The following is a 56286-nucleotide window of genomic DNA, read 5'->3' on the forward strand; positions in this document are numbered from 1 at the left end:
TTTGATGAATTAATTCTTCTTCAGACCAGTCGGAATAAGCAGCAATCATCGATGCGATTGACTGTTGATCATTTGAATTTTTCATAATAGATCCTCCTAGTGTCATCTTCTCTAGGGTGTACCCGTTTCGACTTATTTTTAGCAATCAGAAGTATTTACTAGACAGAAGCATCTAACCATGTTATATTCAATATGTGCTTAATTAAGAATAGCTGGAATCATAATTCACAAGTGCTTGGGATTATTTTTCATTAGATAATTCCAGAGGCTTGTATTTTTTTTGGTCAAGTTTTTTCTAGTAAGGCACTACTATAACGCATAGCGTTTATTTCAGGAGGGTTCATTCATGAACACAGGTAAAGTAAAATGGTTTAACTCAGAAAAAGGTTACGGCTTCATCGAAATGGAAGGCGGAGACGACGTATTCGTACACTTCTCAGCAATCCAAGGCGACGGCTTCAAAACACTTGAAGAAGGCCAAGAAGTAACTTTCGAAATCACAGACGGAGCTCGTGGACCACAAGCTTCTAACGTTGAAAAAATCTAATCTTCCTTTCTAAGGAATATGATACCTGCTCGCATCGGCGAGCAGGTTTTTTTGTGTTTAACCATATGGTTTGAGGGAAAAGTATACGAGCGACAAATCGTGAAGGAGGAATTCGGAATGAGTGCAAAAGAAACAGCATTAAAAATATTAGACTCAAGTAATGTAGGTACAATGGCGACTGTATATAAAGTAAAACCGCACAGTCGGTATATGACATTTTTCCATGAAGATTTCACGCTCTATACAGCAACTTCAAATGATACGGATAAGGTAGAGGAATTAGAGAGAAATCCATATACTCATATCTTGATTGGCTACGATGGAGATGGAGTCGGCGACACGTACCTAGAAATCTTAGGAAAAGCAACAGTGTCAGATGATGAATCGATGAAAGAAAAAGTATGGAATGACAAACTTGAAGGATGGTTCGATGGACCGGATGATCCAAAACTCATCATTCTCAAAATCGAACCTGAATCAATGCGTGTGATGAACAAAAAAGGTCAACCATCTCAAGAAGTCACCTTATAATACTCTTAGAGACGCCTAACGAAGGCGTCTTTTTGTATATGTGAATAGACTGTGGCATACATATGTACGAATTATGAACAAGGAAGATTATATATGTGAAAAAGCGAACATAGATGATATATTGTGAATGTAATCACATTATTCATTTATTTAACTTCTTAAAGGGAGGAATTATTATGTTCACGAAATTTTGGCAAAACCACAATGTTGCCACAGCGATTTTAACGGTATTACGTGTATGGCTCGGTTATCATTGGTTGACGGCAGGTTGGGGTAAAATCACAGGTGGTTTTGGAACAGAAGGATTTTTAAACAACGCGGTGTCACTCGCCACCGGAGAACATCCAGCTGTCGCAGGATGGTGGGCCGCATTCTTAGAAAACTTTGCAATCCCGAACGCTGGATTATTCGATGTCCTCATCCCTTACGGTGAATTTTTGGTCGGCCTAGGGTTATTGCTCGGTGCACTCACACGTAGTGCAGCATTCTTCGGACTTGTCATGAACATGGCGTTCTTACTATCAGGAACAGTCAGTACGAACCCAACGATGTTGATCGTATCTGTCTTGATTTTAGTTGCCGGTCATAACGCTGGCAAAATCGGAGTCGATGGCTTGTTCCTTCGTAACTTCGTTGAAACGAGAGTATTGCACCGTTCACCAAATCGTCAAATAGCCTCGTAACTTTTATATGTTCTCCTGTGACAAACCTCTCACGTTTCGGCTACGATAGATGTAGCCTAACAGAGATAAAGGAGAACGCATATGACTATGACTCATTTTAAATGGATTGGCTACACAGAAGGGGTATCCTTCTTGCTGTTACTATTAATCGCGATGCCACTGAAATATATGGCCGGCATTCCACTTGCGGTCAGTATTGTCGGCGCAGCGCACGGTTTCTTGTTTGTTGCTTACGTGCTCGCAGCCGTGTACATGGCGTGGCGCTTCCGTTGGGGCTTCAAAGTTTTGACGCTTGCTGTGATGGCATCCGTCATCCCATTCGGACCATTTTTATTAGAAAAACGGGTACTCCCGTCAACAGAGAAGACATCGAACTGATTCGTTCGATGTCTTTTTCGTTACGACACACGTTCGGCTGACTGAAGTGCAGCTTTTTCTGCCTGGATGTCGTGACGGATGCGATAGGTGAGTGTGAAAGTACATAAGAGTAGACCAATCATACAGGCTGTGTATAGATGAGCGATTGGCACAAGATCACTTAATATTCCGAATAAGATGAAACCGATTGGTGTGATCCCCATCGCGAGTGATTCGAGTACCCCAATCACACGACCTAAGTAGTTCGGGTCCGTATTCGTTTGTAAGAGCAATTGAATGGGGATATTGACACGTACGATGAAGAAACCGCTCAGTAAAGCGAACATCGCAAAAAAGAAAATCGACGTGATGACGTTGAAGTTCAAATATAATGGAATGGCAGGGCCGACAAATAGAATGCTGAGTATGGTCAGTGCTGATCGCATGGTCGATAGGCGATGTTTGATGTTGAATAACGGCAAGGCGTGAAGTAAAGAAACGACTAAAAATCCAATGGCAACCATGCTTTCAAGTAGTCCGAACTGGAACGGGGACACACCGACCTCTTGTAATGCTGCAATCGGGAACAACACTTCTGACGCGACGAAAAAGAAGTTCAAGAATGCGGCGAGGACGGCGACCGTCCATAAAACGCGCTGCTGTTTCAAATAAGACAGACCGGACCGTACATCTTCCCAGGTGGATTGTTCGGTTGGAGCAACCTCTTTCTGATGAAATGTGAGTCGAGAAGCAAGTAACGCAGCAATCATGAAGAATAGGGCTGAGCTGAATAAAAACACTGGAATCGGTATGAGTTTAAACAGTGCTCCGGCAAGAAGCGGAGTACCGATACTTGAGATGGAGATGATGCTCTGAATGAGGGAGTTGGCACGTTGAAGCTCTTCCTCTTCAAATAGAAGTGGGATCGAACTCGATAGCGTGACCGATAAGAAGGTGGAAACGATGGATAGGAAGAATGTGATGACATAAAAGGCAGGTGCTTCAAACGTCCACATTAGACTTCCAATCCCTGCGAGTAAAAATAATCCTCCATTCAAAGACTCCATCTTGATGATGACGCCTTTTCGGTCAAGTTTGTCCGCATAAGCGCCGGCAAATGGTGATAAAAGAACGCGTGGCAATGTTCCTGCCAGTAAGACAAATGCGAATTGCAGTCCAGATCCAGTTGTCGTCAATACCGTTAATCCTGCTACGAACGTAAATAAGTTGGATGCGAACAGTGACATGAATTTACCGAATAATAAAATGGAGAGGTTGGACGAAAAGAATCTCATAGGAAGCACTCCTTTGCAAAATAGTTAAATGTGATTTAACATTATCATAAAGGCACGAAAGTGAAATGTAAACAAAAAGTTCAATATAATTTAACTTTTCGAGGTGGCATATGATTGGTGGACGAATTAAAGCGTTACGAAAACAGAAAAAAATGACCCAGACGCAGTTGGCGGAAGGGATTGTCACGAAATCGATGCTCAGTATGATTGAGAACGGGAAAACGGAGGCATCGATGCGCAGTTTGCGAGAACTTTCCAGTCGTTTAGGTGTGTCGATGCAACAGTTATTGACGGACCCGAAAGAAGCTGAGCTACAAACGATGGTCGAACAGTTAGAATATGAAGAAATGACACTCATCTCGCGTTCGGATCAAGAAATACGACAGATGCTTTCCCCATACTTAAAAGAAGAAATGAACTCTGTGTGGCAAGGGAAAGCGTATATGTTGTATGGCGATACGTACTTTCAAGAAGAAGAAAATGAGAAGGTGTTAGCCTACTACGACCGAGCGATTGAGATTTTTGAAAAATTAGGAGAAACAGATGAATTGGCGATGGGGCGCATCAGCCAAGCTTACTATTTATTGATGTGGAACCGATATGAAGAATCGATTGAGCGGATTGACGCGATTGAACTCCTTGATGCGAAGTACATGAAAGCGAAAACGAGAACTGAGTATGTCATGTTGATCGTCTTTAAAAATCTTCTTTGTGATGAGGATTTGGAAGGCTCCATTCGACAGCTTGAAGACGCGCTCGAGTATATGAAGCGGACTAGAATCTACTACCGTGCGGATGACGTATATCGGACCATTTCGATTTGTGCGCTCTATTTGAATGATGAGACGAAAATTCGTGAGTCTTTACAAAAAGCGAAGCAATACATTCAATTCACGGAAGACCGCTTGGCAGAAATCAAAGTGGCACTTTCCGAAGCACTCTATGCGATGGAATACCGACATATTGATCTGTTAGGGGAAAACGTCAAGTTGATGGAATCACTCACGACAGAGATTGAGCCGTTCATTGCGGCGATTTCGATGGCGAAAGGTGTGTACTACGCTTTTCGAGGGGAATCGGAAAAAGGAAGAGAGTGTTTATTGGCATTATGGGAAAATCGAGACGAGTGGAAAACACATAGTTTAGTCGATATCGCGATTTACTACGAAGGGTTATTAAGGGGAACACTGAACGGATGCGGGGACGACTGGGTATCCGTGATCGAAGAAAAAGTGAAGGAATTCCCACAAGGTCTGTTTCGCAAACGTTTAGAAACATTGCTACAACAAATCAAGGGCTGACGAATCAGCCCTTGAACGTTTGAATCAATGTCCCTTTACCATGTTCGACCTGCACAGAAACGTGCGCCCCGTTGACGAGCGTCATCTGCGGGGGAACGTGTCCACAATCGATATCGTAAAAGATTGGAATACCTAGCATGTGGTGAAGCTCTTCATATACCATCTCGACCGTATAGTCTTGATGCACAGAAGGTGCCTCACTCCGTCCAAATAGAATACCAGACGTATGCTCGAACCAACCGGCCCACTTCATTTGAAGGAGGGTCCTTTTTAGTGCCGGAATGTTCATCTCGGCGTTTTCAAAATACCAAAGAATCGGTTCGCCGTTCAGGTGCTCGTGTTGGAACGTCTTGACGTCTCCATACGGTGTCCCGACTGTATGTAAGAGCACATCGAGACATCCACCAAGCAATCGTCCTGTCGCGTGTTGACCACCGACAGCTTTCCATTCAGTCGTTTCCGTCAAGTGAAACAGATGTGGCGTTGGATTATCAAACTGCCATTCTTTTTGGAACTTCTCGGACGAACGTTGGATGACCGTCTCGTTGGTCCGCGTCGACAACACATCGAGCCAGCGTGAACTCGTCTCGTCCCACACTTCGGCACGTAAGTCGACTAAGTTTGGACCGTGTGCCGAGGCGATTCCGGTTTTTAGCGTATACACAAAAAGCAATAAACTTGTATCCGAATAGCCGAGCATCCATTTTGCAGGTAATGTCTGCCACTCGATTTGATTGAGAATCTCCATTAAGAGTTCCCCACCCCAGGGCGGGACAATCAAGTCGACTTTGTCATCTTGAAGTAGAGATGTCAGTTCATGTGCACGGACCCGAGCCGGAGCGGACTTCCCAAATCGTTGTTTCCACGCATTCGGAGTGAATTGCAACGTGAACCCTCGATTGGAAAACTTCTGTTCCGATTGATGTAATAAATGGTGCAGTTCTTCTGGTATACCTGACGAAGGGGCAGTGACACCGATGTGATGACCGGTCAACTGTGGATAACGAATCATGATGACCTCCTGTGGATAAGTGATGAGTGGGATGAGTTAAAATGGTTATCCACATGTGGACAACTAATTAGAGCGCATTCGTTCGGCATGACGTATTCCCCATTCATTCATCGCTTCGAGAATCGGGATGAGCGTTTTCCCATACTCACTTAAGCGATAGTCAACACGGGGAGAGACGTCTGGATAGACGATTCGGATGACAATCTCCTGTTCTTCTAAGTCACGGAGTTGTGCGGTCAATATCTTTTGACTGATTTTTGGTAACAATCGCTTCAACTCACTGAAGCGTAACGTATCCCCGTTGATTAGTACGAGGAGGATGGAATGCTTCCATTTTCCTGTGATCAGTTCGAGTGCCGTATCGACTTCGCAGCTTGTTATGTTGGTCACATCGCTCTTCCTTTCCAATAGTATCGTTGAAGTAACTATACCACCTTTTTGTGCCTACTTCTGTAACGTAAGCTGAGCGGGTATAGTGGGGGTGAGGTGATTTTATATGAAAATCGAGAAAATTGAACTAGGACCGGTGACGCTTCGGGTCCGTGACATCGAACAGGTGAAACAATTTTATGTAGACGTAATCGGGATGAACGTCCTAGAAGAAACCGAAGAACTTGTCACGCTCGGAACGAAAGAACGTTCACTCGTTATCTTGCACAGTGTGCCACAAGCGAAGACGAATCCACGAGCGGCAGGGTTATTTCATTTAGCAATTCTATTGCCGGATCGCGTGGAGTTAGGAAGCATCTTGGCACATCTTATTGAGCGGCGTATCGAAGTCGGGCAAGGTGACCACTTGGTGAGTGAAGCGTTCTACTTGAGTGACCCAGAAGGGAATGGAATCGAGCTGTACGCCGATCGTCCGAAAGACCAATGGACGTATGAAGCAAACGGTCATGTGAAAATGGCGACAGAGCCTGTCGAGTATGAGTCGATGCTTCAAGCTGCGGCGAATCGACCGTTCACAGGTTTACCAATCGGGACAACGATGGGACATGTGCACTTTAAAGTGCGCTCAATCGAAGCAGCAAAACGCTTCTACCATGACAGACTCGGATTTTCCGTTACGACGGATTCTTATCCAGGGGCACTGTTCCTTTCGGCAGACGGATATCACCATCACATTGGTACGAACGTGTGGGCACGTCCGAGTGATGCTCTAGAAGTTGAGGCAGGACTCGAGACATGGACGCTTCTCGTCAATGAGCAGACGAATCAAGCATTAGGTGGTACGTCATCTGAATGGTCGTTGACCGATGAAGACGGGATTACCGTGCATATAAAAAGAACGGACGCTTGACGTCCGTTCTTTTAATGTGCGGATACTTTCTTCTGACTTGCATTGAATGAGATGCGAAGTCCGCGTTTTTGATACGCTTGCTCGACTCTCTTCGGGTTGATGCTGAGCTCGAGATGAGCTAGCTTCAAATGTTCAAGTGCTGGCACCGTGACATCAAGACGAACAAGCTCCATATTACGCTCTGCTTTTTTGCGTGTTCGTCTCAAGTTACGGGGCACCTCCTCTGACGTCAGTGCCGCGATCGTTTCATTTACTTGTTGTCGTTTGTCACCTTTGATGCTCAAGGCAGAATACAGCTTATCGAGTGAACCGAATCGTTTGATCAGTTGAACCGATTGACTTTCATCGAGTCCAGCCACTGGTGGAATCCCGTCAGAACGGTCTCCTGTCAACGCTTTAACGGCTGACAATTGCTTCGGTTTCAACCCTTCGTATAACGCTGCAATCTCTTCTGGTCGAATTTCTAAATGACGTTTGAGAGGTAACGGACGGTTATCACGAATGTCACAGCGAGCCTGCATTTGCTGAAGCTCCTGTGTTTGTAACCAAACGGTGATTCGTGGACTGACAAGCTGTAACAAGTCTTTATCTTTTGTCATGATGACCACAGGGGCACTGCAACTGAATTTACGCGCGATATGGGCAATCAAATCTTCCCCTTCATACCCTTCTACTTGGAATTGTGGAATCCCACTATCCTCAAGCAATTGACGCATGAGTTCCATCTGCGCTTTCAATTCAGGCGGTGTTTGGCGTCTGCGGCGTTTATAGCCCGGGTACAGTTCTCGACGCCATAATGTTTCACGTGAGACGTCCCAGACGACGACAAAATGAGTCGGACGATGTCTACGTAGAATCGTCCGAATGAGGCCGGTCATTCCGATGACGGCACTCCGATCGTTTTTGGATACCTCGCGTCCTTTTTTCGTTCGGCTCGCGGCGGCACCATAATAAGCACTGGCCAGCATGGAGTTACCGTCAATCAAAAATAGTTTGCGTTCCATGCGTAACCTTCTTTCTATTTCTTTCTGTTTAAACCGAACATCTCGCCATGTTTCGGTGATGTTGTGTCATTGAGTGGGTGACACTCAAATAAGCAACATATGTGCAGTATATCACGGTAAGAGGCGAAAATATAGCGACAGTTCGATTCGAATGTTAAAAACCCTTCTCTACATTTAGGAGAAGGGTGTGAAAAAAAGCATCATTCTGATATAGGTTCTTCCTCTTCATATGAGGCTAAAATCAAATCAACGAAGACGATGCGGTGATTATCGACTTCACTCACGATCAGTTCGTGATTACCAGGCAAAGTGAAGCGTTCGCCCGTTCGTGCGTTCGCTTTTTGTGATAAAACGAATCCGCCGACCGTATCGACATCATCCTCGATTTCGATGCCAAACCGCTCTTCGAGTTCTTGTGTTAATACGAGTCCCGAGAGACGGTAATGTTTCGGAGCGACTTCTGTAATTTCAGCTTGTTCATCCCGGTCGAACTCGTCTCGGATTTCACCAACGATTTCTTCTAAAATATCTTCAATCGTCAAAAGACCGGCAGTTCCCCCGTATTCATCGATGACGAGGCACATCATCGTCTGTGCGTTTTGCATTTTCACCATCGCTTCTTGAAGTGGAGTGAACTCAGTAACGAGTGGTAATTGATGAATGAACGATTCGAACGGCGCATCATTTTTCGAAAGTTGAGCAGTGAAAAGTTGTTTTGCGTTCACGAATCCGAGAACATCGTCACGATCGCCATCCCGTGTGACCGGATAACGCGTGTACTGGTGTTCTTCGACAACCGAAATAATTTCTTTGATTGTATCTTCTTCATCAATCGTCACCATGTTCATTCGTGGAACCATGGCATCTTTGGCAATCCGCTCGTCAAAGGAGAAGATGTTTTGTACGTATGCTAACTCGTTTTCGTTAATCTCACCACTACGGAAACTTTCCGTCATGATGATTTTCAGTTCTTCTTCCGAGTGAGCCGTTTCTTGAGCCGTCGTCTGAACCCCGAACAAGCGGAGAGTCAGTCGAGCCATACTGTTCAAGGCACGAATGAACGGATAGAAGAGTTTCGTGAACACATAGAGCGGACGCGCGACAAGGAGCGTCAACTTTTCAGATTCATGAACCGCAAGCGTCTTTGGAACTAATTCCCCGATGACGACGTGCAGGAACGCGATCAGTAAAAATGCAATCAGAAACGATAAGAACGTCACGAGTGATTGTGATAAGTTCAACTGTTCAACCAACGTGTGGATATATTTTTCGATTTGGTCAGCGCCGATCCATCCGAGACCTAGTGCGGAAAGCGTAATCCCGAACTGAGAAGCAGAGAGCGAGTCGTCAATATTTTCGATGACTTTTTTCGCAGTGACGGCTTTCTTGTTTCCTTCGAGCACGAGCTGGTCGAGTCGAGCGCTACGCACTTTTACAATTGAAAATTCGGCTGCCACGAAAAAGGCAGTCAAAAAGATTAAGAGCGTAACGATGAATAAGCTAAGTAACATGGGACTGTCCAACAATTCCCCCAAAAATCGGGGAGTCACCTCCATTAAGAATAAGATCAAACGTCTTTCAGGCGTTTCCTGAAAACGAATAGTTTGTTTCAGTATAGTTGATTTGTATCAAATATTCAAAATGCAGCCAACTATGTTTGAGGAAAAGGGAAATGCGGGAACTAAAACCGAGAAGATGAAGGAGGAATTGATATGGCAAACTATCCAGAGTTGAAAGGAAAAGTCGCAGTCATCACCGGAAGCTCGAAAGGTCTTGGTCGAGCGATCGGGGAACGCTACGCAAAAGAGGGGATGAATGTCGTCCTCAACTATCGAAGCAGTGAAAAGGAAATGGAAGAGGTCATCCGGGGAATCGAAGCGGGTGGCGGGAAAGCGGTCGCCGTGAAAGGAGATGTCTCTGAAGAAGGGCTTGCGGAGAAGATGATTGAGAAAGCCATCTCTGAATTCGGGAAGATGGATCTTTTCGTCAACAATGCCGGTGTACAAGTCGAAGCGAAGACGCATGAAATGGAATTCGATAACTGGAAACAGATTATCGACGTTAACTTGAACGGGACATTCCTTGGCGTTCGTGCCGCTTTGAAATACTTTGTTGAACATGAAATCGAGGGCAATATCATCAATATGTCTTCTGTTCATGAGGTCATTCCACGACCTGGCTATACGCATTATGCAGCAAGTAAGGGCGGCGTGAAAATGTTCACGAAATCAGTCGCTCTCGAATACGCACCGAACCATATTCGCGTCAATGCGATCGCGCCAGGTGCAATCGACACGCCAATCAATGAAGAGACGATGAACGATCCGGAAGAAAAAGAGGGGTTAGAGGCTCTCATCCCATCACATGCGATTGGGAAGCCGGAGCAAATCGCTGCCGTTGCCGCTTGGCTCGCATCAGATGAATCGTCCTATGTGACAGGGACAACAATCTTTGCTGATGGTGGGCTTTCGCTCTATCCATCATTCGGTCCAGAGAACAAAGTACAGTAAGGAAGTAATAAGAGGGGGGGAACCACCTCTTTTTTGTTTGATTGCAAGTTTTTCGTGTGTCGTATAAGCTAATGGAGATTGTTGTAATCGCTTAAATTAAATAGTGATACGTGCATAAATTCTTTTATATTTAATGGAAATGAGAAATTAGTAGAATTGTTGTATTTCGGGAGGAGATTATGCTTCATTTTAATGATCGAGTTCTAAACTTTGAGCACCTGTTGAATGATACAGACGATCAAATCATAGAATATATTCAGGCCAATTTTGAAGATGTACCCCATATGTCAGTACAATCGTTGGCTACGCAAATGTTTACGGTACCAAATACGATTATTCGTTTATCGCGAAAGCTTGGATACGATGGATTCTCACATATGAAAACGGCCATAAAGGAAGAACTACGCGAACTAGAAGAGTTAGATGCAATGCAAAACCTTAAAAAAACACATGCTTTGCTAGATTCTCAAAAAATACAATCGTTCAATACGATGATTCATCAATCACCACGTGTCATCGTTTATGGAATTGGTGACTCAGCTATTTACTGTGAGTATTTAATGAATGGATTAAGAACAGTAAACAAAAAGTGTGAATTCTATCTTCACCGTCACAACATGTTGACAGAACTTGAGACTTTAACAAGTAAAGACTTGTTAATACTTATTTCCGTATCGGGTGAAACAAGTCAGCTGATTGAGCTGGCAAAACTCGCAAAAGAACATTATGTACGGACGATTGCCATTACACATCTATGCGACAATACGTTACAGAAAGAGTCATCATATTCATTATATTTCTCATCTCCTCCAATCTACAGTCGCAATCATAATATTACGGATCCGACTCCTATTTTTTATCTATTAAGACACATCCTTGAAGATTATTGGAAATCATATAAATGATGTGTATAAATACACATGAAAACCCTTACATGAATAGAGTTTGTGCAAAAAAGAGAAGAATCGTTCTTCTCTTTTTTTTGTTGATACACTTGGCACATAGAAAGTAATTCATTTCTCATAAGGAGGACAGAAGTTATGCAACTGAGAGAGAGCACCGACGTTTCATTGTTGAATGTTGAACAATCCTTCTCTTCAAAAGAAGACGTAATTCATTTTTTAATCAAACAACTTAAGCGAAATGGTAATATCACGTCCGAATCAATATTTTATCAAGCAGTGATGGAGCGTGAAGCACTATCGCCGACAGGATTTGAAGGAGGACTTGCGATTCCTCATGGAAAGTCAGATGCAGTTGTAAAAGCTGGTTTTGCTATCGCCACACTTAAGCAACCAATCAATGACTGGGAAAGTGTCGATCCTAACAACAAAGTCAACCTTGTCATTTTGTTGGCTATTCCAACGGCTGAAGCTGGATCTACTCACTTGTCACTATTATCAGAGTTTGTCATTCGTCTGACTGATACAACGTACAAAAATCGTTTGTTACAATCAAAATCTCCTGAGGAGATGCTCATTCGATTAGATGAAACGGAAGAGAAAGAGAATTCAATTTCACCAAATGAAAATCAAAAGTTAGTTCTGGGTGTAACAGCCTGTCCTGCCGGAATCGCTCATACGTATATGGCAGCAGAAGCTTTGGTCAAAGCTGGTCAAGAACTTGGCGTGAAAGTCAAAGTCGAGAAGCAGGGTGCGAACGGGATTGAGGATCGCCACTCGACAAAAGATTTAGAAAGTGCTGAAGCTGTTATCTTTGCTGTGGATGTTTCGGTAAAAGAAGAAGAACGTTTCAGTCATTTGCCGAAAGTAAAAACGTCAGTCGCATCACCGCTTCGTAATGCCAAACAGTTAGTACAAAAAGCACTAGATAAAGGCGAAAGTGAAGCGCGTGGTGAGTTCAAAGAAGTTTCCGCTACACATACTGAAGAAGATAGTCAGTCATGGAAGACAGAAGTGAAAAATTCACTGCTTACTGGGATTTCTCATATTATACCGGTCATCGTCGCCGGGGGAATGACGCTTGCGGTCGCGGTCTTTATCGCCCAAATATTTGATTTACAGGCGCTTTACGCTGAAGAAGGCTCGTGGTTGTGGTTGTTAAGACAATTAGGTGGATCGCTCTTAGGTCAGCTTATGATTCCAATCCTTGCAGCATATATGGCGTATTCAATTGCAGATAAACCGGCGCTAGGTCCAGGTTTTGCTGCTGGTGTTGCCGCGAACTTAATTGGTAGCGGTTTCTTAGGTGGAATGCTCGGTGGTTTGTTAGCGGGATACTTCCTTAAGTATTTGAAAGCGAAAATACAACCAAAAGGTACATTTGCAGGATTCATTAGTTTCTGGGTGTACCCGGTAGTAGGAACATTAGTCGTCGGTTCCATTATGTTGTTCGTCATTGGTCGCCCACTTGCGGCACTGAACACAGGATTGCTCGAATGGTTAAGTGGTTTAGAAGGAGCAAACGCGCTCTTGCTCGGGGCAATTATCGGAGCCATGGTCTCGTTTGACTTAGGTGGTCCGATCAACAAAGCGGCATATACGTTCTGTATCGGTGCGATGGCGAGCGGAAACTTTATTCCTTATGCGGCATTCGCCTCGGTCAAGATGGTTTCTGCTTTCTCGGTCACATTGGCAACGCGTTTAGGTAGAACTTTGTTCACACGTGAAGAACGTGAAATCGGGAAACAGACTTGGTTACTTGGACTTGCCGGTATCACAGAAGGGGCCATTCCATTCATGATCAATGACCCACTCCGAGTGATCCCGTCACTCGTTGCAGGTTCAGCCGTGACGGGCGCAATCGTCGCATATTTTGGAATTGGATTGAATGTTCCGGGAGCAGGGATTTTCTCATTAGCACTACTTCAAGGTCAGCCGTTGTTCTTCGCGGCAACGATTTGGTTGGGAGCGGCATTAGTAGGGGCTGCAATCTCTACATTCCTTCTCTTATACACACGCAGACACAAAGTTCAAAAACAGTTGAAGGCAGAAAAAGAAGCAGCATAAAGGAGAGATAGAAATGAAACAGGTTCATGTGGTTCCACATATGCATTGGGATCGTGAATGGTACTTCTCCACAGAAGAGTCAAGAATTCTGTTGGTGAATAACTTAGAAGAAATTATGCATCGTTTGGAAACAGATGAGCACTACCCGTATTACGTGTTAGATGGACAAACGTCTATTTTAGAAGACTATTTAGCCGTCAAGCCTGAGAATCGTGAGCGGATTAAACGCCTCGTTCAGGCGAACAAGTTGATCATCGGACCTTGGTATACACAGACGGATGAGATGATTATTGGGGCAGAATCAATTGTTCGAAACTTGCTATACGGTATTAAAGACTCTAAAGAATTCGGACCCCATATGGAAATCGGATATCTGCCTGATTCCTTTGGTCAATCTGCTCAAATGCCAATGATTTTGAATGGTTTCGGGATTAAGCGTTCCATCTTTTGGCGTGGGACGTCGGAACGTCATGGGACAAACAAGACTGAATTCTACTGGGAATCGAAAGATGGATCGAACGTATTGGTTCAATTGATGCCACTCGGTTATGCCATCGGTAAGTATTTGCCTACCGAACCAGAGGCTTTAAAGAAACGCATGGATAAATATTTGCCAGTGCTTGATCGCGGAGCCACAGGAGAGAACCTTCTCCTTCCAAATGGTCATGACCAGATGCCAATTCAGCAAAATATTACGGAAGTGCTCACCGAACTGCATCGTTTGTATCCTGAACGTGAATTTTTCTTGAGTCGCTACGAAAAAGTATTCGAACAACTCGAGCAACAGTTGAATCTTCCGACGATTAGCGGCGAATTTCTCGATGGAAAATACATGCGGGTTCACCGAAGTATCTATTCAACTCGAATGGATATCAAAACGATGAATGCCATCATCGAGAACAAGTTGACGAACATGCTCGAACCATTGATGAGTTTAGCGTATTCCCTTGGCATTGAATATCATCACGGTCTGATTGAATTGATTTGGAAAGAAATCATGAAGAATCATGCCCATGACAGCATCGGTTGCTGTTGTTCAGATAAAGTCCATGCTGAAATCTTTAACCGTTTCTTCATCGCAAACGAGAAAACAGATCAATTGATCACATTCTATAAACGTAGAATTGTGGATTCGATTGACACGAAACGAACAGAAGACAGATTAACGTTCTTTAACTTGAGAAGCATTGCCGAAGAACGTGTGATTCGGACGGAAGTCATCACAAAGTTTGAATCATTCCGTTTAGAAACAGAAGATGGAATGGAAGTACCTTATGAATTGATTCAAAAAGAAATCATTGATCCAGGCTTGATTGATCGCCAAATCGTTCACTACGGCAACTATGATCCGTTTTACAAGTATACAATCGAAGTTCGACGTGAATTGGCAGCACTTAGCTATGAAACCGTATTTGTGGTATCAGAGTCGACGCCAACAGCTGTAGAAGAGACGACAGTATTTGGTCCACAACTGATTGAAACAAAAGTCTATAACATTACGGTCAAAGAAAATGGAACCATCGATTTGCTGGATAAACGATCGGGCGTATTGCACCAAGATTTGTTGTGGCTCGAAGATAGTGGAGATGATGGAGATGAATATGACTATTCTCCGCTCGCAGGAGACAATCCGATCACAACACAATCGAGTCGTCCGATCATTCAAACGACGAGCACATCCAACCGAACAGTTGTCACGATTTCACATGATATGAAGATCCCGAGTGATTTGATGGAACGAAAAGATGGGCGTCTGACGAATCTGTTGAAGGTCTCACTTGAATTGGTCATTGAACAAAATGATTCAACAATTGGACTCAAAGTAGTCGTGGACAATGACGCAAATGATCATCGCCTTCGCCTTTGCTTGCCAACTTCTGTCCAAACGAATGTTTCGTTTTCCGACAATCAGTTCGGTGAAATCAAACGACCGTTCATCGATGCTGCAATTCATGTATGGGAAGAAGAAGGATGGAATGAACGACCGGACGGAATTTTCCCGATGTTGTCTTATGTGGGATTACAAGAAGAATCAGGAAATGGAATGGGTGTCATTACGAATAGTTCACGTGAGTTTGAAGTAATAGAAGAAGGCGGATCGACACTGGCCATCACCTTATTCCGAAGTGTAGGCGTGTTAGGTAAAGAAGAGCTTGTTCGACGACCTGGACGACCATCCGGAATCAAATTGTCGACACCTGATTCGCAGATGATTGGCACTTACACGTTTGACTTTGCGTTCACATCATTGGATGGAACTGAACGTCTCTCTGACTTGGCGAAACGTCATCTTACACCGATTGTGACCTATAACAAAATACCACATGACGCGATGAAGCTTAATCCAACTGGACTTCGCTTAAACGCCTCTGCATCACTCTTAGAGATGACTGAAAATGGCTTATTAATGAGTACTTTGAAAAAGGCCGAAAATGAAAAAGCGTTACTGTTACGTGTATATAACCCGACTGAGCATACGATTCCTCTCATGTTTACGAAAGTAGACTTTGATTCATTCACTGAAGTCAATTTGAATGAAGAACCGGTTCGAGACATTACTGAGGTCGTGTCAAACAATCAGTTTCATATCTTACCGAATCAAGTGAAGTCCATCTTGATGAAATAAACCAAGTCAGGACATGGATGATCCGTGTCCTGACTGATTTTTATACGGAGGGAATCAACATGTCTGTATTAGTAGCACTTGATTCATTTAAAGGAAGTCTGACGTCCGAACAAGCGAATCGAGCTGTAAGGGATGGAATCCAAATGGTCAATCCAAATGAACGCATTGATCTCTTGACAGTTGCGGATGGAGGAGAAGGAACGGTTTCTGCATTACGGCACGCATTACAACTAGAGAATCGAGAGCTTGAAGTGCTGGACTCACGAAAAAAACAAGTAGTGGCGACGTATGGAATCAATCGACAACGTCAAACAGCGGTAATCGAAGTCTCGGCGGCGTGTGGATTGCCTCAAGTTCCAATCGAAGAACGGAACGCGCGACTTGCGACATCTTATGGGGTCGGGCAACTCATCCTTGATGCAATCAAAGAAGGAAGTCGAACGATTTATGTCGGGTTAGGCGGGAGCGCAACGACGGACGGCGGATTCGGGATGTTACGTGCACTTGGAGGAATATTCTTCGATGCCAAACAAAAAGAAGTCACTAACGTCGAAAACTTTCATTCTGTGGTTCACAGTGATTCAAGTGAGCTTAAGAAGAGATTAGAAGACACAGAGATTGTTCTAGTCTGCGATGTAGAAAACCCGTATTACGGAGAGACGGGGGCGGCACATGTATATGCGCCACAGAAAGGCGCGACTCCAGAGGACGTGTTGTTGCTAGATGAGAGGTTGAAACATTTCGCAAAACTGATGGAACGAGATACGGGAGTGAATGTTCAATTATGTGTCGGAAGCGGTGCTGCAGGCGGAATTGCTGGAGCACTATACGCCTATGCCGATGCTAGATATACATCAGGCGCAGAATTGGTATTGATGTTGAACCATATTCCAGAGCGTATTTCCAACTATTCTTTGATTATCTCGGGCGAAGGAAAGATCGACGAGCAAACCTTAAATGGAAAACTTCCGTTGATGATTGGAAAACTTGGGGCGAAAGAACGGATACCCGTAGTGTTACTTGGGGGAAGTGTTAACATCCCATTTGAAAAATTGCATCAGACGACAATTCTTGCAGCGCATTCCATCGCGCCTGGACCAATGTCTCTCGAAGACTTAATGAACTCAGAGGTCGCCTATGAACAGCTTAAACAGACAGCAGCACATTGCTATGCTACTTTCCAAGCCAGAAAGGACGGGAACAATGATTTTAAAAGTTGATCCAGTATTTCAAGAGAGAATATGGGGCGGTAGAAAGTTGAATACGCTCTTCAATTATAAAATTCCAGATGGAAATATTGGCGAATGTTGGGGAATATCAGCGCATCCGAACGGCATGAGCTACGTTTCTTCTGGAGAATATAAAGGAATGACTCTCGCAGAGCTATGGAAAAATCACCGTTATTTATTCGGGGAGTACACAAATGAAGAGTTTCCTTTACTCATCAAGCTGTTAGATGCGAGGGAAGACTTATCCGTACAAGTTCATCCAAACGATAATCAGGCGCAACGTTTAGAAGGTGAACCTTACGGAAAAACCGAATGTTGGTATGTGGTCGATGCAGAATCAGATGCAGAATTGATCCTTGGTCATGGTGCGCAAACAAAGTCAGAATTTTTGGAGCGAATTGAGCATGGGCAGTGGGATGACCTCTTATGTCGCATGCCTGTAAAAAAAGGTGATTTTATCTATGTTCCAAGTGGCACGATCCACGCGATAGGAAAAGGGATTGTGATCCTTGAGACGCAACAATCGTCAGACACGACTTATCGAGTATATGATTTTGATCGTGTCGACGCGGCGGGAAATCTTAGAGAATTACACTTAGAAAAAGCATTAGCTGTCACGAACTTTCCTAATGAACAGGTAGTAATTGTCCCCGAAACACTAAAAGTTCCTGATGGTACAATCACAACGTTGATCGAAACGAATGAATTCAATGTCTATCATATGTGTGTTCAACCCGGTTTCACGCTTGATCCTTTAGACCGCTTTAGACTCGTTTCGATAGTAGAGGGAGAGGGTCAAGTCAATGGGGAACAAGTTGGTAAAGGTGATCACTTTATCGTGGTAGCAGGGTATCGACCTTTAAAAGTTGAAGGAACGATGGAGTGGATTGTCAGTGACTGTATCTTGTAAGATTTAAGACATCGGAGACGGTGTCTTTTTGCGTTAGGAATAATAAGGAGGGAATCATGAAAGAAGCAGAATATAAGGTTTTTTATTGTAATGTAGAGTTGGCGCTCGATGTGATGGGGGGGAAATGGAAACCACTTATCATCTATCACGTAGGCGGTGCTGGCGTAATCCGATTTGGGGAATTGAAACGTAAAATTCCGAACATCAATGAACGAGTACTCTCTCGTCAACTCAAAGAACTAGTTGAAGCAGATCTCTTGGCTAAAAAAATATATGACGAAGTTCCACCACGTGCAGAATATTCTCTTAAGGAGGCTGGCGAAGCGCTCTTACCCATTTTGAAGCAATTAGGATCATGGGGAAAAGATTATCAAGATGAGCATCAATATGGAGAAATTTATTTCGAAGAAGAATATGACGCATAACCTTAGTCTGTACAAAAGTGTCCGTACGGATAAAGAAGTCCGTACTTGTAGGCGGGTGATGTGAGTCCTATACTAGGCGCATATCAAGTTTTACAAATCGAAAAAGGAAGTGTAGATATGCAACTAGTTAAGACATTAAACGATCGATACTCAACAAAAGAGTTTGACGTATCCAAACAAATTTCTGAAGCGGACATGGATTCAATCAAGTCGCTACTCCAACTTTCTCCATCCTCAACGAATGTTCAACCGTGGCATTTCGTGCTTGCAACGACTGAAGAAGGAAAAGCGCGTGTCGCAAAAGCGGCGAATGGATTCTATAGCTTTAACGAATCGAAAGTGACGAATGCTTCTGCCGTCGTCGTATTTGCTTCTAAAATCGACATATCAGAAGAGTATCTTCAGCACGTGACGGACAAAGAAGATGAGGATGGGCGTTTTGCTGAAGAGGAGTTCAAGCATGCTAACCACGCAGGGCGGAAGATTTTTGTCGATATGCATAAGTATGATCACAAAGACTTGTCTCATTGGACTGAGAAACAAGTTTATCTGAACTTAGGTTCATTCTTACTTGGTGTGGCATCATTGGGAATTGATGCGATCCCAATGGAAGGTTTAGATATGAAGATGTTAGACGAGGAGTTCGGATTACGGGAAAAAGGCTTCACATCTTGTGTTGTCGTATCCCTCGGATATCGTTCTGAATCTGATTTCAATGCAGCCTTACCAAAATCACGACTTGATTTAGCTGAAATCATTGAGGAAGTGTGATGAAGATTCTCGTCACCGGTGCCACTGACGGAATCGGACTGGCGACCGCCAGGCTTTTGATTGAAGAAGGTCATGAGGTTTTGGTTCATGGTCGAAACGAGCAAAAACTAGCGGCTGTCGTGCGAGAATTCGACTCTAATCGTGTCAGTTCATATATTGCAGACCTTTCTAAGTCTGAGGACGTCATGTCATTCGCAGACCGACTACTAAATGAACATGATTCAATCGATGTTCTGATTCATAATGCCGGTATCTATGGCGCACAGCCCCGGATTGGGGAGAATGGATGGGATCTTCGTTTCATCGTGAATGCAATAGCACCTTATGTTCTGACAAAAAGACTCTTGCCACTACTTCCTGTAACGGGACGAGTCATCAATGTGTCATCTGCTGCCCAGGCACGATTAGACTACGGGGCGTTACAAGGTCATTCACCTATCACGGACGGTGACGCATACGCACAAAGTAAACTGGCAATTACCATGTGGACGTATGAATTATCGAAAAAATACCCTCAGACTTTCATAGCGGTCAATCCAAAGTCCTTGTTGGGTAGTAAAATGGTGAAAAGTGCTTATGGAATCGATGGTCATAATTTGATGATTGGAGCGAAAGTTTTACGTGATGCTGTCACTTCAGATGAATTTGAACATGCGTCAGGCAAATACTATGATAATGATCTTGAGCAGTTTGCTGAAGCTCATCCAGATGTATATGATGAAGAATATAGACAGGAGCTCATGGAAACCTTGAATTCCATTTCGTATCTTTGAGTTCACGTTAGATGATGCAATCAATGCTTTAACTGAAGAATGTCACTTTATTTAAAAATACTTTAACTCTTTTCATGACTAATACTTTGTCAATATAAAGAAGCCATCCCCCATAAAGGCGATGGCTTCTTCTCATTAACTACTCATTTGATTCGATAAATCCATTTTTGGGAGACTCACGGTGAAAATGGAACCTTTGCCGATGTTCGATGTGGCGTGGATTGCACCACCGTGACCCTCTGCAATCTCTTTACAAATCGCGAGCCCGAGACCCGTTCCCCCAATTTTACGACTTGCGGAATTGTCGACGCGATAGAACTTGTCAAACAGCTTCGGCAGCGCCGTCTGAGGAATTCCGATTCCATGATCTTCAATCGAAATATCAATCCAGTCGGGTCGTTCACATGCGACACGAACATTGATATCGCCACCCTTTGGAGAATACTTGACTGCGTTATGCAGCAAATTCGTAAATAGTTGTCCGAGTCGTGTCCGGTCTCCGTATACATAGACATCTTCCTGACAATCAAACGTGATGCGATGGTGTTGGCTCGATCCTTGGTGCACCGTGATGGCCTGTTCGAGAATGACGGATAGACGTTCTGGTTCGTTATGGTACGTCTGTTTGCCAGACTCCATCCGCTGCACATCAAGCAAGTTTGAAATCAAGTCTTCGAGACGCAATGTCTCTTGATGAATCATTCCTAAATATTTTTCGGAACGTTCAGGAGACAGTTTACGGAAACGAAGTAGTTCTGTGAAACCGATGATACTTGTGAGTGGCGTACGGAGTTCGTGAGATACAGTCGACACAAGCTCGGTTTTCAGGCGATCGACTTCAGTCTCATGTGTCACATCACGGAAGACAAGCATCGTACCGTGGCGTGTCCCTCTCAAGTAAACCTTCTCCGCATACATTTGAATGAAGCGCTCTTCTTGATTCATCGAGAACGTGACGCTCTCTTCTTTACACTGTCCATCGAAGGACCGTTCCATGAAGGCGAAAAACGCATCCTTTTGGTCGACCTGGAGGCCGAGTTCTTCTAGACTCACATCTAATCGATATAAATCGACTTCATTTCGTTTCGTAATCGGTTGATTAAACAAGACGAAGAGTGCCTGATTGGCTACTTTTTCTTTTGTTGTGTGCTCCACATAGATGACAGCATCCCGAATCGAGTGGAGAAGACGTGCTGTCTTTTCACGTTCTTCCTCGATTCGATGACGTTGTGTCGTGAGGGACGAAGCCATCTGGCGGAAAGATGTCGTCAATTGCCCGACTTCATTTTTAGATTGAGCAGTTGCCGGGATGACCGGCTGTCGCTCTCCAGCAAGACGCTTACTATTTTCAATCAACTCCTGAAGTTGCCCTGTCAATCGTCTGACGTAAGGACGGGCAACGATGAAGAGAATGAATAAAACACCGAGTAAAGAAAGAAGCCAAAGTGCCTGTGCCCATTTCGTATGGGTCGCAAGTTGGGCACGGAGGGCGTCCTCTTCTGCGTTCAGTGAGTTCCGGTATTTCGTGAAGACGCTCTCCATATCGACAATGCTCGCGCTCATATCTGCAGCACTTTTCGAATTGATTTTGAATTTACGATCCGTCGGCGGTTCTTTTTGTGGATTTACTTTCCCGAGTGTCGGCATTTTCAAGAAAGGCTCGGTGACACTTCCGCTCCGCTTTCCTTCTACATAACGTTCAAGGCTCGGCATGACGCGTTCCTGATAAGCGACAAAGAGCGTACGAGCATCTCCCGCGTACGTTTTTTCCTTATCGGTCACGGCGTTCTGTTCGAACCAAGTCGTCTGTTCGTCAATCAAGACTTGCTTTTCTTGGACGCGCTCTAACATCGCGTCGTCCCCGAGGATAACGTATCCACGCATTTCATATTGCATCGACTGCCATGTCTCGAACAATTCGGTCGCATTCGTGCGCCGTTCACTAATGTTCTCGAGCGATGATGTCGTCTGTTCGATTTGGTTTTCCGTATACACATATACGGCAAGAGACGTGAGGAGAATCAGTCCGATGAATAAGTAGAAGACGAATAAAAATTGTCTTCCAATCTGTTGGTCAATCCATGACTTCATAAAGACCGTTCCTTCCTGGAATGATGAACATTCCGGCTGTGACAAATATCCTACGAGTGTCGTTCTTTCATTGTACAGATTCATTTTCTCAGATGCTATATATTAAGAAATTAGGGGAATACTCACTATTGTTTATTGAATAGTAGTAAATGATGTGCTATTGTTCTATGTATAGTAGGGGGTGGGATCATGAATCCTCAATTCAAAAAAGGTGTGTTGAATCTTTGTGTACTTGCGCTTGTGGCAGAACAAGACCGCTACGGCTATGAACTCGTTCAAGCGATTTCGGCCAAAGTGGCAATTTCGGAAGGTGCTGTTTATCCATTGTTACGTCGACTGACGACAGATGGCTATTTCACGACGTATTTAACGGAGTCCGGGGAAGGGCCACCGCGAAAGTATTATCAGATTACGGAACAAGGGAAAACACATTTGACTGAGTTGCGAGCGGAATGGGATGTATTCACAAACGGCGTCAATGACTTAATCCGAGGGGGAGACGACAGATGAATGAAGAACAGTACTTGTCAGAGCTTGAGCAATTATTGATGAAAGTAAAGGTGAAGGATCGCCTCGATATATTACGAGATGTGTCCGAGTATTTCTCGAGCGGCCGATTAGAAGGAAGAAGTGATGAAGAGATGGCACGCGAGTTAGGGGAACCGAGCATACTCGCCTCGGAACTGCTCGCCTCCGTCGATTTTGAAGTATCGGAGTTGACACGACCACCCGCGGTTGTTAAAAGTTCGACCGTAGCCTTTCAAAGTGTCCTCATTCAAGTACAAAATGCGCAAGTGTTCGTCACTCCATCACAAGATGGCTATGCTTACGCAACGCTCGAAACAGAGACGGATCATGGGGTCGCGATGGACATCGTTGGGGACACACTGGAGATTCGAATCGAATCAGAACGTCGTTTTGGTCTATCTGATCTATTTTCGTGGTTCGGGTCGAAAGCACCGGTGCTTCGGGTTGAATTGCCACATCACGCCTATCATCAAATTCAATTGAAAAACCGCCACGGTTCGAGTGATGTACAGGACCTCCAAGCGGAACGATTTCATGTCGAGAGTGAGAACGGTCGAGTCATCGCGCATCAGATTCAAGCGAAACACGGTGTACTGCGCACCTCGAACGGAAAAGTGCTTGCGTCGAGTTGTCACGGTCATGATTGGGAGCTTCATTCCTCAAATGGTCGCGTCGAAGCGAAACACTCTCGACTGGAGCGGATTAACATCCATTCCTCGAACGGTCGAATCGATGTCGATCACGTCACGGGGGCGATTGATGCCAAAACGTCAAACGGTCGGATTGACTGTTCCGTACAAGCGATTCAAGCACCGATTCGGTTAAAATCGAGCAATGGAAAAATTGACTTACATGTCGATGAACGTCCGGAAGATGTGACGATTCGAGCGAAGTCTCGAAATGGTAAAGTTGATGTGTTCGGCGAACGATCGAAGGAATGCGTGTTTGGGGACGGGGCGATTGAAGTGAAGTTAACAAGTTCAAACGGAAGCGTCACCGTGTCATGATAAAAGTAGCCCCTCCATCGATGGAGGGGCTTTCCTTATAAATCATGCACCAAAATATAGGCGACTCGAACAGGACCATGAACGCCGACAATGAGATTCATCTCGATGTCGGCTGAGTTTGACGGTCCAGAGATGAAATTGACACCGTTCGGGGAATGAAGGCCGTCTCGGTCTAGTGCGGCAAGTTGTTGTGCCGTTTGCGTCATGCGCGGAACAAGGACAGATTTTGGGATGATCGCGATATGGTCTTGTGGTAACAGACTGATGGTCCGTGATTTACCAGGTTTCGCATATTGGACGATCGTCGCACTTTCCGCAAACGCCGCATCCGCAATTGTGATTCCGATGTCAGCACGTATAGCCAAATCTCGACTCATTTCCGGTTGTGTCGAATCCCACCAAGCGAACGTCTCACTCGTTGAGGGTGCCCAAGCAGAAATCCGTTCATCGTTTTCCGCAAGGATGCGCGTTCCTTCATAGCGTTCAATCAAGAGACGGAGCGTATCATCAAGATGTTTCGATTCACATTCTACTAAATCGGTGTGGATTCGGGTCGCGACCATGCGAAACGTCTCGAGCAGTTCCTCTTCACTCACACCTTTTAACACGTGATCTTGTGGATGGTTCTTATATTCGCGTTTCGGTGGTGTGAGGTCAATTTCACGACCAAGTTGTTTCACGATTCGTTTTAAAAAGTCTTCACGGTTTGTAATTGTTCCAGGATTCATCAGACGTTCCCTCGTTTCTTGAACCAATCTCGAACGGTCTGTTTGTTTGGCTGTGGTAAGTCTTTCGAGTCCGTCCAAGCTGGTAGTCCTTTTTCAATCTGACCAGACGTGGCGAATGGTGATGACGCAAACGGTGCGACGTGTTCCGCTGCTTCAAATAAGAACGGACTCGAAGCCGTGACGGCAAATCCTTTCATCGCAATCCGCTCCACGAAAGGTGATTGTTTATTCTCTTCTACGATGACACGGCGGTGTTCGATCAACAGTTCATGTAGCGGAATCTTCACAGGACATGCCTCTGTACAGGCGCCACATAGACTCGACGCGTAGGGGAGTTCTTTGTAGTTCTCATACCCGTCAAGGAGTGGGGCCAAGACGGCACCAATCGGACCAGGATAGATGGAGCCGTACGCATGACCACCGATATGACGGTAGACAGGGCAGACATTGATACAGGCCGCGCAACGAATACATTGCAGGACAGATTGAAACTGTGTGCCGAGAATGCCTGATCGTTTGTTGTCGACGATGACGAGGTGGAACTCTTCTGGTCCATCGACTTCGCCGATCGCTCGTGTCCCGGCGAACGTCGTGATATATGAAGTGAGTCGCTGACCGACGGCGCTTCGACAAAGCATATTGACGAGTACCTCGAACTCTTCATAGGAAGGGACGACGCGTTCCATCCCCATAACAGAGATGACCGTGTCAGGAAGTGATGTCACCATGCGTCCGTTTCCTTCATTTGTCACAAGCCCGACGGCTCCACTCTCCGCAATGGCGAAATTACAGCCGGTGATGCCGACTTCTGCCTTCAAAAAGTCTTTCCGTAGTTCTTGTCGCGCATAGCGACCGAGTTCAGTCGGGTCGTTCGAGCCGATATATCCGTGAGCAGTGAACGTTTCATGCACAGCGTCTCGGTCTTTATGCAGGGCAGGAGCGACGATGTGAGACGGTGGATCTTCATTCCCCAAGGTCGGACTCGACGACGGTACATCCTTCTTCCTGAAGCGCCTCGTTCAATCCGATTTCTTCTGTGACCATCGATTTTGATTTCACGACATGTTTGGCTTGTTTCGAGCGAACGACTTCCCGAATGTAGCGGTTCGCTTCTTCTGGTGTCTCTGCAAAGAAGACGCTCCCGCCGCGTTTTGAGACGTTTTCACTCAATTGATATAAGTAATAGTCCAAATGTTCAAGCACGTGCTGACGAATCTCTTCCGAGTGGTCACGGAATGCTTCCCAGTCCCCGAGTTCGCCCGCAGCGTTCAACCGTCCATCGCGCAGTCGGTTTTGAGCCGAACTGACGGCTTGACGCATAAACGCATCCTCAATCCCGTCTTTCCGACGGTCCTGAAACTTCTCATCTAACCGAATCCCCATGCTCATGCTTGCTTCACTCCTTCATTTAAGACTTCGGCAATATGCATCACTTTAATCGGATGTCCTTGTTTATGAAGACGTCCACCGATATTCATTAGGCATGAAGCATCAGCTCCAATCAACACCTCTGCGCCTGACTGTAAGATGGACTCGACTTTCTCATCCACCATCTGGACCGACACATCCGGCATTTTGACAGAGAACGTTCCTCCAAACCCGCAACAGTTATGTACGTTCTCAAGTGGAATCATCGTCAGACCGTCGACGTTCTCGAGCAATTTCCCGGGAGCTGCTTCAATTCCGAGGAGGCGAGTCATATGACAGGATGCATGGTACGTCGCCTTACTAGGGAACTTAGCACCGACATCGGTGACTTCGAGCACATCAACGATGAACTGCGTCAGTTCGAACGTTTTGGCGGCGTGCGCTTCTGCGCGTGGTCCCCACATCGGGTCATCTTGAAATAAATGTGGATAGTCGCGCATCATCATGACACAAGATCCTGATGGTCCGACGATATACTCTGCATCTGCCTTCTCAAACGTTTCAATCATGTGCTTGGCGATTTTCTTCGTTTCCTCATGATAACCACTATTATAGGCAGGTTGCCCACAGCACGTCTGTTCAAACGGGAAAGTCACATCGCATCCTAAATGTTCGAGTAGTTCGACTGTCGCTTTTCCGACAGAGGGGAACAACGTATCAGATAAACATGTGACGAATAAAGCTACATTCGGCATAGCCATTCCTTCTTTCTTCTAAATGATAACGATTTCAACGTCATTATTTCATAAAGCGTAGGAAAGTGACAGAAAAATGGGGAGAAAAACTTATTTATTTGTAAAATACTGTCTAATTGATAACGCATCTCACTGAACCAATATTCATCTCTTTTCTGATATAAAACAGGGAAGGAGCACGTATAACAGAAAAAGATCCTCGTCACATGACAAGGATCTTATGTCTAACTTATAGGAAGAACATTTCCAAAATGAAGAGTGCGCCGAACAAGTAGATGAGCGGGTGAACCGTCTCTTTGTTCATTGCTTTGAAGATTGGGTATAAGATGAACCCGAATGCGATTCCGCGTTCGATGCTTCCTGACAAAGGCATGATCAAAATCGTCATGAACGCCGGGAAGTATTCGCTAAAGTCACTCCAATCGATGTACCGGACATTCGTCAACATGAGCGCACCGACGATGATGAGGGCAGGAGCCGTGATCGCCGCTACGCCAGAAATGGCACCGATGAGCGGGCTGAAGAAGAGTGTCAATCCGAACAATCCAGCGACGACGGCCGTCGTGAGACCCGTACGTCCACCTTGGGCGACACCGGCAGCAGACTCGATGTATGCCGTAGACGGGCTCGTTCCGACGAGTGATCCACCCATTGTAGCAAGCGAATCGGCAAAGAGTGCACGGTGACCATTCTCGATCGTTCCGTCTTCTTTTAAGAGACCGGCTTGTTTTCCGACACCGACAAGCGTACCTGTCGTATCGAACAATGTGACGAGGAAGAACGAGAGCACTGCACCGAACAAACCGTATTGAATGACATCACTAAATGCCGTCACGGGGTTGACCATGAGTCCCTCCGGAAGCGTCGGCATCGCCGTGACACCGTCGATTTTTAAGATATCCATGAAGTATGCCGCAATCCCGGTAAGTACCATCCCGATGAGTAAAGAACCGGGTACGTTTCGTGAGAAGAGGAGTGCTGAGACGATCAAACCGCCTAGTACGAGTAGAACTTCTGGAGAAGACACGTCACCGAGACGCACCAAGTTCGCCTCATCGGCGACGATTAAGCCCGATAACTTCAAACCGAGTGAAGCGATGAAGAGCCCAATCCCGGTCGTGATGGCATGCTTCAACGAAGTCGGGATCGCTTGAATCAACTTCGTTCGAATCGGAGAGAGCGACAAAATCAAGAAGAAGACGGACGAGACGAAGACGACACCGAGCGCGGCAGACGGGGCAATCTGCTCTTGGGCGACGAGCGTGTAAGCGAAGAATGCGTTTAGTCCCATCCCTGGCGCAACAGCGATTGGTAAGTTCGCATAAAACGCCATCAAGCCTGTCCCGATGAGGATGGCAATGATTGTTGCTGTGAAAGCTTGTGCGAACGGGATACCTGCGTCAGATAGGATCGCCGGGTTGACGACAGAGATGTACGCCATTGTGACGAACGTTGTGATCCCAGCGGTCACTTCTTGTTTAACATTCGTCCCATGTTGTTTCAGCTGAAAGATATTCATCGATAAAACTCCTTATTACAGTCTATTTCCGAACATTAATTGAAAAAAATGAGTAAATTAACGTTATCAACTTGATGACTATACAAAAATGTTCGATTCACGTCAATTGTTTTACGTAAAAAACATGGAAAATGAGGAATAGTAGTAAAAAATGTTCGGAAATTAACTTTTCTAAAAAGATGCTTGCTCTGAAACGCGTTTCAGAAGATACGGTATAGACAAAGGGAGGGGAACCGATATGAAGCCGACAACGTGGAAGACATGGTGCAGTGGAATCGTATACGAGCTCGTCATCAATCAGTTGTATACACCGTTTGGAAAAATGTTGTGTACCCGTTTCCGTGAAGAGTTTCTTCATTTACCGTTAGAAGAGCGCTTCCGTCTCGTTCAGGCGATCCGTTGCCAAGTCGTCGAAAGAGGTGACAGTCAGCAAGCAGAATGGGTACACTATATGCAAAGACTGACAAGTTGAGGTGAGACCAATGGCGAATATTCGAGATATCGCAAAGCACGCTGACGTTTCGGTGACGACGGTTTCGCGCGTCTTGAACGAGCATCCGTACGTATCGAAAGAAAAACGGGCCCGTGTCCATAAAGCGATGAAGGAGCTCGGGTATTTGCGGAATCAACAGGCGTTGACGCTGTCGACAGGGAAAACGCAACGTGTTGTCGTCATCTTGCCTTACATGGATCATCCGTATTACGGTTTCTTCGTCAACGGACTCGCCAAGGCGGCGCTCGAGCACAACTACCGACTCGTCATGTGGCAAACGGAGTATAAGCTGAGTGAGGAGCGACAAGCACTCGATTTATTGAAGCATCGCGAAGTCGACGGGGCAATCGTCTTGTCTCACGAGATGTCCTTTAAAGAAATGGAGACGTACCGCGCTTACGGACCGATTGCCGTGGCGACCGTCGGTGCACCAGAGACGATTTCATCGATTCATGTCGATCATTACGCATCATTCGTATCCGGTATTCGTGTATTACAGAGTCACGGGTATGAGCAGATTGGTATGATTTTGTCGAGAAGCCATAGTCCGAGTTCCCTTGCGCGTCAGCAAGCCTATTTCGATGAAGTAGCGCATGCGCGTGAGCAATGGATTTGGACTGGGTATTTGACGAGCGAGGATGGCGTTCGGTTGGCTGAAACGTTCCTCTCTCAAAAAGAGCGTCCTCGAGCGCTCTTTTTCTCGTCTGATTATGTCGCCCTCGGATTTTTAGGAGAGATGCAACGAAGGCATATTGCCATTCCCGAAGAAGTCGCTATGCTCGGATTTGACGGGCATCCGATTGGTCGGGCGTTCGGACTGTCGACGATGCTCTCTCCGAATGAACAGATTGGCAGGCGTTTATTTGAAACGACGCTTGCCGAGATGAACGGTGCTCGACCTGAAACACATGGAATGACAGTCAGCTATCAAGTCGGGACAACACTTTAGGCAACTTCCTCGCTCGACTGTTTTGAAACGTTTAGAATGAAAGGAGTAGTCGAGAGGAGGAGATGTTATGAAGATTCAAGTAACAGAAGAAGCGCTCCAATGGTTCAAACAAGAGATGGAAGTCGAAGCGGGTCAAACGGTTCGTTTATTCGCGAAATACGGGGGTTCGACAGACTTGACGCACGGTTTCTCCGTCGGGGTCATCACGGAAGACGTGAACAATGCGGCCGTTGAGACAGAAGAAGATGGAATCCGTTTCGTCGTGGCGGAACAAGATGAATGGTTATTCCAAGGCCAAGACGTGAAAGTCGAACTTCGCGAAGAAGAAATCGTCTTCGTACAAGCCTGACGTTTCAGTTTGTTTACGTTTGATGAAATATCGTTTCATGAAATCTAGCTTGGGGAACAGGTTACGACAAGTCAGATTTTCGAAAGGATGACGTGATATGTCAGACAAAGAAAAGCGTGAACAAGAAGAAAAAGAGAAGTTGAACCGAGATCAACCGGACATCTCCCACGAAGAGGATTCAAAAGGAGATCATTCCGACCTCGAAGAGACAGATGAAGACGAACAATCATAAGAGCCGACACGGCTCTTTTTGTTTGGGAATTGAAAGAAATGTCGTGGACGTTATAATGGATAAGGGAAAACTATTTAGTGAGGAGAATGAGATATGAGTACAGTACTAGTCTTCGGACATAAAAATCCAGATACCGATACGATCACGTCAGCGCTCGCCTATGCCGAGTTGAAGAAGAAATTAGGGATGGACGCAGAGGCAGTCCGTCTCGGTGAAGTGAACGGGGAAACACAATATGCACTCGATCACTTCCGCGTAAAAGCACCACGCTTAATCGAAAGCGTGAAAGGTGAGGCGGAAGAAGTCATCTTAGTCGACCACAACGAGTTCCAGCAAAGTGCGGACGGCATTGAAGACGTGCGAATCCTTGAAGTCATCGACCACCACCGCATCGCGAACTTCCAAACGGCAGACCCGCTCTACTATCGTGCGGAGCCAGTCGGATGTACAGCGACGATTTTGTTGAAGTTGTATAAAGAGCATGGTGTTGAAATCGCAGCGGACATGGCCGGTTTGATGCTTTCAGCCATCATCTCGGATTCGCTTCTCTTCAAATCGCCGACATGTACGGATGAGGACATCAAGGCAGCGAAAGAACTTGCAGACATCGCTGGCGTCGATGCGGAAGCATACGGTCTTGAGATGCTCAAAGCGGGTGCGGACCTCAGCCAAAAAACGATTGAAGAGCTCATCTCACTCGATGCGAAAGAATTCGCGATGGGTGACTATCGTGTCGAAATCGCACAAGTGAACACGGTCGATGCGAACGATGTCTTGAACCGCAAAGAGGAAGTCGAAGCGGCCATCTCCAACACGGTTGCAGCGAAAAACTTAGACTTGTTCGTATTCGCCATCACGAACATTTTGACGAACGATTCGGAAGCCATCGTCGTCGGACCAAAACCAGAACTCTTCGAACAAGCGTTCAACGTGACGCTTCAAAGCGGATTGGCGACACTTCCAGGGGTCGTCTCGCGTAAGAAGCAAATCGTACCCGTTTTAACTGAAGCGGCAACAAAATAAAAACTCGAAGCCTATGCCTCGAGCGGAACTGCAGACGTGAATACGTCTGCAGTTTTTGTTTTAAAAAAAGACCGGACAATAAAGTCCGATCTTAAGATGATTTTGTTTGTCTTCCGTATGTTCCGAGACGCCACAGCTTCTCAAACGGTCCGTAACGGTGACCTTTTAGCCACCACATCGAGAAGAACGATTGGGCAATCAAAATGGCGATGCTGAGGAATAAGCCTTCGGTTAAAGAAAGCGCCCCGTACGCCCCGAGCGCAATCACCGGCAAGACAATAATCAACGTATGTGTCAAATAGTTCGTAAGTGCCATCCGTCCGAGCGCTTGAAGCGGTGCGAACGTGCGACCTTTTCGAACGGCGACCGTGAACAGGCAGACGTATGTTGTAGCGAGTAACTTCCCGGAAATCCATACAGCTGCTGAGTTCGTAGACACATAAGAGGCGCCATCACCGTAATGATGCCAGATGATGATTCCCCAAAATGGAATGGCTGCAATTGCGCAGATCGCAGCAGTCCGGGTCAATCCTTGGATGCTCCAAGTCAGAAGCTTTCGTTCACGTCCGATGAAGAGACCGAGTAAGAACAGACCGAGAATCTCGATTCCGACAAACAGTGAATTTTGAATCATCGTCAAGATCTCGTTGTCGAATCGATAGTCTAGCCAAGGACCGAATCCTGAATTAAAGACCGTCGGGAACGACTCTCCTAAATACATGTATCCAAAAGCCCACTCCACATAGATAGGGGCAACGTTGAAGAGTAAGAAACTCACAGTTAACAGTCCCCATGCCCACGTCAGAATGGCGCGGTTACTCAACCCATAAAAGAGTGGAAGCAATAAGCCCCACATCGCATACGTATGAAGGATGTCACCCGACCAAATCGCCAAGTGCGCGAGACCGAACAAGAAAAGAATCAAGATTCGGCGTATGTAACGACTGACCGAATCGCCCCGGGCGTAAGAGCGCTCGAGGAAAATCGAAAAGCCGATCCCAAATAGGAGGGAGAAGATCGTATAAAATTTCGTCTGCACGAACAAGTCAAAGAGGGTGCGGACGAATAAATCGCTTCCCGCATAGTCGGGGCGACCGAACATCCAGTCGCTCCCGAGCATGGTAGGAATATTGACGAGGAAAATGCCGCAGAGGGCAAACCCTCGGATAATGTCATACAAGATAATCCGTTCATTCGTTTGAATTGGGCCAGCCATACGACACGTCCTTTACTGAATTAGAATACTTTCGTCGTCCACGATTCACAGTTCCAGACGTCTGTGACGATATCCTCATAGAATTCTGGTTCGTGACTGATGAGGAGGACGCTTCCTTTGTACTCTTTCAACGCACGCTTCAACTCTTCCTTCGCGTCGACGTCCAAGTGGTTCGTCGGCTCATCGAGCAAGAGAAGGTTTGTCTCGTTATTAAGGAGTTTACAAAGACGAACTTTCGCCTTTTCCCCACCACTGAGGACCGAAATCTTACTTTCAATGTGCTTCGTCATGAGACCGCATTTCGCGAGCATCGCGCGCACTTGCTGTTGATTGAGTGACGGGAACTCGCTCCAAATTTCTTCGATACACGTGTTGTTGCTCGTTGCTGCTTCCTGTTCGAAGTAACCCATTTCAAGAAACTCGCCGCGTTCGACTGTCCCTTCAAGCGGGTTGATTAAGCCGAGTAAGCTCTTCAAGAGGGTCGTCTTCCCGATCCCGTTTGCACCGACGAGGGCGATCTTTTGACCGCGCTCCATCTGCAGGTCGAGCGGACGTGAGAGTGGCTCATCGTATCCGATGACGAGACCCTTCGCATCAAAGATGAGTCGTCCTGACGTACGGGCCTGCAAGAAGCGGAATTCCGGTTTCGGACGATCTGCGCTCAATTCGATGACATCCATCTTATCGAGCTTCTTCTGACGTGACATCGCCATGTTTCGTGTCGAGACGCGTGCCTTGTTCCGTGCGACGAAGTCTTTCAAATCGGCAATCTCGGCTTGTTGACGCTTGTAGGCGGCTTCAAGTTGCGAACGTTTCATTTCGTACACTTCCATGAACTTGTCATAGTCTCCGACATAGCGGTTCAACTCTTGGTTTTCCATATGGTACACCAAGTTGATGACGCTATTTAAGAACGGGATATCGTGCGAGATCAAGATGAAGGCATTGTCATAGTTTTGGAGATAACGCTTCAACCATTCGATATGGACTTCATCCAAATAGTTGGTCGGCTCATCGAGGAGCAAGATATCTGGCTTCTCAAGAAGCAATTTCGCGAGCAATACTTTCGTACGCTGTCCGCCTGACAAGTCCGTGACGTCACGGTCGAGACCGACGTCTAAAATTCCAAGACCACGTGCGACTTCTTCTACTTTCGCATCGATGATATAAAAGTCGTTTGAGTCGAGCGTTTCTTGAAGTTCGCCGACCTCCGCGAGCATGTCTTCCATCTGTTCAGGTGTAGCATCTCCCATCTCCATGTAGAGTTCGCCGATGCGTGTCTCCATGTCGATCAAGTATTGGAAGGCACCTTTCAAGACGTCCCGGATCGTCATTCCACGCTCGAGTACCGCGTGTTGGTCGAGATAACCGACACGGACATTTTTCGCCCATTCGATTTTCCCTTCATCCGGTTGCAGTTTGCGTGTGATGATGTTCATGAACGTCGATTTTCCTTCACCGTTCGCTCCGACGAGACCGATATGCTCTCCTTTTAAGAGGCGGAAAGAGACATCGTTCAAAATAGCGCGGTCACCAAAGCCGTGGCTCAAGTTTTGTACCGTTAATATACTCATAATTCGTTTTCGTTCCTTTCAAAGTAAACTACCCGATATTGTAGCATGAATCGAACCAAATTAGTACGCCAGTCCGACCGACTCTCGTACGTGCTCTTCCTCTTCGATGGCGTGAAGCATAAACTGGGCGACATCTGCCCGTGAGATGTGCTTTCCGTTCTCCGGTACCTCATCAATTGCCGTACGATAAGTCGAGGTGCGAGGACCGTCCGTCAATTGCATCGGTCGCACGATCGTATAATCGAATGACGAATTGCGCCATAAGTCCACGGCCCCCCGATGATCACGAAGCGGTTTCCGAAGCATGAACGTAATGGCCTTTCCGGCAAGTCCAGGAATTTCATTGTCAATCCCCGCTGAAGCGAGATAGACGATACGTGAGATATTGTTCGATTTCATCGCGGGGACGAGCTTGTCCGTGACACTCGCTAAAAAGTCTGGGTCGCTCAAATCAGTTCCGAGACAACTGACGACTGCGTCGTGACCGTGCATCGCTTCCGTTAACGAATCGATGTCATATAAGTCGCCTTCGATGATTTCAAGTTGTGGCGTCCGAATCAGCTTTTTCTGTTCACGAACGAATGCGGTGACATCATGACCGTGCTCGATGGCTTGATCGATGAATTGATGTCCGGTCCGACCGGTTGCGCCTAATACGAATAACTTCATACGGGCAGGGCTCCTCTCTCATATCCAATAATTACAGTATACAGCAGTTTCAGAAAAATCGAACATTTCACCGTTTGATTCTAACCTATTGCATTTCTCGTCAGCTTGTCTACAATAAGGTCTATCTTAAATAAATAGATTCGCACTCGTATATCAGCGGAAATATGGTCCGCAAGTCTCTACCGAACTACCGTAAATGGTTCGACTACGGGTGGCGCTTGTCGTATGCTATCGTTGATTTCCATGCGGTTCGTTGCCTCCCGATGAGGGGTGACGAATCGCATTTTTTATTGGAGGGAAAACAATGAAGCAGTTAGAAGACAAAATCCGTGAAGAGGGTCGGGCCCTTTCCGACCAAGTGTTGAAAGTCGACGCCTTCTTGAATCATCAGGTCGATCCGGTGCTCATGCAAGCTATCGGAAAGGAATTTACAGAGCGTTTCAAAGACGCCAACATCGACCGAATCGTCACACTCGAATCGAGTGGAATTGCGCCGGCGATGATGACGGCACTTGAGATGGGTATCCCGTTCGTATTCGCGCGTAATCGAAAATCGCTGACACTCCAAGATGACCTCGTGGAGGCAGACGTCTATTCGTTCACAAAACAAGAGACGAACCGCATCAGCTTAAGTCGACGCTTCGTCTTACCAGGCGAACGCGTTCTCGTTATCGACGACTTCCTCGCGAATGGGGAAGCGGCACTCGGACTGACACAACTCGTCGAAGCGGCAGGTGCGGAGGTCGCAGGGGTTGGCATCGTCATCGAGAAGTCATTCCAACCGGGGCGCGATAAATTGATCGAGCGTGGCTATCACGTCGAATCGCTGGCACGCATCGCGAAATTAGAGAAAAATCACATCTCATTCGTGGAGGTCGTTCGATGAATACATTCAAGACGGCAAGTCTAGGATTCCAACATCTACTCGCCATGTACACGGGAGCGGCAATCGTCCCGCTCATCGTTGGTGGTGCCATTGGTCTAGGTCCAACCGAACTCGCTTATCTCGTCGCAATTGATTTATTCATGTGTGGGGTGGCGACGTTACTACAAGTATGGACGACACGCTTTACCGGTGTCGGATTGCCGGTCGTCCTCGGATGTACGTTCACGGCGGTCGGTCCGATGATCGCCATCGGCAGCGCGAACGGAATTACGGCCATTTATGGAGCTTTGATTGCGAGCGGACTGATCGTCATCCTCATCTCCGGATTTGTTGGGAAGCTCGCACGCTTCTTTCCACCAGTCGTTCTCGGTTCTGTTGTGACAATCATTGGTCTCTCACTCATCCCGGTCGCCATCAATGACATCGGCGGCGGGATGCCGGGTGAGCCTGGGTTCGCATCGATGCAAAATCTCGGATTAGGTGGTTTAACGATTGTACTCATTCTCGTCTTGAATCGTGTCGGGACCGTCTTCACACGTGCCGCGGCTGTCCTCTTTGCCGTCCTGATCGGAACTGGGGTCGCCGCTTCGCTCGGTCTCGTCGATTTCAATCCTGTTCGTGACGCGGGGTGGTTCCAAATGGTCCAACCGTTCTATTTCGGGATGCCAACATTTGACGTGTCCGCTATCTTGGTCATGACACTCGTCGCCATCATCTCAATGATCGAATCGACGGGGGTGTTCTTGGCGCTCAGTGATATCACGAAAAAGCCAATCGGCGCGAAAGAATTGACGAAAGGGTATCGTGCGGAAGGCGTCGCAACGATTCTTGGAGGGATTTTCAACAGTTTCCCGTACACGACGTTCAGTCAAAACGTTGGACTCGTTCAATTGTCAGGTGTGAAATCTCGTCGCGTCATCTTTTGGACAGGCGGATTCCTCATCTTGCTCGGATTCCTCCCGAAAGTCGCCACATTCACGACGTTAATTCCAAAGCCGGTGCTCGGGGGAGCGATGCTCGTCATGTTTGGAACGGTCGCCGCTTCTGGGATTCGTATCCTTAGCCAGGTCGACTTTTCAAAAAACGAGAACTTGATCACCATCGCCCTATCGATCGGTGTCGGGCTCGGGATTACGGCAAACCCGGCCATCGTCGCAAACATGCCGGAGTGGCTGCAGTTGTTCACGGATAGTGCCATCGTCGCAGGATCGTTCACCGCGCTCGTATTGAACGGATTTTTCCGCATGATGGACCGCTTCCGTCCCACGACGATTATTGCCGAGGAACGACAAGTCAGCTAGACTGAAGGAAATAGTAGTCTAGGAGGAGTCATAGATGGGGAAAACTGCACTTGTCGTAGGCGCGACCGGCTTGATTGGCCGCGAATTGGTTGAACAGTTGTTAGAAAGTGACCGTTATGATGCGGTCTGGATTGTCGTCCGACGCTCAAAGCGTTGGAGCCATCCGAAGCTACATGAGGTCGTCGGATTCGAGGAGATGGATGCAGCGCTTCCACAGATCGACGACGTGTACTGTGCACTCGGCACGACGATTGCGGTAGCCGGCTCGCAGGAAGCGTTCAAACAAGTCGATTTAGAATTACCACTTGAAGTTGCTCGTGTCGCCAAGGCACATGGTGCGACGCGCTATGCAGTTGTATCGGCACAAGGTGCATCGTTGCGTTCATCTTTCTTTTACAACCGTGTGAAAGGGGAACTCGAGAACGCGTTACGCGTCTTCAACTTCCGTCATTTGATTATCGCACGTCCTTCTCTATTACTCGGAGAGCGTGATTCTTTCAGACTTGGGGAGAAAGCGGCCGAGGTCATCAGTCGACCGTTCCAGTCACTTTTGCTTGAGAAGACACCGGAAGTCGCACCGATTCAAGCGCTGCACGTTGCACGTGCCTTGATCATGGCGTCTGAAGAAGGTGAAGGAATCGAAGTGTTGACGTCGGGGATGATGCAGAGGATGAGCCGATGAATCCATTGACGAAGAAACGAACGAAAGCGGTCTTGATTGACAGTGTCATCGCAGGGTTCGTCAGTTATGGCGTAGAACAACTTGTTCGAAAGAAAGTGAAGAGCGAGTTTGTACATGCGGTGGTGACACCGACGCTATTAACGTATGTGATGGAAGCTTGCCAAATGAGTCGAGGAGGACAAACAATCGGCTATAAACTGATGGGGCTTGAATTGAAAAATGATGACGGCACGGCTGTGACGGCGAAACAGGCGTTACAGCGCGCCCTATATCGTGACACCTCGTCAGCAGTTCGTTATTTGAAAGACCGTGAGCATTTTGAACAAGAAGAAGGTGCCGTGTTACCGCACGATGCCCATTACCATATGCATGTACGTGAAAAGAACTGACCTTTATGGCCAGTTCTTTTTTCAATCCTTGATTTTACTTAAGATGGCTGTCGTCAAGGCGACGATCGTTCCGAGGACGAGTCCGTTAGAGAAGACGGTCGCAAGGAGCGGTGGCAAATCATTCATCGAACCGGGTGGCAGAAGCATTGCTCCGGCACCGATGACGAGCGGGAGACCGACCGTGAGAGAAGCCGTTGATTGTTTTAATTCAAAGGCTGCCTCATTGATTCCGATGATGATCATCGTCGCGATGAGCGGAGTCACAATCGCATAGCCGACAGCGGCCGGGATGCTCGCAATCAACGAGACGAATGGACCGATGAGTGCTAACCCCATCATGAGGGCGTGAGCAATCAGATGAGGGGCGCGTTGGACACTCTCCGTAGAAGAGAGGAATCCGGCCGTCCCTGAAATAGCGACAGGACCCGGTGTACCGAAGAGACCGGCCACGATTTGACTGACACCACTGGCGACACCCGACGCGGGAACGTTCCCTTTGATTTCTCGTTTTTCACGAGAACTGACGATGCGCTCGATCAACTTGATATTCGCGAGTACGTTCGTCATGAGAAGCAAGGTGATGACGAAAGCCGTCGGCAACAAGTTCCAATCCCACACCCAATTTCCAAACGGAAGCAATTCCGGTACGAGGAAGAAGGATTCCGAACGAACGATTGGATTCCCGAGGTTAAGTAAGTGAAACAAACCGAATCCGACGAATAGTGTCATGACGAGTCCATATTGCTTGAAGCGACTTTGCTCGAGCGTGAGTGCGAACAAGACGAGACCAGCCGTCGCGACGGCTTGGACGATGTTGATCCCGTCTTCCGTCACCCCGAAGCCGCCTTTGATGACAGCCCCTGATAATTGGAGGACGAGCAAAATCATATAGACGCCGAGCACTTGCGGTGTAAACAGGGAAAGCATGCGTCTCAAGATACCGGTGACGGTCAACAATACGCCGATGATCCCGCTCAAGAACAACATAAAACCGAGTGCCTGCAGCGTCTCTTGCTGACTTCCGTATAGGGCGGGACCGATGGATGCGTATAGGGTGAAGACACCCCACCAAATGCCGGCGGGCCCTTCGAGAATCGGGAGGCGATGCCCGAGCATCGTCTGGACGATGCTAAAGAGTGCGAAGATGAAGAGTGAGCGGGATATGAAGGTCATCGTCTCATCTGGTGACAGTTCAAACAAGGCGGCGATGGAGAGTGGTGGTACAATATTTGTAGCTAAAATAAAAATAAACCACTGAATCGTCGTGGTTACATTACTTCTGGTCATGGTGTCCCCCTGATCATGCTTTTTCTTATTAGTGTAACGTTATGATGAAGTGGATGCAAATGGAGGCTATATAATGAAGAAATTCTTTAAATGGGCAGGACTGGTAGTCTTAGGACTGCTTGTCATCGCGGTCGCTGGCTTTTTCGTTTGGACACAGTTCACGTATGGACCGACCGATGAAGCGACGCAGTATGCGGAAGAGGGGGCCGTCGTCGACAATCGTCTCGAGTTCGGCGACACGGCGAGCGAGGTCGGGGTCATTCTATACCCAGGGGCGAAAGTTGAGAAAGAGGCGTATGCCTATTACGGAACACGTCTAGCCGATGAAGGATACTTTGTCGCCATTCCGTCGCTTCGTCTTAACTTAGGTATTTTGGATATCGACGCAGCTGGTCCAATCATTGAGGCGCATCCGAAGATTGAACGCTGGATCGTGGCCGGTCACTCTCTTGGAGGTTCAGCGGCATCGGGTTACGCGCTCGAGCATCAAGAGTTGGTGGATGGTGTGATTTTCCTCGCCTCGTATCCGATCAGTTCGATGGTCGATAGTGATTTACGCGTGCTATCGATTTCAGGTGAATTGGATGGACTGGCCGTCCCGGAAGACATCGATGCGAGTCGAAACGATCTTCCTGACGATAGTCAATTCGTACAAATTGAAGACGGGAATCATGCGAACTTCGGGATGTATGGTCCCCAAAAAGGAGATCAGGAAAGTCCGCTTACATCGAAAGAACAATTGGACGAAGTCCTTTCGGCGATTCTCGAATGGTTATAAAAAAACGTGCGCACCTGCATCGAGGTGCGCACGTTTTAGCGTTGGTCGAGCGAATAACTGACTGCAGTCAACCCGGCTGTGACGAGGGCGACCAATCCACCGACGAGCGCGAGCGTCATGATCGGGCTCGTCGCATAGACGACACCACCGAGAGCGGAACCGAGTCCGATTCCTACATTACTCGCCACCGGCATGAGTGACGAGGCGAGACCTTTGGCGTTCGGATTGAACTTCTCTGCCAAATCAATCAAATAAATCTGAGTCGATGTCGTCAATAAAATTGCCATGAACGACATGAGTGCGATATTGAGAAGACCGAGCGTCACATTCGACGTCGTCACAAATAGCGCGGCCAGGACGAACGCCTGGACGAGAAAGACGAACCGTAGGCGTCCGATTGGATTGTGACTAGCGATTTTTCCGGCAGCGATATTACTGAAAATCGAAATGAATCCGTATGCGAATAAAATCGGACTGACCCAAGCGACCGGTACACCGAGTACATCTTTTAAAATCGGCACGAGATACGTATACACGACATACGTTGCCCCGAAACCGAACGCCGGAATCAGGAAGGCAATCAAAATGCGCGGATTCGTCAGCAATATCAATTGTTCACGAAGTGATGCTTTTTCTTGAGACAACTGGTTCGGCAAGACACGATAAATGGCAATCCAGGCGATCGCACCTAGAAAAGTCGTCAACCAAAAAGTCGATTCCCAGCCTGCCTGTTGTCCGATGAACGTCCCGATTGGAACCCCGAACACGTTAGCCATCGTGAAGCCACCGAAAATAAAGGATACGGCCACACCTCGTTTTGTTAGAGGGACGCTTTCACTGGCGACGAGCATGGCGAGCGAAATCAAGACACCTGTGACGACGGCCGTCAACATGCGTAAGACGAGTAACCATTCATACAGTGGGGCCAGGCTGCTCAACAAGTTCAGAATAGTGAACAGAATGGTCAGACCGAGCATCAATTTACGTTTTGGGAGATGGCTCGTCAAGGACATCATGATGGGTGTGCCGACGGCGAAGCTGATGGCGAATGCCGATACGAGACTTCCTGCCGTCGCGATGGAAATGGATAGACCGCTTGCGATATCAGGCAATATCCCGACGATGACAAATTCACTCGTTCCGAGAACGAAGGTTAATAAGGAGAGGGATAGGACTAGGGTCCAGTCGCTTCGACTGAGCGAGCTTGTCTTCATGTTCAAACACTTCTTTCTATTTCATTCATTAGTAGTTAGACATCAGTCTTCTATCACGTTACAAGATTTTCCCCAAAAGAAAAACCCTTTTCTCCCAAGTCGGAAGAAAAAGGTGAATCAGCGCCAAAACACGGTCGCTTCGACACCGGCGTGGTCGGAGACGACGGGGCCGTTCTCGCCATCGAAGACGACGGCATGACGGGAGACGTGAATCGGTGCATTCGTCAACATCAAGTCGATGCGGAGCGATTTCTTGTTTTCATCCCATCCAGCGATTTTCCCTTGGACGGTCGCATCGCCTTCGCGTTCCGTTGCGAGATGGAACAAGTCTTGGAGCCCTTTCTCCATCAAATAATCGTATCCTTCGCCTCGAATGAAGGCATCGTTGTTGAAGTCGCCGAGTAGAAGCGCATGATCGTCATGCTCGACGTGACGTAGCAGTTCGTCGAGTTGATGCTTCACCGGTTCTTCTTCGTCATGCCACCACCCGAGGTGACACGAGTAGACGGTCGTCGGAGCATCTGCTCCTTCGATGACGGCTTTGACAATCTTACGGGACTTGTAATTGTCAGGGTCCGTCGTCTTCGATACGAAGAATGAATCGGTCGATAGAAACGGCGTACGTGACAAGATGGCGACGCCTTCCTCATAAATGTCATATCCGTAATGAGCAAAGTCCCATGTCATGTGATAGGGAAGATCTAACTCTTTCAGGCGCTCGACGAGGACGTGTGCGAAGTTGTTCTCACGGATGTTCCCGTAGAGGATTGGAGCCTCTTTATGTTGATTGACTTCTTGAAGCGCAATGAGGTCGTACTCTTCGCTCGCAATGCGTTCGATGATGGCATCAATTTTCTCTTGTTGGCGGTCTTCTAACCAGGCATGACAATTGAGCGTTAAAATGTTCACGATAGTCCTCCTTTAGAAAAAGGCCAACTCTCGAGCGAGTTGGCCGATAGATTATGCACCGATGACGTCTTGAATGTCTGATTTCAATACGTCGGCTTTCGGGCCGTAGATGGCTTGGACCCCACGGTCTTTCACAATCAGACCCATAGCGCCATTTTTCTTCCATTCTTGTTCGTCAGAGACGAGTGTGACGTCTTTAACGGTCACGCGAAGACGAGTCATACATGCGTCGACATCCTCAATGTTTTCTTCCCCACCGAGAAGCGTGATAATCCCCATGACTTGTTCGTTACCTGTCACAGATGACTTCTCTGTCGTCTCTTCCATGTAGTTCCCGTTACGTCCTGGCGTTGGCAAGTTCATCTTCTTGATGAAAAAGTTGAATACACCGAAGTTGAGGAAGAAGAATACGACAGAAACGAGAACGAAGTTGATCAAATCTTGAAGAAGTCCTGCTTTGACGATCATCGGGATGCGCGTCAAGAGTTCGATCGCACCGAAAGCGTGAACACGTAGGTCGATGATATCTGCCAAGGCGAAGGCAGCACCCGCCATGAGTGCGTAGACGACGTAAAGAACTGGTGCGACGAACATGAACATGAACTCGATTGGTTCTGTGACACCTGTCAAGAAGACAGCGAGTGCGGCTGACAAGAACATCGGCTTGTACTGTTCTTTTTTCTCTGCATCGACGTTACGATACATCGCATATGCGGCGCCAATCAACGCAGCGAATGACAAGATGACTTGACCGACTTTGAAGCGGGCCGGAACGACATCGGCGAGAAGCGCGTTGTATGCGGCAGTATCACCAGCAGCACGCAAGTTGACGAGGTCCGTCACCCATGCCAACCAGAGAGGGTCTTGCCCGGCAACGACCGATCCAGCTGTCGCACCTGTTAAAATCGTATACGTTCCACCGAGTTCCGTGTAGTTCATTGGTACTGTGAGCATATGGTGTAAGCCAAACGGCAAGAGTAGACGTTCGAGTGCCCCGTAAATGAATGGGGCGAGTACTGGAGCCGTGTTACGAGATGTGGCAATCCACTCACCAAAGCTGTTGAGCGCCCCTTGAATTGTTGGCCATACAATCGATAGAACGATGGCAGCAACGACTGAACCAAGGATGACGACAAATGGTACGAAGCGCTTCCCGTTAAAGAACGAGAGGGCGTTCGGCAACTTGTTGAAGTTGTAGAAACGGTTATAAAGTGCACCACCGAGGAAACCGGCGATGATCCCGACGAACACACCCATGTTGAGGGCAGGTGAACCGAGTACAGATGTGAAGTAGTCCGCGACGACAAGGTTTGCACCGAATAGTGAATCGATTGTCGCTTCAGGGTCTTGAAGCATGGCGCCGTTGACACCGAAGATGGCTCCCGTGACACGGTTAATCAAAATGAAGGCGAGGAGTGCTGCGAACGCACCACCTGCACGATCTTTTGCCCACGAACCACCAATCGCGACTGCGAAGAGGATATGTAAGTTGACGATGATTCCCCAACCTAAATCTTCAATGATGCGAGCCGTCGTTAATAAAATACCGACATCTCCGGCTGACATTCCAATCAGTTTTCCAATCGAAATCATCAAACCGGCAGCTGGCATAACGGCGATGACGACCATTAAGGCCTTGCCAAGTTTCTGCCAGAAATCGAATGAGATCATTTTTTTCATACTATACGCTTCCTTCCTGTGAGGGAGTTTTGTCTATTTTTATGTTTGCCAATAGTGCAATCGCTTGCATGAATAATTGTAATCGATTGCATAAATTCGTGCAACCGTTTTCGCTATTTTCATTTTTTTCATTCTTTAAACAGATTGGGGTACATAGGGGCAAACTTGTCAGTCGAATCGAATCTAGCTACAATATGATAGGTTGAAGGGAGCGAGAAAGATGGGATGGAGACAGACTACATCTGCTTTGACGAAAGAGGAGCAGATTGAATTAAAAGAAGAGTTGCTACAGAAAGGTGTCTTATTGAAAGAGGATCTTCCTCTCTATGAGATGCTCATGCCGGACCGAATCAAACGGATGTATGAAGTATTAAATATACGAACGAACCATATCACGATTTTAACGGAAGGTGTGGACGATCCACACAACCAATCTGCCGTCTTACGTTCGGCCGATGCGTTCGGGGTACAGACATTACACGTGGTCGAAGGGCGAGCGAAGTTTAAACCGAACTCGATCATCGCCAAGAGCGCAGATCGCTGGGTGGACGTCGTAGAGCATGGCTCCATTGAAGAAGCGATTGACTCCTTAAAAGAAGGCGGCTATCAAGTGTATGCGACGGCATTAAGTGAGGAAGCAATCCCACTCGAAGAAGTCGATGTGTCGAAGCCAACCGTTCTTCTATTCGGGAATGAACATAGTGGTGTGTCGGAAGCGGCACTGAAGCAGGCGGACGGGAACTTTGTCATTCCGATGCAAGGGTACGTACAAAGCTTGAACATCTCCGTGGCGGCTGCAATCTCCTTGTATGATGTCACGACACGGTCTCGTCATATCGTGACGGATGGCTATGAACTGCCTGTCGAGGATCAAGCACGCATCTTTAAAGACTGGATGGTCAAGAGTCTACCGAAACGTTCGCTCGGACTATATAAACAAAAAGGCGTCACGGCTTTCGAACGGGAGACAGGAAATTCGGAATGAACGGCGAAAGGAAAAGACGTACGGAATCTTTGTCCAGAAACTGAAAGGGGATGGAACGATGAGTACGACGAGTTCATTTATCGTAAAAGATGTGACAAACAATTTTAAAGATTTTGAAGAGGATTTCTTCCGACTGTATCGCACGTTATATGGCGACCTCGATCAGTTACGATTTAAAGAGCGCCTGTATCGACACGCCAATCCGTTAGTGCTCTTAGCATTCTCAGAAGATCAGCTAATCGGCTTTAAGATTGGCTATGAGGCAGAGCCTTATCGATTTTATAGCTGGGCGGGCGGCGTACACCCGGACTTTCAAAAGCATGGTATCGGTCGCAAGCTGATGGACACGCAACTCGAGTGGGTCGAAGCGCAAGGGTTCCATTCGATTCGGACGAAAGCACGCAATACGAACAAAGGAGTCATCATCTTGAACCTCCTTTGTGGATATGACATCATGGGCGCCTACACAGAAGATGGAGAGCCACGCATCATGATGGAGAAACAATTGAATAGTTGAATAAATGCCGCGGTCGTTTGATCGCGGTTTTTTGATGAAACCAATTCGATTGAATGAACGTACATAAAGAAAAAGGGGGAATTTGGAATGACAGTGTTTGGATTTAGTGGAGATCCGTTTAGTAACTCGATAGGGGATTCATTCTTTAATGGGTTATTTGGCGTGTTTCCAATCATTTTCATGGTTGTGTTCGGTCTGATTATTTTTGCGTTTATCAAATCAGGAATGAACTATTCTAAAACATCAAGTACGTTGAAAGACTTACAGCGCTTCGCCTCGCAGCTCGCCGATGACCCGGCCGACGATACGGCCGAACGATTGGCAGACTATTTACGAGGAATCGATTCCTTTTCCATTGAGCGTACACGCATGGAGCCGTTCCGTGTCGCGCTCGGGTGCTATCAACTGATTATGGAGTCTAATTCCATTCGTGAGGAGACGAAAGAGCGGGTCGACCGACAATATAAACGTCTCGGGATTTTGGACGGGGAGAAATTTGCCGATGAAGCACCCCCGCGTAGCCGTTCCTCGTCGAGTCACCACGACATCCATCACAATCACCATAATCACATGTAAAACGCGAAGGGGTTCCTTCGCTTTTTACATGTATCGTGATGCATCAAATTCAATGTCTGCTTGATGACGGACAGCTTGGATGGCACTTTCGATTCGGATGGCCCGTTTCTTAATGTCACGTGCCTTCAAACGATATAGTTCTGGGTCGTACAAGGCATGTTTGATTACGGCGACCCCGTGTACATATTCTTTTTTCGGACGAAGTGACAACTTTTCATAAAGCCGTGCCTGAACACGTAACTGAATGGCAAGCTCAATCGCTTCGACGAGTGGGAGTGGACCGTCGTGTGTTTCGACGACGGATCGGACGTTCTCTTCTTGAATCAAGCGGTCGAGTTGGCGTAAGTCAAGACGGATATGTTCCAGTTCCATCTCGATGTCTTGAAGAGAACGGGACTGAATCGTCGGAATGGATTCAGTCGCTTCGATTGAGATGAACGCTACGTTCTCAATCTCTTCGGTCAATGTATCGATTTGCTCATGGAGCAACTGTTTTAATATTAGGGCATCTGCAAGGTTCATATCGATTTCCTCCTTCTGCTTTTTCTAACCGTACCACATCGAGATGGTCGAAAAAAGGTGGATGACATCCTGGATTAGGGGAATAAAAACAAATAGGAAGGAGGAGGGACGATGAAAAAATGGAAAACACAGTGGATGATCGCATTCGTCCTACTCTTGTTTGGGACAGCGACGTTCCTGTATCAGTGGATTGACGTAAGTCCAGGCGACATTCGGGACTACATCATTCAATTCGGATGGTTGGCTCCCTTGATCTATATCATTTTATTCACCATTCGACCGCTCATCCTGTTTCCGACATCGGTCCTGTCGGTCGCAGGCGGTTTGGCATTCGGGATCATACCTGGCGTCATCTATACTGTCATCGGAGCGACGCTAAGTGCCCTCGTCGCTTATTATGTGGCTATCTATTTCGGCGATCGTTTCCTGCATCATTTTGAATCGACGAACTATGAAGCAATTCAACAAAAAATCGAAGAAGACGGATTCTTTTATGTCCTCATCTTACGTCTCATCCCACTCGTCAATTTCGATTTGGTCAGCTACGCTTCAGGTTTGGCGAAAGTAAAGGTGCCGGCGTATCTGTTTGCGACCGTCGTCGGCATGATTCCGGGGGCGTTCGCAAACAATTTTCTCGGAAGTAGTATCGCTAGCGGTGATTGGACGCTCATCGCCTTGGCATTTGGGATCATGCTCGTATTGACGCTCATCGCGACGGTGTTTCGTGAACCGATTAAACGACAGATTCATCGCTATCAAAAAAAGTAGGCGACTCCACATGGAGCGCCTACTTTTCAATTAACGATTGTCGACCGTCTCAGGGTAGAGGTCATGGTTGAACAGACGATGTTCTGCCATTTTTTCGTATTTCGTGTCCGGTTTTCCGTAGTTGTAGTATGGGTCGATCGAGATGCCGCCACGCGGTGTGAATTTACCCCACACTTCGAGATAGCGCGGCTCCATCAACTTGACGAGGTCTTTCCCGATGACGTTGATGCAGTTCTCGTGGAAGTCGCCATGGTTACGGAAGCTGAACAAGTACAGTTTCAACGACTTCGACTCGACGAGCTTTTCATCCGGGATGTACGAGATGTAGATTGTCGCAAAGTCCGGTTGATTCGTAATCGGGCACAGGGACGTGAATTCCGGTGCGTTGAATTTGACGAAGTAATCATTCTCCGGGTGACGGTTCGGGAACGCCTCAAGTACGTCCGGTGTGTATTCAAAAATGTAAGGGACGCTCTTCTGTCCGAGGAGCGAGAGGTCTTGTAAGTCTGCTGGTCTCATGTTCATTCTCCTTACACGCCACGTTCGTTGGCGTACAGTAATGTGTGTAGTTGGGGTAGGACGCGGACGCTTTGCCAAGACGGGTCGCGTGCGACGTCTTCCCACAGCTGTTTCAAGCGACGAATCTGGGCATCGGTGATATCACCATCAGCACCAGGATCTGGGTTACCGGCAGATAAATACATGACGTCCGGTGAGTAGCGCTGTTGCACTTCTTTTGCGTAGGCAAGATCCACTTCATCAAACACGGCGACTTTAAATGTCGTTTGCTCCGGACGCAACCGTTCGACGATCGCGTCGAGTTGTTCCCAGTTTGTCTTCATACCAGACGACGGGGGCTTCGGACTGAGGGTCACGTCGTCGATTTGTGTGATCCAGTCTTGAGAGCGGCTACCTTGCGTCTCGACAGCTAATGTGATGCCACGTTCTTTCAACTTCACGACGAGGTCTTCCATGGCTGCGATGAGGAGCGGGTTGCCCCCCGAGATGGTGACGTAATCATACATACCGAGTGCGTCAAGGCGTGCAATCACCTCGTCTGCTGTCAGCATATCCGGTTTTTCTGAACCGTCCCACGTGAAGGCGGAATCGCACCACGAACAGCGATAATCGCAACCGGCGGTCCGGACGAACATCGTCTTTTGTCCGATGGCGCGGCCTTCTCCTTGGAAGGTCGGTCCAAACACTTCAAGAACAGGGATTTTCACGATTCCACCAACCATTCACGGCGGAACTCAGCGTACGACGTCGGCGTTTCATACAAACGGACGAATTCGACGCGGACGTCGCGTTCATTCGGCAAGTGTGTCGCCAACTGTTCAAAAATCCAATAGCACATGTTTTCTGCAGTTGTATTCATATAAGGGAGTGACTCGTTCAAATAGCGATGATCGAGATAAGGCTCAAGCTCTTCTTTAAAGATGGTCTTCAAGTCACCAAAGTCGAGTGTCATCCCACGATTGTCGAGAAAGCCGCTGACACCCATCTGGAGTTTGTACGTATGACCATGAAGGGCACGACATTTGCCGTCATAATCAAATAGATGGTGCGCCGCGTCGAACGTCACTTCTTTGACGATTTGAACGCGATGCGGACAGTAGATGAGCGATCCTTCTTGTTTTGATTCGACACTTGTCGGAGCGAGGAACGGAGCATGTTTCATACGCGCACCTCCTCATAAGCTGTGAGTCCGTTTTGGCGAAGGATACACGCCGGACATTCTCCACAACCTGAACCGATGACACCGTTGTAGCAAGTGAGCGTGCGTTCTTTGACATAGTCGAACGCACCGAGCTTGTCGGCGAGTGCCCACGTTTCTTTTTTATCGAGCCACATGAGCGGTGTGTCGATGACGAATGGATAATCCATCGCTAAATTGAGTGTCACGTTGAGTGATTTGATGAATTGGTCTCGGCAATCCGGGTAACCTGAAAAGTCCGTTTCACATACACCGGTCACGATGTGGTGCATACCGAGTTGTTTGGCCATGACGGCCGCGAATGATAAAAATAGATGGTTGCGTCCATCAACGAACGTGTTTGGGACGTCCGCATTGTCGATGTCGAGATCGTGTCTCGTGAGCGCATTCGATGTGAGTTGTCCGAGTAGGGACAAATCGAGGATGTGGTGTGGGACATCGAGTTCTGTCGCAATTTCTTTTGCGACCTCGATTTCCGCATCATGGCGTTGACCATATGCGAACGTCACCGCCTCCACATGAGAGAATTGTTGTTTTGCCCAAAACAGGCAAGTGGTTGAATCTTGGCCACCACTAAAGACGACCAATGCTTTTTCGTGTTGCATGAAGCACACTTCCTTTTCGCTAGTTTTGATGTCGGAGGAGGTTACGAACTCCGGAGGTCACCCTCAAGCATTTAATTTATCATAAAAAGTCGTTTGACAGGGAGAAAGGAAGCGAGTATAGTAAAAAACATCACTAATGCGCTTTTGTGCATAAAAGCGTTTAAGCGGTTAGGTGGAATAATAAATAATTAGGATATAACGAAAGGAGGGGACGTCGATGCAGATGAAAGGAAAAGAAGCTGTATTCGTCGTGTTAATGAGCGGGATCACCTTGCTCGCACTGATGTTTTTGGCCAAAGCGACGCCACACATGGCGATTTTTGGCACAATGGTAATAGTAGGTGGATACGCGTATTATCGTTCACGCGACTTCAAACAGATTGAAACAGCAATGATCAACGGGATCCGTGAAGCGATTATGCCGGTGTTGATTCTGTTGTTGATTGGGATGCTCATCGGGGTATGGCAAATGTCCGGAACGGTCGCGACGATCCTCTCCATCGGATTAAATACAATCTCTGCTGAATGGTTTTTACCAAGTGTCTTATTAATTACGATGATCGTCTCAACATTCACAGGAAGCGCATTTACGACAGTCGGTACGGTCGGTGTCGCCTTGTTCGGAATCGGGACGGCGCTAGGCATCTCGCCGGCTCTCGCCGCAGGTGCGATCGTGTCGGGTGCGCTTTTCGGAGACAAGATGAGCCCGTTGTCGGATACGACCAACTTTGCCCCGGCAGTGGCGGGTGTCAAACTGTTCGACCACATTCGTTTTATGATGGGGACGACAATCCCAGCTTTTATCATCACATTGATTTTATTCACATTCCTCGGACGAAGTGGTCAAACTGCCGATACGACACAAATCGCGGAAGCACAGGCAGCGCTCGGCGGACGATTTGATCTTTCTTGGCTCACGTTGATTGCCCCTGTTCTTGTCGCAGTGCTTGCATTTCGCCGCATGCCGGTCTTGCCGACGATGCTCGTCGGAATGTTCGCTGGTGTGTTGACGGCTGGATTCGTTCAAGGAAACTGGAGCATCTCGAACTGGCTCGGCGTCATGCAGTCTGGATTCAAGTCAGGTGTCGAGAACGAGACGATTGCGACGGTACTCGATCGTGGTGGTCTTGAATCGATGCTCTGGTCGGTTAGTCTCGTCTTGATTGCCCTTGCATTCGGTGGCTTGTTGCGCGAACTCGGTGTCTTCCAAGCCATCGTTGAATCGTTGCTCGAGCGGTTGAAATCACCAGGAAGTTCGGTCCTCTCGGTCGTCCTCAGTTCAATCGGTGTCAACTTGCTCGCGGGAGAGCAGTACTTATCGATTCTCTTGCCAGGACAGGCGTTCAAACAAGGGTTCATCGATCGCGGGATTGACCCACGCTACTTGTCACGTGCGCTTGAGGATGGTGGGACTGTGATTAACCCACTCATTCCGTGGGGTGTCTCCGGAGCGTTCTTCGCAGCGACGCTCGGTGTACCTGTATTGGAATATGCACCATTTGCGTTCTTCCTTTGGCTCAGCCCGGTCTTCTCTATCATTTTGGGATACGTTCGGTTGGGGAAGCAGCATGAATCACTAAAAATCGCATCGTAAATGAGTGATGTCCTGCCGTGCAGGGCATCTTTTTTGTATGAAGGATACGACTTTTGAGAAAATGGAACAAACGGAGGTGGAACTATGAAGCGACTCGATGTGGCATTTTATGAACAACCGACACTCGATTTGGCCCGCTCCTTACTCGGTCAATATTTGGTGAGACGACACCCGGAAGGCGACATCATCGCAAAGATTGTCGAGACAGAAGCTTATCTCGGTGCCATCGACCGAGCGGCACACAGTTTCGGGGGACGTCGGACGAAGCGAACGGAAGTCATGTTCGGAAAACCGGGACATGTATACACGTATCAAATGCATACACATACGCTCTTGAACGTGGTCAGTGGACCGGTCGGCACACCGGAAGCCGTGTTGATTCGGGCCGTCGAACCGATTCAAGGACACGACTGGGTTGCGGCGAACCGTCCCGGGGTGAAGCGATATGACCAAACGAACGGTCCGGGGAAGTTGACGAAAGCACTCGGAATCACGATGGATTTATACGGACACTCGTTCCAACAAGACCCGCTCTATATTGCGGAAGGTGAGACTGAAATGGTGATCGAGGCGGGTCCACGTATCGGAATTCCGAATACGGGCGAGGCCCGTGACTACCCGTATCGCTTCTTTGAACGCGACAATCCGTACGTCTCGAAGTTCCGTTGAATGCTCCTTGAGATGTTTAACGGATTCATGCCTGTGGAACAGTTCCTATGTGCATAAAACAAACAGAGGGAGTGTTTAGAACATGGCAAAAGTAGCAACGCTCATTACAGATATGTTTGAAGATGTAGAATTCACGGGTCCCCGTGACGCATTGGTGGATGCGGGACATGACGTCGTGACAATCGAGAAGAAAGCAGGCAATACGGTAGAAGGAAAACAAGGAGAGGCGAAAGTGAACATCGATCAATCGATTGACGATGTATCGCCAGAAGATTTTGACGCCCTTCTCTTACCAGGCGGATTCTCACCTGACTTGTTACGTGAAGACGAGCGGTTCGTTTCGTTCGCCAAAGCCTTCATGGACGCGAAGAAGCCTGTGTTTGCCATCTGTCACGGACCACAGCTATTGATTACGGCGAAGACGCTTGAAGGTCGTGATGCGACCGGCTACAAATCGATTAAAGTCGACATGGAGTATGCCGGAGCGAAATATGCGGACAAAGAAGTCGTTGTCTGCCAAAACCAGCTCGTGACGAGCCGTCAGCCAAATGACATTCCGGCGTTCAACCGCGAGATTCTCAACTTATTAAAATAACACGTCGACCACGAGATTCGTCTCGTGGTTTTTTTGTGTTTTCGGGAATAGACAAGTAAGGAGGAGATTCAAGTGAGAAAACGAGCACGTTCACCGAGTTAAGTTCGTCGAAACGTTGTCCGACTAGGGTGGGTTCGTTGGTTTGAAGGGCTGATTCCTGCATACGTGATTGAACGACTGTTCTGGGAGTCACGGGGCATCTCCATTCAGGAAGTCGTTTATTTAGAGATGGTGTATGCGCTCATCATCGTACTACTAGAAGTACTAACTGGTGTATGGGCGGACCATACGTCACGGCGTCGACTCATCCAAATCGGTGTCGGATTAGAGTGGCTGTCGTTTATTGTCATTTTGTATTCTTTCACGTTCACCGGTTTCTTTGTCGCCATCAGTTGTTCAGCCGTCGGGTCGGTCATTCGAAGTGGGGCAGAAAATGCTTTGCTGTACGAGTCGTTACAGGAAAGTCGCGAAGCGTCGTCATTCGAACGGGTACTCGGGAAACTGAACGCGATTGGGATCGTGGCCGCTGTGATGGCGGCATTGAGCGGAAGTGTTTTGGCTCAGTACCTTCCCATGGAGTGGAACTACAAGCTCTCGATTTTGAGTTTGATGATTGCGACCATCTCTAGCCTATTTCTTGTCGAACCGACTCATCGAGAGCGAGAGGAACGTTTGACGTGGCGGCATTTGTTCAAAGGGTTTCAATTCGTTTGGTCGAAGAAGCAACTTCGGCATGTCACAATCAGTTTTTTGGCAGCGGTGTCTGCCTTCAATTTCATCGATGAATTTTGGCAACTGTACGCTCGCGATGTGTCCGTTCCGATTTATTGGTTCGGTGTCATTTCAAGTGGGTTGCTCTTGATTCAGTTGCCAGGGCAGCTGTTCGCAGGTACCATCGTGCATTTTGCGCCTTCAGAACGTTGGTTGAAGCGATTCGGTTGGGTGATGGGTGGCGGGTTTCTCTTCATCGGCTTATTTCCGAGTCCAATCGGAATTGGTGTGATGGGATTGTTGGGACTTCTATATGGGGCGATGGAGCCGCTCTATTATGGACTTTTGCACCATCAAGTTCCTTCATCCATTCGCGCGACGACGGAATCGTCTATCTCGATGCTATGGCATCTCGGTATCCTCATTTTAGGGATTGTCTTTATTGGGGGAACGACATCGTCGCTATTTCTTGCGTTCATACTAATCGGACTTGTCGTTTGGTTCGTTCATGCGATTCACTCTTAATCATGACAGGCATGGGCCATAAGCCATGTCTGTTTTTACGTCTTAAGACGGACGAAATGACAGGATATTGGGTGTATGATGAAAATAATCAAATTTTGTACATAAAAAAACAGCACACCCTAATAAGTGGGTGCCCTGTTTGAAACCAATCAATTGAAACGTTCGTAAAGTCTAGAAGAGGTGAAAACATGGGACAATTCGTTGTAGTATTCGGAACGTTGATTGGTCTTGGGACCGTCGGGGCCTTGCTGTATATGACCCGCCTAGCCTATGAATCATGAGAACGGATAATGATAGAAGCGCTCACGTTGGAGTAACTCCATGACGTGGGCGTTTTCTGCATTGTCAATGGCGCGTAGAAGACCTTCCGTCTGAGAACGATGGGCAAAGAGGGAGTCTTTCTTCTGTTCACTTTCTTCCGTCACATCGACGATCACGTGAGGTTGTCCGAGCTCTTCTTCTGTGCGGCGATCGAAGGCGACACCTAAAAACTCAGGGCGCGCTTCTCCCATCTCTTGAAGTGCTCGTACGACAGCACGAGCTGTCGCTTCATGGTCCGGGTGAACGGCATATTCTGGATAGAATGAGATGACGGTTTCCGGCTTCACTTCGTCAATCAAGGCGCGGAAACGAGTAGCGAGTGCGGCTTCGTCTTCGAACTCGACGGTTTTATCACGAAGACCCCACATGCGCAGGTCTTCGATTTCCATCATCCGACAAGCCTCTTCTAATTCACGTTTTCGAATTTTAGGGAGTTCTTCACGTGACGTAAAAATTGGGGAGCCCATGTTGCGCCCCATCTCACCAAGTGTTAAACAGACATACGTGACCGGAAGCCCTTTTTGACGATGTTGAATGATCGTTCCGGCTGAGCTGAACGCCTCATCGTCTGGATGTGGGAAGATGACGAGTAATGGTCCATTCATTGATTTTCCACCTCCGAAGCTCCTTGAGGGAGCGGTTTTACATCGATATGAAGTGCACATGCCAGGCGACCGAGACGATCGTGACCAGCGAGTAACAGCTGCTCGCCATGCACTTCAAAATCGGTCAAACCTTCCACATAGAGCCAGCCATGATCAAGTTTTAATCCGACTCGATAAGGTCCGTTTCCTTTAATTTGACCGATGCTATATTCGATTTTAGCGTTACGAATAAACATCCCGGCATTATGAAAGTCGGGGTCGTTATGTGTCGCATAGGCACCGTTTGTTGTCTCAACATGTACGAAAAGCGGTGTTGCGACGTGACTGTCCAAATATTGTTGAATGTGATTGGGTTGAATTGCTTTCACGTCTGTCCCTCCAATGGAAAGGATGACCCGAAACACGCGGTTCCGGGTCATCTTTTTACGATTGTGCAGCTACTTTTTTGCGGTACCCTGTATGGTTCGTCGGTCCAACGTATTGGTTTAGACGGAATGAGTGACGAACTGCTTCTGTGATAAACTCTTTGCCGATTTCGATTGCTTCATCGACCGTATGACCGTTTGCGAGAGAAGCTGCGATGGCAGAAGAGAACGTACACCCGCCACCATGTGTGAACGCAGGCTTAATTTTTTCACTTTCAAGTAGACGGAATTCGTTTCCGTCGTATAAGACGTCAAACGCTGTGTCGAATCCGAGTTTGCCACCGACTTTAACGATGACGATTTCCGCGCCGAGCTCATGGATTAAACGAGCTGCTTCTTTGATTTCGTCCATCGTCGATGGTGTTTTGTCGAGGCCAGCGAGCATACGCGCCTCGAATAAGTTCGGTGTGATGATTTTTGCGACCGGCACGAGGTGTTTCCGCATTGCGACCGCAACGTTCGGATCAAGAATTTCATCGGCACCTTTACATGCCATGACTGGGTCGACGACCGCATTCTTGATGCCATACTCTTTAATTTTACGCGCAGCGAGTTCAATGATTTCAGGTGTCGGGAGCATACCTGTCTTCACCGCGTCGACTCCGATTCCAGCGAGAACCGTATCGATTTGCTTTTCAATCAATGTCGTATCGATTGGAAAGACTTCATGGTTCCATGCGTTATGTGGATCTTGTGCCACAATGACAGTCAAGGCTGTCATGCCATACACACCGAGTTCTTCCATCGTTTTGAGATCGGCTTGGATACCCGCGCCGCCACTCGTATCAGAACCGGCAATCGTCAATGCTTTTTTCATCGTCATAATCGTTCATCCCCTTTGTCTGTTTGGATAGTTTCACTATAACGACTTTTTCGAATTCCGACAAATTCAAGGATTAAAAGAAGTGTTCATAACTTTTCAGAAAAAACATGCAGGATATTCATCATATTTGGGGAATAATAATGAATAGGGTGTAGACCACTTTATTATTGGCTAGGAGGAAAACGCATGTTAGTGCATAGCTTATGTATCCCAAAGAAAGATGTTGTCACCATCAGTGAAAAGGCAACATTGCGGGAAGCGCTTCATACGCTTGAAGAAACAGGGTATCGCTGTGTACCTGTTTTAGACGAGACGGGAACATTTTTCCGCGGTAACATTTATAAAATGCATATTTATCGTCATGGAATGAACGGGGAAAACATGGATGATAATGTGATGACACTTATTAAAAATACGCAAAAATACGTTCATGAATCCGATGGGTTCTTCGAAGTATT

At 47.2% G+C, this 56286-nt stretch carries 61 protein-coding genes, 1 pseudogene and 1 riboswitch (2 of these 63 cut by a window edge); of the genes and pseudogenes, 36 read left to right on the top strand and 26 right to left on the bottom strand.

Annotation, left to right across the window (positions count from 1 at the left end):
• Positions 1-85, bottom strand: partial view of a glycoside hydrolase family 55 protein gene (locus tag KNO98_RS11035; protein WP_214700898.1) — the 5' end (the start) only. Its footprint begins 1514 nt before the window's first position; 85 of the gene's 1599 nt are visible here — the first part of the coding sequence; its start codon is at positions 83-85; the stop codon falls past the left edge of the window.
• A 261-nt stretch (positions 86-346) separates the two neighbouring features.
• On the opposite strand from KNO98_RS11035, the gene KNO98_RS11040 reads away from it, so the two are divergent.
• From KNO98_RS11040 to KNO98_RS11055, 4 genes are all read left to right on the top strand, one after another.
• Positions 347-547 carry a cold-shock protein gene (locus KNO98_RS11040; protein WP_015880427.1) on the top strand — a complete coding sequence of 67 codons (201 nt, stop codon included), beginning with the start codon at positions 347-349 and terminating at the stop codon, positions 545-547.
• 117 nt (positions 548-664) lie between these two features.
• Positions 665-1078 (top strand): pyridoxamine 5'-phosphate oxidase family protein, encoded by a 414-nt coding sequence (locus KNO98_RS11045; protein ID WP_026824589.1) that lies wholly within the window; start codon positions 665-667, stop codon positions 1076-1078.
• 176 nt (positions 1079-1254) lie between these two features.
• On the top strand, positions 1255-1761 hold the full coding sequence (locus tag KNO98_RS11050) for a DoxX family membrane protein (protein ID WP_214700899.1): 507 nt from the start codon (positions 1255-1257) through the stop codon (positions 1759-1761).
• An 81-nt stretch (positions 1762-1842) separates the two neighbouring features.
• Positions 1843-2139, top strand: coding sequence for a DUF3817 domain-containing protein (locus tag KNO98_RS11055; protein ID WP_026824587.1), 297 nt, complete (start codon positions 1843-1845; stop codon positions 2137-2139).
• A gap of 20 nt (positions 2140-2159) precedes the next feature.
• Here KNO98_RS11055 and KNO98_RS11060 read toward each other — a convergent pair whose 3' ends face one another.
• Positions 2160-3413 (bottom strand): MFS transporter, encoded by a 1254-nt coding sequence (locus KNO98_RS11060; protein ID WP_214700900.1) that lies wholly within the window; start codon positions 3411-3413, stop codon positions 2160-2162.
• A gap of 110 nt (positions 3414-3523) precedes the next feature.
• Between KNO98_RS11060 and KNO98_RS11065 the strand changes: the two genes are divergently transcribed.
• Entirely contained in the window at positions 3524-4714 is a 1191-nt protein-coding gene (locus tag KNO98_RS11065) for a helix-turn-helix domain-containing protein (RefSeq protein ID WP_214700901.1), read from the top strand.
• A 4-nt stretch (positions 4715-4718) separates the two neighbouring features.
• Here KNO98_RS11065 and KNO98_RS11070 read toward each other — a convergent pair whose 3' ends face one another.
• Both KNO98_RS11070 and KNO98_RS11075 read right to left on the bottom strand, forming a co-directional pair.
• The gene (locus tag KNO98_RS11070; RefSeq protein WP_214700902.1) at positions 4719-5726 is read right to left on the bottom strand and encodes a S66 family peptidase; all 1008 of its coding nucleotides are present in this window, start codon (positions 5724-5726) and stop codon (positions 4719-4721) included.
• A 63-nt stretch (positions 5727-5789) separates the two neighbouring features.
• Positions 5790-6116, bottom strand: a complete 327-nt coding sequence (locus KNO98_RS11075) for a winged helix-turn-helix transcriptional regulator (RefSeq protein WP_214700903.1) — start codon at positions 6114-6116, stop codon at positions 5790-5792.
• Between the two features lie 106 nt (positions 6117-6222).
• Between KNO98_RS11075 and KNO98_RS11080 the strand changes: the two genes are divergently transcribed.
• The gene (locus KNO98_RS11080) at positions 6223-7026 is read left to right on the top strand and encodes a VOC family protein (RefSeq protein WP_214700905.1); all 804 of its coding nucleotides are present in this window, start codon (positions 6223-6225) and stop codon (positions 7024-7026) included.
• 11 nt (positions 7027-7037) lie between these two features.
• Here the strand turns inward: KNO98_RS11080 and KNO98_RS11085 are convergent, their stop codons facing one another.
• Both KNO98_RS11085 and KNO98_RS11090 read right to left on the bottom strand, forming a co-directional pair.
• A complete protein-coding gene (locus KNO98_RS11085) occupies positions 7038-8030 on the bottom strand; it encodes a 5'-3' exonuclease (RefSeq protein ID WP_026824581.1) in 993 nt (330 codons plus the stop codon).
• A 200-nt stretch (positions 8031-8230) separates the two neighbouring features.
• The gene (locus KNO98_RS11090; RefSeq protein WP_251129484.1) at positions 8231-9553 is read right to left on the bottom strand and encodes a hemolysin family protein; all 1323 of its coding nucleotides are present in this window, start codon (positions 9551-9553) and stop codon (positions 8231-8233) included.
• Between the two features lie 189 nt (positions 9554-9742).
• Here KNO98_RS11090 and KNO98_RS11095 point away from each other — a divergent pair, with 189 nt between their 5' ends.
• From KNO98_RS11095 to KNO98_RS11135, 9 genes are all read left to right on the top strand, one after another.
• Entirely contained in the window at positions 9743-10540 is a 798-nt protein-coding gene (locus KNO98_RS11095) for a glucose 1-dehydrogenase (RefSeq protein WP_214700906.1), read from the top strand.
• A gap of 179 nt (positions 10541-10719) precedes the next feature.
• Positions 10720-11445: a MurR/RpiR family transcriptional regulator gene (locus KNO98_RS11100; protein ID WP_214700907.1), complete on the top strand. Its 726-nt coding sequence runs from the start codon at positions 10720-10722 to the stop codon at positions 11443-11445.
• A 135-nt stretch (positions 11446-11580) separates the two neighbouring features.
• Positions 11581-13509, top strand: a complete 1929-nt coding sequence (gene mngA, locus KNO98_RS11105; RefSeq protein ID WP_214700908.1) for a PTS 2-O-a-mannosyl-D-glycerate transporter subunit IIABC — start codon at positions 11581-11583, stop codon at positions 13507-13509.
• Between the two features lie 13 nt (positions 13510-13522).
• Complete coding sequence (gene mngB / locus KNO98_RS11110; protein WP_214700909.1) at positions 13523-16135, top strand: mannosylglycerate hydrolase; 2613 nt, start codon at positions 13523-13525, stop codon at positions 16133-16135.
• Between the two features lie 59 nt (positions 16136-16194).
• Positions 16195-17355 carry a glycerate kinase family protein gene (locus KNO98_RS11115; protein ID WP_214700910.1) on the top strand — a complete coding sequence of 387 codons (1161 nt, stop codon included), beginning with the start codon at positions 16195-16197 and terminating at the stop codon, positions 17353-17355.
• Positions 17339-18274 (top strand): mannose-6-phosphate isomerase, class I, encoded by a 936-nt coding sequence (gene manA, locus KNO98_RS11120; RefSeq protein ID WP_214700912.1) that lies wholly within the window; start codon positions 17339-17341, stop codon positions 18272-18274. The genes KNO98_RS11115 and manA overlap by 17 nt, the downstream gene beginning before the upstream one ends.
• Positions 18275-18330: 56 nt before the next feature.
• Positions 18331-18699: a winged helix-turn-helix transcriptional regulator gene (locus KNO98_RS11125; RefSeq protein ID WP_214700914.1), complete on the top strand. Its 369-nt coding sequence runs from the start codon at positions 18331-18333 to the stop codon at positions 18697-18699.
• Between the two features lie 117 nt (positions 18700-18816).
• Positions 18817-19470: an oxygen-insensitive NAD(P)H nitroreductase gene (gene nfsB, locus KNO98_RS11130; RefSeq protein ID WP_214700916.1), complete on the top strand. Its 654-nt coding sequence runs from the start codon at positions 18817-18819 to the stop codon at positions 19468-19470.
• Positions 19470-20243, top strand: a complete 774-nt coding sequence (locus KNO98_RS11135) for an SDR family NAD(P)-dependent oxidoreductase (RefSeq protein ID WP_214700918.1) — start codon at positions 19470-19472, stop codon at positions 20241-20243. The genes nfsB and KNO98_RS11135 overlap by 1 nt, the downstream gene beginning before the upstream one ends.
• A gap of 135 nt (positions 20244-20378) precedes the next feature.
• On the opposite strand, the gene KNO98_RS11140 is transcribed toward KNO98_RS11135, so the two are convergent.
• Entirely contained in the window at positions 20379-22334 is a 1956-nt protein-coding gene (locus tag KNO98_RS11140) for an ATP-binding protein (protein ID WP_214700920.1), read from the bottom strand.
• 189 nt (positions 22335-22523) lie between these two features.
• Between KNO98_RS11140 and KNO98_RS11145 the strand changes: the two genes are divergently transcribed.
• Positions 22524-22844, top strand: a complete 321-nt coding sequence (locus KNO98_RS11145; protein WP_026824570.1) for a PadR family transcriptional regulator — start codon at positions 22524-22526, stop codon at positions 22842-22844.
• Complete coding sequence (locus KNO98_RS11150; protein ID WP_214700921.1) at positions 22841-23869, top strand: DUF4097 family beta strand repeat-containing protein; 1029 nt, start codon at positions 22841-22843, stop codon at positions 23867-23869. The genes KNO98_RS11145 and KNO98_RS11150 overlap by 4 nt, the downstream gene beginning before the upstream one ends.
• Before the next feature lie 35 nt (positions 23870-23904).
• On the opposite strand, the gene KNO98_RS11155 is transcribed toward KNO98_RS11150, so the two are convergent.
• From KNO98_RS11155 to KNO98_RS11170, 4 genes and pseudogenes are all read right to left on the bottom strand, one after another.
• A complete protein-coding gene (locus tag KNO98_RS11155) occupies positions 23905-24597 on the bottom strand; it encodes a LutC/YkgG family protein (RefSeq protein WP_214700922.1) in 693 nt (230 codons plus the stop codon).
• Positions 24597-25986, bottom strand: a pseudogene (locus KNO98_RS11160) (LutB/LldF family L-lactate oxidation iron-sulfur protein). The gene KNO98_RS11155 and the pseudogene KNO98_RS11160 overlap by 1 nt, the downstream one beginning before the upstream one ends.
• Positions 25983-26720 (bottom strand): (Fe-S)-binding protein, encoded by a 738-nt coding sequence (locus KNO98_RS11165; protein WP_026824566.1) that lies wholly within the window; start codon positions 26718-26720, stop codon positions 25983-25985. Before KNO98_RS11165 ends, KNO98_RS11160 begins: the two are co-directional and overlap by 4 nt.
• Positions 26721-26949: 229 nt before the next feature.
• Positions 26950-28233, bottom strand: a complete 1284-nt coding sequence (locus tag KNO98_RS11170; protein ID WP_031424359.1) for an NCS2 family permease — start codon at positions 28231-28233, stop codon at positions 26950-26952.
• Between the two features lie 244 nt (positions 28234-28477).
• Here KNO98_RS11170 and KNO98_RS11175 point away from each other — a divergent pair, with 244 nt between their 5' ends.
• From KNO98_RS11175 to KNO98_RS11190, 5 genes are all read left to right on the top strand, one after another.
• Complete coding sequence (locus tag KNO98_RS11175) at positions 28478-28711, top strand: hypothetical protein (protein WP_026824564.1); 234 nt, start codon at positions 28478-28480, stop codon at positions 28709-28711.
• 10 nt (positions 28712-28721) lie between these two features.
• The gene (locus KNO98_RS11180) at positions 28722-29681 is read left to right on the top strand and encodes a LacI family DNA-binding transcriptional regulator (RefSeq protein ID WP_214700923.1); all 960 of its coding nucleotides are present in this window, start codon (positions 28722-28724) and stop codon (positions 29679-29681) included.
• 67 nt (positions 29682-29748) lie between these two features.
• Positions 29749-30030, top strand: coding sequence for a HesB/YadR/YfhF family protein (locus KNO98_RS11185; protein ID WP_026824562.1), 282 nt, complete (start codon positions 29749-29751; stop codon positions 30028-30030).
• Positions 30031-30127: 97 nt separating this feature from the next.
• Positions 30128-30262, top strand: coding sequence for a hypothetical protein (locus KNO98_RS14780; protein WP_256442721.1), 135 nt, complete (start codon positions 30128-30130; stop codon positions 30260-30262).
• Between the two features lie 93 nt (positions 30263-30355).
• Positions 30356-31285, top strand: coding sequence for a manganese-dependent inorganic pyrophosphatase (locus KNO98_RS11190; protein ID WP_214700924.1), 930 nt, complete (start codon positions 30356-30358; stop codon positions 31283-31285).
• A 91-nt stretch (positions 31286-31376) separates the two neighbouring features.
• On the opposite strand, the gene KNO98_RS11195 is transcribed toward KNO98_RS11190, so the two are convergent.
• The 3 genes from KNO98_RS11195 to KNO98_RS11205 are packed head-to-tail and all read right to left on the bottom strand — an operon-like array spanning position 31377 to position 34744.
• Positions 31377-32501 carry a DUF418 domain-containing protein gene (locus KNO98_RS11195; protein ID WP_214700925.1) on the bottom strand — a complete coding sequence of 375 codons (1125 nt, stop codon included), beginning with the start codon at positions 32499-32501 and terminating at the stop codon, positions 31377-31379.
• 20 nt (positions 32502-32521) lie between these two features.
• Complete coding sequence (locus tag KNO98_RS11200; protein ID WP_026824559.1) at positions 32522-34075, bottom strand: ABC-F family ATP-binding cassette domain-containing protein; 1554 nt, start codon at positions 34073-34075, stop codon at positions 32522-32524.
• A 60-nt stretch (positions 34076-34135) separates the two neighbouring features.
• Positions 34136-34744 carry an NAD(P)-dependent oxidoreductase gene (locus tag KNO98_RS11205; protein WP_214700926.1) on the bottom strand — a complete coding sequence of 203 codons (609 nt, stop codon included), beginning with the start codon at positions 34742-34744 and terminating at the stop codon, positions 34136-34138.
• 126 nt (positions 34745-34870) lie between these two features.
• Positions 34871-34972, top strand: a riboswitch (purine riboswitch).
• Between the two features lie 76 nt (positions 34973-35048).
• Here KNO98_RS11205 and KNO98_RS11210 point away from each other — a divergent pair.
• Genes KNO98_RS11210 through KNO98_RS11225 form a run of 4 tightly spaced genes read left to right on the top strand, consistent with a single transcriptional unit; the run spans position 35049 to position 38002 of the window.
• Positions 35049-35630, top strand: a complete 582-nt coding sequence (locus KNO98_RS11210; protein WP_214700928.1) for a xanthine phosphoribosyltransferase — start codon at positions 35049-35051, stop codon at positions 35628-35630.
• Entirely contained in the window at positions 35627-36931 is a 1305-nt protein-coding gene (locus tag KNO98_RS11215) for a nucleobase:cation symporter-2 family protein (protein WP_214700930.1), read from the top strand. The genes KNO98_RS11210 and KNO98_RS11215 overlap by 4 nt, the downstream gene beginning before the upstream one ends.
• A 34-nt stretch (positions 36932-36965) precedes the next feature.
• A complete protein-coding gene (locus KNO98_RS11220; protein ID WP_214700932.1) occupies positions 36966-37613 on the top strand; it encodes an NAD(P)H-binding protein in 648 nt (215 codons plus the stop codon).
• Positions 37610-38002 (top strand): RDD family protein, encoded by a 393-nt coding sequence (locus KNO98_RS11225; RefSeq protein ID WP_214700934.1) that lies wholly within the window; start codon positions 37610-37612, stop codon positions 38000-38002. The genes KNO98_RS11220 and KNO98_RS11225 overlap by 4 nt, the downstream gene beginning before the upstream one ends.
• A gap of 21 nt (positions 38003-38023) precedes the next feature.
• Here the strand turns inward: KNO98_RS11225 and KNO98_RS11230 are convergent, their stop codons facing one another.
• Entirely contained in the window at positions 38024-39289 is a 1266-nt protein-coding gene (locus tag KNO98_RS11230; RefSeq protein ID WP_026824553.1) for a purine/pyrimidine permease, read from the bottom strand.
• 73 nt (positions 39290-39362) lie between these two features.
• Between KNO98_RS11230 and KNO98_RS11235 the strand changes: the two genes are divergently transcribed.
• Positions 39363-40067, top strand: coding sequence for an alpha/beta hydrolase (locus tag KNO98_RS11235; RefSeq protein ID WP_214700935.1), 705 nt, complete (start codon positions 39363-39365; stop codon positions 40065-40067).
• A gap of 35 nt (positions 40068-40102) precedes the next feature.
• Here the strand turns inward: KNO98_RS11235 and KNO98_RS11240 are convergent, their stop codons facing one another.
• From KNO98_RS11240 to KNO98_RS11250, 3 genes are all read right to left on the bottom strand, one after another.
• Positions 40103-41281: an MFS transporter gene (locus tag KNO98_RS11240; RefSeq protein WP_214700936.1), complete on the bottom strand. Its 1179-nt coding sequence runs from the start codon at positions 41279-41281 to the stop codon at positions 40103-40105.
• A 117-nt stretch (positions 41282-41398) separates the two neighbouring features.
• A complete protein-coding gene (locus KNO98_RS11245) occupies positions 41399-42190 on the bottom strand; it encodes an endonuclease/exonuclease/phosphatase family protein (protein WP_214700937.1) in 792 nt (263 codons plus the stop codon).
• A 51-nt stretch (positions 42191-42241) separates the two neighbouring features.
• A complete protein-coding gene (locus KNO98_RS11250; RefSeq protein WP_026824549.1) occupies positions 42242-43870 on the bottom strand; it encodes a PTS transporter subunit IIBC in 1629 nt (542 codons plus the stop codon).
• 220 nt (positions 43871-44090) lie between these two features.
• Between KNO98_RS11250 and KNO98_RS11255 the strand changes: the two genes are divergently transcribed.
• From KNO98_RS11255 to KNO98_RS11265, 3 genes are all read left to right on the top strand, one after another.
• Positions 44091-44855: a TrmH family RNA methyltransferase gene (locus tag KNO98_RS11255; protein ID WP_051545919.1), complete on the top strand. Its 765-nt coding sequence runs from the start codon at positions 44091-44093 to the stop codon at positions 44853-44855.
• A gap of 25 nt (positions 44856-44880) precedes the next feature.
• Entirely contained in the window at positions 44881-45372 is a 492-nt protein-coding gene (locus KNO98_RS11260) for a GNAT family N-acetyltransferase (RefSeq protein ID WP_353047910.1), read from the top strand.
• Positions 45373-45459: 87 nt separating this feature from the next.
• Positions 45460-45948 (top strand): hypothetical protein, encoded by a 489-nt coding sequence (locus KNO98_RS11265; protein WP_251130017.1) that lies wholly within the window; start codon positions 45460-45462, stop codon positions 45946-45948.
• Between the two features lie 24 nt (positions 45949-45972).
• On the opposite strand, the gene KNO98_RS11270 is transcribed toward KNO98_RS11265, so the two are convergent.
• A complete protein-coding gene (locus tag KNO98_RS11270) occupies positions 45973-46470 on the bottom strand; it encodes a hypothetical protein (RefSeq protein ID WP_026824545.1) in 498 nt (165 codons plus the stop codon).
• A gap of 111 nt (positions 46471-46581) precedes the next feature.
• Between KNO98_RS11270 and KNO98_RS11275 the strand changes: the two genes are divergently transcribed.
• The gene (locus KNO98_RS11275) at positions 46582-47238 is read left to right on the top strand and encodes a TVP38/TMEM64 family protein (RefSeq protein WP_026824544.1); all 657 of its coding nucleotides are present in this window, start codon (positions 46582-46584) and stop codon (positions 47236-47238) included.
• Positions 47239-47268: 30 nt separating this feature from the next.
• On the opposite strand, the gene queF is transcribed toward KNO98_RS11275, so the two are convergent.
• From queF to queC, 4 genes are read right to left on the bottom strand one after another with little or no spacing between them, the layout of a single operon-like run.
• Positions 47269-47757 (bottom strand): preQ(1) synthase, encoded by a 489-nt coding sequence (gene queF, locus KNO98_RS11280; protein WP_214700938.1) that lies wholly within the window; start codon positions 47755-47757, stop codon positions 47269-47271.
• A gap of 11 nt (positions 47758-47768) precedes the next feature.
• Positions 47769-48479, bottom strand: a complete 711-nt coding sequence (gene queE, locus KNO98_RS11285) for a 7-carboxy-7-deazaguanine synthase QueE (RefSeq protein ID WP_214700939.1) — start codon at positions 48477-48479, stop codon at positions 47769-47771.
• Positions 48461-48919 carry a 6-carboxytetrahydropterin synthase QueD gene (gene queD / locus KNO98_RS11290; protein WP_026824541.1) on the bottom strand — a complete coding sequence of 153 codons (459 nt, stop codon included), beginning with the start codon at positions 48917-48919 and terminating at the stop codon, positions 48461-48463. Before queD ends, queE begins: the two co-directional genes overlap by 19 nt.
• Positions 48916-49560, bottom strand: a complete 645-nt coding sequence (queC, locus tag KNO98_RS11295) for a 7-cyano-7-deazaguanine synthase QueC (RefSeq protein WP_026824540.1) — start codon at positions 49558-49560, stop codon at positions 48916-48918. Before queC ends, queD begins: the two co-directional genes overlap by 4 nt.
• Positions 49561-49777: 217 nt before the next feature.
• On the opposite strand from queC, the gene nhaC reads away from it, so the two are divergent.
• The 4 genes from nhaC to KNO98_RS11315 all read left to right on the top strand — a co-directional run bounded on the left by nhaC (position 49778) and on the right by KNO98_RS11315 (position 53654).
• Positions 49778-51154: a Na+/H+ antiporter NhaC gene (nhaC, locus tag KNO98_RS11300; protein ID WP_026824539.1), complete on the top strand. Its 1377-nt coding sequence runs from the start codon at positions 49778-49780 to the stop codon at positions 51152-51154.
• 84 nt (positions 51155-51238) lie between these two features.
• On the top strand, positions 51239-51823 hold the full coding sequence (locus KNO98_RS11305) for a DNA-3-methyladenine glycosylase (protein ID WP_214700940.1): 585 nt from the start codon (positions 51239-51241) through the stop codon (positions 51821-51823).
• 82 nt (positions 51824-51905) lie between these two features.
• On the top strand, positions 51906-52418 hold the full coding sequence (locus KNO98_RS11310; protein WP_214700942.1) for a type 1 glutamine amidotransferase domain-containing protein: 513 nt from the start codon (positions 51906-51908) through the stop codon (positions 52416-52418).
• Between the two features lie 165 nt (positions 52419-52583).
• A complete protein-coding gene (locus KNO98_RS11315; protein WP_214700943.1) occupies positions 52584-53654 on the top strand; it encodes an MFS transporter in 1071 nt (356 codons plus the stop codon).
• 275 nt (positions 53655-53929) lie between these two features.
• Here the strand turns inward: KNO98_RS11315 and bshB2 are convergent, their stop codons facing one another.
• Genes bshB2 through pdxK form a run of 3 tightly spaced genes read right to left on the bottom strand, consistent with a single transcriptional unit; the run spans position 53930 to position 55828 of the window.
• Positions 53930-54580, bottom strand: a complete 651-nt coding sequence (bshB2, locus tag KNO98_RS11320; protein WP_214700944.1) for a bacillithiol biosynthesis deacetylase BshB2 — start codon at positions 54578-54580, stop codon at positions 53930-53932.
• Positions 54577-54948, bottom strand: a complete 372-nt coding sequence (locus tag KNO98_RS11325; protein ID WP_026824534.1) for a YojF family protein — start codon at positions 54946-54948, stop codon at positions 54577-54579. Before KNO98_RS11325 ends, bshB2 begins: the two co-directional genes overlap by 4 nt.
• A 55-nt stretch (positions 54949-55003) precedes the next feature.
• The gene (pdxK, locus tag KNO98_RS11330) at positions 55004-55828 is read right to left on the bottom strand and encodes a pyridoxine/pyridoxal/pyridoxamine kinase (RefSeq protein WP_026824533.1); all 825 of its coding nucleotides are present in this window, start codon (positions 55826-55828) and stop codon (positions 55004-55006) included.
• Between the two features lie 186 nt (positions 55829-56014).
• Between pdxK and cbpA the strand changes: the two genes are divergently transcribed.
• On the top strand, positions 56015-56286 hold the beginning of the coding sequence (gene cbpA, locus KNO98_RS11335) for a cyclic di-AMP binding protein CbpA (protein ID WP_026824532.1). 364 nt of this gene lie beyond the right edge of the window; only the first 272 of its 636 coding nucleotides appear in the window; its start codon is at positions 56015-56017; its stop codon lies beyond the right edge, outside the window.

Source organism: Exiguobacterium sp. s57 (genome assembly GCF_018617685.1).
GTDB lineage: Bacteria > Bacillota > Bacilli > Exiguobacteriales > Exiguobacteriaceae > Exiguobacterium > Exiguobacterium marinum.

What these genes read in the sequence shown, in the direction of transcription:
- KNO98_RS11040 (WP_015880427.1), top strand. Translation starts at nt 347, where the DNA reads ATGAACACAGGTAAAGTAAAATGGTTTAACTCAGAAAAAGGTTACGGC.
- KNO98_RS11045 (WP_026824589.1), top strand. Translation starts at nt 665, where the DNA reads ATGAGTGCAAAAGAAACAGCATTAAAAATATTAGACTCAAGTAATGTA.
- KNO98_RS11050 (WP_214700899.1), top strand. Translation starts at nt 1,255, where the DNA reads ATGTTCACGAAATTTTGGCAAAACCACAATGTTGCCACAGCGATTTTA.
- KNO98_RS11055 (WP_026824587.1), top strand. Translation starts at nt 1,843, where the DNA reads ATGACTATGACTCATTTTAAATGGATTGGCTACACAGAAGGGGTATCC.
- KNO98_RS11060 (WP_214700900.1), bottom strand. Translation starts at nt 3,413, where the DNA reads ATGAGATTCTTTTCGTCCAACCTCTCCATTTTATTATTCGGTAAATTC.
- KNO98_RS11065 (WP_214700901.1), top strand. Translation starts at nt 3,524, where the DNA reads ATGATTGGTGGACGAATTAAAGCGTTACGAAAACAGAAAAAAATGACC.
- KNO98_RS11070 (WP_214700902.1), bottom strand. Translation starts at nt 5,726, where the DNA reads ATGATTCGTTATCCACAGTTGACCGGTCATCACATCGGTGTCACTGCC.
- KNO98_RS11080 (WP_214700905.1), top strand. Translation starts at nt 6,223, where the DNA reads ATGAAAATCGAGAAAATTGAACTAGGACCGGTGACGCTTCGGGTCCGT.
- KNO98_RS11085 (WP_026824581.1), bottom strand. Translation starts at nt 8,030, where the DNA reads ATGGAACGCAAACTATTTTTGATTGACGGTAACTCCATGCTGGCCAGT.
- KNO98_RS11095 (WP_214700906.1), top strand. Translation starts at nt 9,743, where the DNA reads ATGGCAAACTATCCAGAGTTGAAAGGAAAAGTCGCAGTCATCACCGGA.
- KNO98_RS11100 (WP_214700907.1), top strand. Translation starts at nt 10,720, where the DNA reads ATGCTTCATTTTAATGATCGAGTTCTAAACTTTGAGCACCTGTTGAAT.
- mngA (WP_214700908.1), top strand. Translation starts at nt 11,581, where the DNA reads ATGCAACTGAGAGAGAGCACCGACGTTTCATTGTTGAATGTTGAACAA.
- mngB (WP_214700909.1), top strand. Translation starts at nt 13,523, where the DNA reads ATGAAACAGGTTCATGTGGTTCCACATATGCATTGGGATCGTGAATGG.
- KNO98_RS11115 (WP_214700910.1), top strand. Translation starts at nt 16,195, where the DNA reads ATGTCTGTATTAGTAGCACTTGATTCATTTAAAGGAAGTCTGACGTCC.
- manA (WP_214700912.1), top strand. Translation starts at nt 17,339, where the DNA reads ATGATTTTAAAAGTTGATCCAGTATTTCAAGAGAGAATATGGGGCGGT.
- KNO98_RS11125 (WP_214700914.1), top strand. Translation starts at nt 18,331, where the DNA reads ATGAAAGAAGCAGAATATAAGGTTTTTTATTGTAATGTAGAGTTGGCG.
- nfsB (WP_214700916.1), top strand. Translation starts at nt 18,817, where the DNA reads ATGCAACTAGTTAAGACATTAAACGATCGATACTCAACAAAAGAGTTT.
- KNO98_RS11135 (WP_214700918.1), top strand. Translation starts at nt 19,470, where the DNA reads ATGAAGATTCTCGTCACCGGTGCCACTGACGGAATCGGACTGGCGACC.
- KNO98_RS11140 (WP_214700920.1), bottom strand. Translation starts at nt 22,334, where the DNA reads ATGAAGTCATGGATTGACCAACAGATTGGAAGACAATTTTTATTCGTC.
- KNO98_RS11145 (WP_026824570.1), top strand. Translation starts at nt 22,524, where the DNA reads ATGAATCCTCAATTCAAAAAAGGTGTGTTGAATCTTTGTGTACTTGCG.
- KNO98_RS11150 (WP_214700921.1), top strand. Translation starts at nt 22,841, where the DNA reads ATGAATGAAGAACAGTACTTGTCAGAGCTTGAGCAATTATTGATGAAA.
- KNO98_RS11155 (WP_214700922.1), bottom strand. Translation starts at nt 24,597, where the DNA reads ATGAATCCTGGAACAATTACAAACCGTGAAGACTTTTTAAAACGAATC.
- KNO98_RS11165 (WP_026824566.1), bottom strand. Translation starts at nt 26,720, where the DNA reads ATGCCGAATGTAGCTTTATTCGTCACATGTTTATCTGATACGTTGTTC.
- KNO98_RS11175 (WP_026824564.1), top strand. Translation starts at nt 28,478, where the DNA reads ATGAAGCCGACAACGTGGAAGACATGGTGCAGTGGAATCGTATACGAG.
- KNO98_RS11180 (WP_214700923.1), top strand. Translation starts at nt 28,722, where the DNA reads ATGGCGAATATTCGAGATATCGCAAAGCACGCTGACGTTTCGGTGACG.
- KNO98_RS11185 (WP_026824562.1), top strand. Translation starts at nt 29,749, where the DNA reads ATGAAGATTCAAGTAACAGAAGAAGCGCTCCAATGGTTCAAACAAGAG.
- KNO98_RS14780 (WP_256442721.1), top strand. Translation starts at nt 30,128, where the DNA reads ATGTCAGACAAAGAAAAGCGTGAACAAGAAGAAAAAGAGAAGTTGAAC.
- KNO98_RS11190 (WP_214700924.1), top strand. Translation starts at nt 30,356, where the DNA reads ATGAGTACAGTACTAGTCTTCGGACATAAAAATCCAGATACCGATACG.
- KNO98_RS11195 (WP_214700925.1), bottom strand. Translation starts at nt 32,501, where the DNA reads ATGGCTGGCCCAATTCAAACGAATGAACGGATTATCTTGTATGACATT.
- KNO98_RS11200 (WP_026824559.1), bottom strand. Translation starts at nt 34,075, where the DNA reads ATGAGTATATTAACGGTACAAAACTTGAGCCACGGCTTTGGTGACCGC.
- KNO98_RS11205 (WP_214700926.1), bottom strand. Translation starts at nt 34,744, where the DNA reads ATGAAGTTATTCGTATTAGGCGCAACCGGTCGGACCGGACATCAATTC.
- KNO98_RS11210 (WP_214700928.1), top strand. Translation starts at nt 35,049, where the DNA reads ATGAAGCAGTTAGAAGACAAAATCCGTGAAGAGGGTCGGGCCCTTTCC.
- KNO98_RS11215 (WP_214700930.1), top strand. Translation starts at nt 35,627, where the DNA reads ATGAATACATTCAAGACGGCAAGTCTAGGATTCCAACATCTACTCGCC.
- KNO98_RS11220 (WP_214700932.1), top strand. Translation starts at nt 36,966, where the DNA reads ATGGGGAAAACTGCACTTGTCGTAGGCGCGACCGGCTTGATTGGCCGC.
- KNO98_RS11225 (WP_214700934.1), top strand. Translation starts at nt 37,610, where the DNA reads ATGAATCCATTGACGAAGAAACGAACGAAAGCGGTCTTGATTGACAGT.
- KNO98_RS11230 (WP_026824553.1), bottom strand. Translation starts at nt 39,289, where the DNA reads ATGACCAGAAGTAATGTAACCACGACGATTCAGTGGTTTATTTTTATT.
- KNO98_RS11235 (WP_214700935.1), top strand. Translation starts at nt 39,363, where the DNA reads ATGAAGAAATTCTTTAAATGGGCAGGACTGGTAGTCTTAGGACTGCTT.
- KNO98_RS11240 (WP_214700936.1), bottom strand. Translation starts at nt 41,281, where the DNA reads ATGAAGACAAGCTCGCTCAGTCGAAGCGACTGGACCCTAGTCCTATCC.
- KNO98_RS11250 (WP_026824549.1), bottom strand. Translation starts at nt 43,870, where the DNA reads ATGAAAAAAATGATCTCATTCGATTTCTGGCAGAAACTTGGCAAGGCC.
- KNO98_RS11255 (WP_051545919.1), top strand. Translation starts at nt 44,091, where the DNA reads ATGGGATGGAGACAGACTACATCTGCTTTGACGAAAGAGGAGCAGATT.
- KNO98_RS11265 (WP_251130017.1), top strand. Translation starts at nt 45,460, where the DNA reads ATGACAGTGTTTGGATTTAGTGGAGATCCGTTTAGTAACTCGATAGGG.
- KNO98_RS11270 (WP_026824545.1), bottom strand. Translation starts at nt 46,470, where the DNA reads ATGAACCTTGCAGATGCCCTAATATTAAAACAGTTGCTCCATGAGCAA.
- KNO98_RS11275 (WP_026824544.1), top strand. Translation starts at nt 46,582, where the DNA reads ATGAAAAAATGGAAAACACAGTGGATGATCGCATTCGTCCTACTCTTG.
- queF (WP_214700938.1), bottom strand. Translation starts at nt 47,757, where the DNA reads ATGAGACCAGCAGACTTACAAGACCTCTCGCTCCTCGGACAGAAGAGC.
- queE (WP_214700939.1), bottom strand. Translation starts at nt 48,479, where the DNA reads ATGGTTGGTGGAATCGTGAAAATCCCTGTTCTTGAAGTGTTTGGACCG.
- queD (WP_026824541.1), bottom strand. Translation starts at nt 48,919, where the DNA reads ATGAAACATGCTCCGTTCCTCGCTCCGACAAGTGTCGAATCAAAACAA.
- queC (WP_026824540.1), bottom strand. Translation starts at nt 49,560, where the DNA reads ATGCAACACGAAAAAGCATTGGTCGTCTTTAGTGGTGGCCAAGATTCA.
- nhaC (WP_026824539.1), top strand. Translation starts at nt 49,778, where the DNA reads ATGCAGATGAAAGGAAAAGAAGCTGTATTCGTCGTGTTAATGAGCGGG.
- KNO98_RS11305 (WP_214700940.1), top strand. Translation starts at nt 51,239, where the DNA reads ATGAAGCGACTCGATGTGGCATTTTATGAACAACCGACACTCGATTTG.
- KNO98_RS11310 (WP_214700942.1), top strand. Translation starts at nt 51,906, where the DNA reads ATGGCAAAAGTAGCAACGCTCATTACAGATATGTTTGAAGATGTAGAA.
- bshB2 (WP_214700944.1), bottom strand. Translation starts at nt 54,580, where the DNA reads ATGAATGGACCATTACTCGTCATCTTCCCACATCCAGACGATGAGGCG.
- pdxK (WP_026824533.1), bottom strand. Translation starts at nt 55,828, where the DNA reads ATGACGATGAAAAAAGCATTGACGATTGCCGGTTCTGATACGAGTGGC.